At 63.3% G+C, this 57,671-nt stretch carries 49 protein-coding genes, 2 tRNA genes and 1 pseudogene (1 of these 52 running past the window's edge); 24 read left to right on the plus strand and 28 right to left on the minus strand.

Annotation, left to right across the window (positions count from 1 at the left end):
* Positions 1–406 (plus strand): annotated as a pseudogene (locus FBY03_RS07710) (GNAT family N-acetyltransferase); the annotation flags it as partial.
* A gap of 216 nt (positions 407–622) precedes the next feature.
* The gene (locus FBY03_RS07715) at positions 623–1,966 is read left to right on the plus strand and encodes a diguanylate cyclase domain-containing protein (protein WP_147171616.1); all 1,344 of its coding nucleotides are present in this window, start codon (positions 623–625) and stop codon (positions 1,964–1,966) included.
* Positions 1,967–1,968: 2 nt separating this feature from the next.
* Here the strand turns inward: FBY03_RS07715 and FBY03_RS07720 are convergent, their stop codons facing one another.
* Complete coding sequence (locus FBY03_RS07720; RefSeq protein ID WP_025167157.1) at positions 1,969–2,271, minus strand: DUF1883 domain-containing protein; 303 nt, start codon at positions 2,269–2,271, stop codon at positions 1,969–1,971.
* Between the two features lie 223 nt (positions 2,272–2,494).
* Between FBY03_RS07720 and FBY03_RS07725 the strand changes: the two genes are divergently transcribed.
* The gene (locus tag FBY03_RS07725; RefSeq protein WP_147171617.1) at positions 2,495–2,842 is read left to right on the plus strand and encodes a DOPA 4,5-dioxygenase family protein; all 348 of its coding nucleotides are present in this window, start codon (positions 2,495–2,497) and stop codon (positions 2,840–2,842) included.
* 82 nt (positions 2,843–2,924) lie between these two features.
* A complete protein-coding gene (locus FBY03_RS07730; RefSeq protein ID WP_147171618.1) occupies positions 2,925–3,323 on the plus strand; it encodes a VOC family protein in 399 nt (132 codons plus the stop codon).
* Positions 3,324–3,328: 5 nt separating this feature from the next.
* Here the strand turns inward: FBY03_RS07730 and FBY03_RS07735 are convergent, their stop codons facing one another.
* The 4 genes from FBY03_RS07735 to FBY03_RS07750 form a co-directional block, all read right to left on the minus strand.
* Complete coding sequence (locus tag FBY03_RS07735; protein ID WP_256677885.1) at positions 3,329–5,035, minus strand: phosphoethanolamine transferase; 1,707 nt, start codon at positions 5,033–5,035, stop codon at positions 3,329–3,331.
* Positions 5,036–5,249: 214 nt separating this feature from the next.
* The gene (locus FBY03_RS07740; RefSeq protein WP_147171620.1) at positions 5,250–6,008 is read right to left on the minus strand and encodes a hypothetical protein; all 759 of its coding nucleotides are present in this window, start codon (positions 6,006–6,008) and stop codon (positions 5,250–5,252) included.
* 306 nt (positions 6,009–6,314) lie between these two features.
* Complete coding sequence (gene lpdA, locus FBY03_RS07745) at positions 6,315–7,715, minus strand: dihydrolipoyl dehydrogenase (RefSeq protein ID WP_147171621.1); 1,401 nt, start codon at positions 7,713–7,715, stop codon at positions 6,315–6,317.
* A gap of 29 nt (positions 7,716–7,744) precedes the next feature.
* A complete protein-coding gene (locus FBY03_RS07750; protein ID WP_147171622.1) occupies positions 7,745–8,953 on the minus strand; it encodes an MFS transporter in 1,209 nt (402 codons plus the stop codon).
* Positions 8,954–9,122: 169 nt separating this feature from the next.
* On the opposite strand from FBY03_RS07750, the gene FBY03_RS07755 reads away from it, so the two are divergent.
* The 5 genes from FBY03_RS07755 (at position 9,123) to FBY03_RS07775 (ending at position 16,049) form a co-directional block, all read left to right on the plus strand.
* Entirely contained in the window at positions 9,123–9,662 is a 540-nt protein-coding gene (locus FBY03_RS07755) for a PaaI family thioesterase (protein WP_147171623.1), read from the plus strand.
* Between the two features lie 347 nt (positions 9,663–10,009).
* Positions 10,010–11,152 (plus strand): thiolase family protein, encoded by a 1,143-nt coding sequence (locus tag FBY03_RS07760; RefSeq protein WP_147171624.1) that lies wholly within the window; start codon positions 10,010–10,012, stop codon positions 11,150–11,152.
* Between the two features lie 34 nt (positions 11,153–11,186).
* The gene (locus FBY03_RS07765) at positions 11,187–12,308 is read left to right on the plus strand and encodes an efflux RND transporter periplasmic adaptor subunit (RefSeq protein WP_147171625.1); all 1,122 of its coding nucleotides are present in this window, start codon (positions 11,187–11,189) and stop codon (positions 12,306–12,308) included.
* Between the two features lies 1 nt (position 12,309).
* Positions 12,310–15,414, plus strand: coding sequence for an efflux RND transporter permease subunit (locus FBY03_RS07770; protein WP_147171626.1), 3,105 nt, complete (start codon positions 12,310–12,312; stop codon positions 15,412–15,414).
* 62 nt (positions 15,415–15,476) lie between these two features.
* Complete coding sequence (locus tag FBY03_RS07775) at positions 15,477–16,049, plus strand: TetR/AcrR family transcriptional regulator (protein ID WP_147171627.1); 573 nt, start codon at positions 15,477–15,479, stop codon at positions 16,047–16,049.
* A 72-nt stretch (positions 16,050–16,121) separates the two neighbouring features.
* Here FBY03_RS07775 and FBY03_RS07780 read toward each other — a convergent pair whose 3' ends face one another.
* The 4 genes from FBY03_RS07780 to FBY03_RS07795 form a co-directional block, all read right to left on the minus strand.
* A complete protein-coding gene (locus FBY03_RS07780; RefSeq protein ID WP_147171628.1) occupies positions 16,122–16,916 on the minus strand; it encodes an SDR family oxidoreductase in 795 nt (264 codons plus the stop codon).
* A 264-nt stretch (positions 16,917–17,180) separates the two neighbouring features.
* Positions 17,181–18,737: an alkyl hydroperoxide reductase subunit F gene (gene ahpF, locus FBY03_RS07785; protein ID WP_147171629.1), complete on the minus strand. Its 1,557-nt coding sequence runs from the start codon at positions 18,735–18,737 to the stop codon at positions 17,181–17,183.
* Between the two features lie 256 nt (positions 18,738–18,993).
* A complete protein-coding gene (ahpC, locus tag FBY03_RS07790) occupies positions 18,994–19,557 on the minus strand; it encodes an alkyl hydroperoxide reductase subunit C (RefSeq protein WP_147171630.1) in 564 nt (187 codons plus the stop codon).
* Positions 19,558–19,672: 115 nt separating this feature from the next.
* A complete protein-coding gene (locus tag FBY03_RS07795; protein ID WP_147171631.1) occupies positions 19,673–20,638 on the minus strand; it encodes an NAD(P)H-quinone oxidoreductase in 966 nt (321 codons plus the stop codon).
* 128 nt (positions 20,639–20,766) lie between these two features.
* On the opposite strand from FBY03_RS07795, the gene FBY03_RS07800 reads away from it, so the two are divergent.
* A complete protein-coding gene (locus FBY03_RS07800; protein ID WP_178090596.1) occupies positions 20,767–22,851 on the plus strand; it encodes a carboxy terminal-processing peptidase in 2,085 nt (694 codons plus the stop codon).
* A 98-nt stretch (positions 22,852–22,949) separates the two neighbouring features.
* A complete protein-coding gene (locus tag FBY03_RS07805) occupies positions 22,950–24,710 on the plus strand; it encodes a bifunctional diguanylate cyclase/phosphodiesterase (RefSeq protein ID WP_147171633.1) in 1,761 nt (586 codons plus the stop codon).
* A gap of 64 nt (positions 24,711–24,774) precedes the next feature.
* Here the strand turns inward: FBY03_RS07805 and FBY03_RS07810 are convergent, their stop codons facing one another.
* The 7 genes from FBY03_RS07810 to FBY03_RS07840 form a co-directional block, all read right to left on the minus strand.
* A complete protein-coding gene (locus FBY03_RS07810) occupies positions 24,775–25,242 on the minus strand; it encodes a sel1 repeat family protein (RefSeq protein ID WP_147171634.1) in 468 nt (155 codons plus the stop codon).
* Positions 25,243–25,608: a hypothetical protein gene (locus tag FBY03_RS07815; protein ID WP_025167145.1), complete on the minus strand. Its 366-nt coding sequence runs from the start codon at positions 25,606–25,608 to the stop codon at positions 25,243–25,245.
* Positions 25,605–25,922 carry a helix-turn-helix transcriptional regulator gene (locus FBY03_RS07820; RefSeq protein WP_147171635.1) on the minus strand — a complete coding sequence of 106 codons (318 nt, stop codon included), beginning with the start codon at positions 25,920–25,922 and terminating at the stop codon, positions 25,605–25,607. The genes FBY03_RS07815 and FBY03_RS07820 overlap by 4 nt, the downstream gene beginning before the upstream one ends.
* 251 nt (positions 25,923–26,173) lie before the next feature.
* Positions 26,174–26,623 carry a YkvA family protein gene (locus FBY03_RS07825; RefSeq protein WP_147171636.1) on the minus strand — a complete coding sequence of 150 codons (450 nt, stop codon included), beginning with the start codon at positions 26,621–26,623 and terminating at the stop codon, positions 26,174–26,176.
* Positions 26,624–26,991: 368 nt separating this feature from the next.
* Positions 26,992–27,711, minus strand: a complete 720-nt coding sequence (locus FBY03_RS07830; RefSeq protein ID WP_147171637.1) for an FKBP-type peptidyl-prolyl cis-trans isomerase — start codon at positions 27,709–27,711, stop codon at positions 26,992–26,994.
* 186 nt (positions 27,712–27,897) lie between these two features.
* Positions 27,898–27,974 (minus strand) — tRNA-Asp (locus tag FBY03_RS07835).
* 21 nt (positions 27,975–27,995) lie between these two features.
* Positions 27,996–28,071: transfer RNA gene (locus FBY03_RS07840), tRNA-Val, on the minus strand.
* A gap of 162 nt (positions 28,072–28,233) precedes the next feature.
* Between FBY03_RS07840 and rdgC the strand changes: the two genes are divergently transcribed.
* The 3 genes from rdgC to FBY03_RS07855 all read left to right on the plus strand — a co-directional run bounded on the left by rdgC (position 28,234) and on the right by FBY03_RS07855 (position 31,743).
* Complete coding sequence (gene rdgC / locus FBY03_RS07845; RefSeq protein ID WP_147171638.1) at positions 28,234–29,154, plus strand: recombination-associated protein RdgC; 921 nt, start codon at positions 28,234–28,236, stop codon at positions 29,152–29,154.
* 300 nt (positions 29,155–29,454) lie between these two features.
* On the plus strand, positions 29,455–29,769 hold the full coding sequence (gene sugE, locus FBY03_RS07850) for a quaternary ammonium compound efflux SMR transporter SugE (RefSeq protein WP_147171639.1): 315 nt from the start codon (positions 29,455–29,457) through the stop codon (positions 29,767–29,769).
* A gap of 525 nt (positions 29,770–30,294) precedes the next feature.
* Complete coding sequence (locus tag FBY03_RS07855) at positions 30,295–31,743, plus strand: sodium:solute symporter family protein (RefSeq protein WP_147171640.1); 1,449 nt, start codon at positions 30,295–30,297, stop codon at positions 31,741–31,743.
* Between the two features lie 266 nt (positions 31,744–32,009).
* On the opposite strand, the gene FBY03_RS07860 is transcribed toward FBY03_RS07855, so the two are convergent.
* The 5 genes from FBY03_RS07860 to FBY03_RS07880 all read right to left on the minus strand — a co-directional run bounded on the left by FBY03_RS07860 (position 32,010) and on the right by FBY03_RS07880 (position 36,684).
* Positions 32,010–33,887, minus strand: coding sequence for an MFS transporter (locus FBY03_RS07860; RefSeq protein ID WP_147171641.1), 1,878 nt, complete (start codon positions 33,885–33,887; stop codon positions 32,010–32,012).
* A 164-nt stretch (positions 33,888–34,051) separates the two neighbouring features.
* Positions 34,052–34,381, minus strand: coding sequence for an AzlD domain-containing protein (locus FBY03_RS07865; protein WP_147171642.1), 330 nt, complete (start codon positions 34,379–34,381; stop codon positions 34,052–34,054).
* Entirely contained in the window at positions 34,381–35,103 is a 723-nt protein-coding gene (locus FBY03_RS07870; RefSeq protein WP_147171643.1) for an AzlC family ABC transporter permease, read from the minus strand. The genes FBY03_RS07865 and FBY03_RS07870 overlap by 1 nt, the downstream gene beginning before the upstream one ends.
* A 177-nt stretch (positions 35,104–35,280) precedes the next feature.
* Entirely contained in the window at positions 35,281–36,111 is an 831-nt protein-coding gene (locus FBY03_RS07875) for an AraC family transcriptional regulator (RefSeq protein WP_147171644.1), read from the minus strand.
* Positions 36,112–36,114: 3 nt separating this feature from the next.
* Positions 36,115–36,684 carry a GNAT family N-acetyltransferase gene (locus tag FBY03_RS07880; protein ID WP_147171645.1) on the minus strand — a complete coding sequence of 190 codons (570 nt, stop codon included), beginning with the start codon at positions 36,682–36,684 and terminating at the stop codon, positions 36,115–36,117.
* Between the two features lie 250 nt (positions 36,685–36,934).
* Between FBY03_RS07880 and FBY03_RS07885 the strand changes: the two genes are divergently transcribed.
* On the plus strand, positions 36,935–40,414 hold the full coding sequence (locus tag FBY03_RS07885; RefSeq protein ID WP_147171646.1) for a PAS domain-containing hybrid sensor histidine kinase/response regulator: 3,480 nt from the start codon (positions 36,935–36,937) through the stop codon (positions 40,412–40,414).
* Positions 40,415–40,560: 146 nt separating this feature from the next.
* Here FBY03_RS07885 and rmuC read toward each other — a convergent pair whose 3' ends face one another.
* From rmuC to FBY03_RS07905, 4 genes are all read right to left on the minus strand, one after another.
* A complete protein-coding gene (gene rmuC / locus FBY03_RS07890; RefSeq protein WP_178090602.1) occupies positions 40,561–41,922 on the minus strand; it encodes a DNA recombination protein RmuC in 1,362 nt (453 codons plus the stop codon).
* Positions 41,923–42,113: 191 nt separating this feature from the next.
* On the minus strand, positions 42,114–42,461 hold the full coding sequence (locus FBY03_RS07895; protein ID WP_256677888.1) for a tetratricopeptide repeat protein: 348 nt from the start codon (positions 42,459–42,461) through the stop codon (positions 42,114–42,116).
* Between the two features lie 640 nt (positions 42,462–43,101).
* Complete coding sequence (locus tag FBY03_RS07900) at positions 43,102–43,854, minus strand: RES family NAD+ phosphorylase (RefSeq protein WP_147171648.1); 753 nt, start codon at positions 43,852–43,854, stop codon at positions 43,102–43,104.
* 113 nt (positions 43,855–43,967) lie between these two features.
* Complete coding sequence (locus FBY03_RS07905; RefSeq protein ID WP_147171649.1) at positions 43,968–44,336, minus strand: antitoxin Xre/MbcA/ParS toxin-binding domain-containing protein; 369 nt, start codon at positions 44,334–44,336, stop codon at positions 43,968–43,970.
* 152 nt (positions 44,337–44,488) lie between these two features.
* On the opposite strand from FBY03_RS07905, the gene FBY03_RS07910 reads away from it, so the two are divergent.
* Genes FBY03_RS07910 through FBY03_RS07920 form a run of 3 tightly spaced genes read left to right on the plus strand, consistent with a single transcriptional unit; the run spans position 44,489 to position 47,656 of the window.
* Positions 44,489–47,092, plus strand: a complete 2,604-nt coding sequence (locus tag FBY03_RS07910) for a YdbH domain-containing protein (RefSeq protein WP_147171650.1) — start codon at positions 44,489–44,491, stop codon at positions 47,090–47,092.
* Positions 47,093–47,108: 16 nt separating this feature from the next.
* Positions 47,109–47,300: a YnbE family lipoprotein gene (locus FBY03_RS07915; RefSeq protein ID WP_025167127.1), complete on the plus strand. Its 192-nt coding sequence runs from the start codon at positions 47,109–47,111 to the stop codon at positions 47,298–47,300.
* 11 nt (positions 47,301–47,311) lie between these two features.
* Positions 47,312–47,656 (plus strand): YdbL family protein, encoded by a 345-nt coding sequence (locus FBY03_RS07920; protein WP_147171651.1) that lies wholly within the window; start codon positions 47,312–47,314, stop codon positions 47,654–47,656.
* A gap of 104 nt (positions 47,657–47,760) precedes the next feature.
* On the opposite strand, the gene FBY03_RS07925 is transcribed toward FBY03_RS07920, so the two are convergent.
* From FBY03_RS07925 to FBY03_RS07935, 3 genes are all read right to left on the minus strand, one after another.
* Positions 47,761–48,633 carry a DMT family transporter gene (locus FBY03_RS07925; RefSeq protein WP_256677889.1) on the minus strand — a complete coding sequence of 291 codons (873 nt, stop codon included), beginning with the start codon at positions 48,631–48,633 and terminating at the stop codon, positions 47,761–47,763.
* 313 nt (positions 48,634–48,946) lie between these two features.
* Positions 48,947–50,080 carry an LLM class flavin-dependent oxidoreductase gene (locus tag FBY03_RS07930; RefSeq protein ID WP_147171653.1) on the minus strand — a complete coding sequence of 378 codons (1,134 nt, stop codon included), beginning with the start codon at positions 50,078–50,080 and terminating at the stop codon, positions 48,947–48,949.
* A gap of 374 nt (positions 50,081–50,454) precedes the next feature.
* Positions 50,455–51,639, minus strand: a complete 1,185-nt coding sequence (locus FBY03_RS07935; protein WP_147171654.1) for a flavin-dependent monooxygenase — start codon at positions 51,637–51,639, stop codon at positions 50,455–50,457.
* Positions 51,640–51,953: 314 nt separating this feature from the next.
* Here FBY03_RS07935 and FBY03_RS07940 point away from each other — a divergent pair, with 314 nt between their 5' ends.
* The 6 genes from FBY03_RS07940 to FBY03_RS07965 form a co-directional block, all read left to right on the plus strand.
* On the plus strand, positions 51,954–52,466 hold the full coding sequence (locus FBY03_RS07940; protein WP_147171655.1) for a flavin reductase family protein: 513 nt from the start codon (positions 51,954–51,956) through the stop codon (positions 52,464–52,466).
* 10 nt (positions 52,467–52,476) lie between these two features.
* The gene (locus FBY03_RS07945; RefSeq protein WP_147171656.1) at positions 52,477–54,156 is read left to right on the plus strand and encodes an FAD-binding protein; all 1,680 of its coding nucleotides are present in this window, start codon (positions 52,477–52,479) and stop codon (positions 54,154–54,156) included.
* Positions 54,144–54,899 (plus strand): glucose 1-dehydrogenase, encoded by a 756-nt coding sequence (locus FBY03_RS07950; protein ID WP_147171657.1) that lies wholly within the window; start codon positions 54,144–54,146, stop codon positions 54,897–54,899. Before FBY03_RS07945 ends, FBY03_RS07950 begins: the two co-directional genes overlap by 13 nt.
* A gap of 158 nt (positions 54,900–55,057) precedes the next feature.
* Positions 55,058–56,155, plus strand: a complete 1,098-nt coding sequence (locus FBY03_RS07955) for a ferredoxin--NADP reductase (RefSeq protein ID WP_147171658.1) — start codon at positions 55,058–55,060, stop codon at positions 56,153–56,155.
* Positions 56,156–56,514: 359 nt separating this feature from the next.
* Positions 56,515–57,258 carry an SDR family NAD(P)-dependent oxidoreductase gene (locus tag FBY03_RS07960; protein WP_147171659.1) on the plus strand — a complete coding sequence of 248 codons (744 nt, stop codon included), beginning with the start codon at positions 56,515–56,517 and terminating at the stop codon, positions 57,256–57,258.
* Positions 57,259–57,332: 74 nt separating this feature from the next.
* On the plus strand, positions 57,333–57,671 hold the 5' portion of the coding sequence (locus FBY03_RS07965; RefSeq protein ID WP_147171660.1) for a FadD3 family acyl-CoA ligase. It continues 1,236 nt past the right edge of the window; the window shows 339 of its 1,575 coding nt (coding positions 1–339); it begins with the start codon at positions 57,333–57,335; its stop codon lies beyond the right edge, outside the window.

Consider the following 57,671-nt stretch of genomic DNA (forward strand, 5'->3'; position numbering starts at 1 on the left):
CGCATGCTTGAGCGCTATCAGCAGCATATTCGGCCGGCTCACTGTATCCAGGAGGCGGTTGGACGCACCATGCAACACGCTATTGGGACATAGCCTAATTATTGCATTCCTGGAGGGTAAGCCTGCTGGCTTGGCTATTTGCTTCGAGGGCTTTTCTACCTTCGCATGCAAACCATTATTGAATATCCATGATGTGGTGGTTCTCGGTGAGCATCGCGGTCGTGGAATCTCGAAATTACTCTTATCGAAAGCCGAAGAAATCGCACGACGCCTAGGCTGCTGCAAACTGACGCTTGAAGTTCTCCAGGGTAACCTAATAGCGCAGTCTGCTTACAAGGCATGCGGCTACTCGGGTTATGAACTCGACCCGCAAATGGGCAACGCGATGTTCTGGCAAAAGAATTTGTCATCGGACAACGCCTCACATGATCAAGCAAGGGCAGCTGTATTGTCCGATGAGACACATCCGCCCTTGCTGCGGATCGTTTCAACCTCCGTGGCCGGAGGCGATCATCCAGACTAGCCAGTTCATGGATACCCCCTCAATGGACAGGGCCATGCATAATGCCCGCAACAGCCTGTCTCTACTCGGGCTCTCCGAAATAACTTCACTCAGTATGCTATGACCACGATCTGGCTCAGCCTCTGTGCGACGCTACTGCTCCTTGCGCTCTTGGCAGTGCTGATGCGCCGTGAGCGCAGCGCACAGCAGCAACTGGGCGAGTATCGGGCGCTGCTGGAGCGCTTGCCCGATGGCGTGATCCTGATCGGCGCCGATGGTCGGGTCCGTCGGCACAACGCCGCAGCCGCTCGCTTGCTGGGCGATACCGGTGCAGCACTGGTGGGCGCACCGCTTAGCCATTGGCTACCGCAACTCAACCAAGCCGCCGCGCACGCTCGTCGCCAGCACACCCAGGCTATCGGAGCGGAGGGTAAGTGGCGGACTGTCGAGATCACCCGCCTGCTCCCTGTTAGCAGTGAAGACGCCATCGTGCTGATCCACCCTGAGACTGAATACGGCAGCTCCCCCGAGGATGCCGAACGCTTCATGCGCAGCCAGTATTTCGCCCGTATTGGCACCTGGGATTGGGATGTCGATACCGATCGCCTGTATTGGTCGGAGGCCATCTACGGCATGTTCGGCTACAAGGTCGGCGAAGTGACGCCCAGCTATGAACTGTTCTGCGCCAGCGTGCACCCGGATGACCAGGCGCGGGTGCGCGCTGGCGAGTTGCGCTGCATTGAAACCGGCGAGAACCATGACGAGGAATACCGGGTTATCTGGCCCGACGGCAGCACTCACTGGCTGCGCGAGACCGGCAACGTGGTCAAGGACGCGCACGGCCAGGTGATCAAAATGATGGGGGTGGTCCGCGACATCAGCGAGGAGAAAGCCTCGGCCAAGCAGTTACGAAAACTGGCCCGGCACGACCCACTGACCGGTTTACCCAACCGCCTGGTGCTCGAAGACCGGCTGGGCAAGGCGCTTGAGCGGGCATGCGCCAACGCCACCCGGGTGGCCCTGGTGTTCGTCGACCTCAACGGTTTCAAGGCGATCAACGATCAACACGGGCATGCGGCCGGCGACCGGGTGCTGGTCACCACGGCCACGCGCTTGAAGAACACGCTACGCGAGTCGGATACGGTGGCGCGGATAGGCGGCGACGAGTTTGTGCTGATTCTCGAAGGGCTGACCCAGGGCAAGAGCCTGCAGGATGAAGCGCAGGGCATCTGCGAGAAGATCTTCGCCGGGCTGGCGCCACCGATCGGCATCGGCGGCACCTTGCAGCACATCGGCACCAGCCTGGGTGTTGCGGTATTCCCGGATCATGCGCCGAGCATGGACACACTCATCCACGCTGCCGATCTGGCGATGTACGAAGCCAAGCGCAGCGGCAACAACCAGTACCGACTGGGCAGAGCCAGCCCGGAAAAGCCGCGAACGAACGTTGAGCCCGCCCGCTGAAATCAGCTCAGGCGTGACTCCGAGCGGCGCACGAACTTGATCGAATAGGTCATCTTCGGCTTGTGCGTCAAGCTGACCGCTTTACGGGTGACGGTGTCGATGGTGATGTTCCAGAAGCCGCTGCTCGGCACGTTGATCTTGATCGGCGAACGATCGAAAGCGCCGCCGTGATAGCTGTGGCGGCCGCCGTTCTTAAAGCTGCGGAAGTTGGCATCGCTCATCAGGCGGATATTGCAGGGCTGCGAGCACTCGATGACGACGATGTCGTCCTCATTAAGGTGTTCGCGCTGGTGTATGAATTTCATCTACAGCTCCACGCCGCATGACTGGAAAAACGCGACGATAGCATGAGCCGGGGCCCCTAGGCTTACCCGCTGTCATCCTGAGCACCGAGTCGACTCTAGGTGGCCATCCGCCTGCAGAAACCCAGGGCGCTGAACAGGCGGATGCAGCGCCTATTACCCCCCCTGAGCAGACCTTCGCTCGACCACTAAGGTCTATCATGATGCGACCCACCGAGACTCGACCATGACCACGCGCCCCAGCAATACCTACCCCCGGTACCACGCGCATGTTTACTTCGATGAGCAGTCGCTGGCGCTGGCCACCTCGATCTGTGAACAGGCCGGCGAGCGGTTCTCGGTCAAAGTCGGGCGTATTCATCAACGCCTGGTTGGCCCGCATCCGCGCTGGAGCTGCCAGCTGTCTTTCGACTCTGTGCAGTTCGATCGACTGCTGCCCTGGCTGGAGGCCAACCGTCAGGGTTTGTCGGTTCTGGTGCATGGTGTGACCGGCGATGACCTGGCCGACCACAGCACCCATGCCGCCTGGCTGGGCGATGAGCTGCCGCTGAACCTGGCCATGTTCAAGACCTGAGTCTTGGTTAATCCGATTCGCTGGATACCCTAGGTCGGACACTGCTGTGGCTGCCCGGCAGGCTGCAGACTAAGGAAGGATCATGATTTCTCACGTATGCCTCGGGGTTACCGACTTCGACCGCGCCTTCAGCTTCTACTCCGCCATCGCCGCGGAGCTTGGACTGCGGTTGAAATTCTGCGATGCCAAGCGACCGTGGGCAGGCTGGATGCCTGCCGAGGCGCCGCGGCCGCTGCTGGTCATTGGCGCGCCATTCGATGTCCACGTCACGGCACCCGGTAACGGTCAGATGATTGCATTGCTGGCCGCTAGTCGTGATACCGTCGCGCGCACCCATGCGGCTGCCTTGGCCCATGGCGGCAGCTGTGAGGGTCCACCCGGCCTGCGCCCCGACTATCACGCAGATTACTATGGCGGCTACTTTCGCGACCCCGATGGCAACAAACTCTGTGTGTGTTGCCACGAGCCTGCGCAAGCGTAGTGCGATTAATTCACGCCCTTGACCAGCCCCTCACTGTCCACCGAGGCGGTGTTCTGCGGCAGGCATTGGCGGAACAGGTCACGCTCGGGCTGGTACGCCGAGGTGCGCACATCCATCAGGCCGAGGATCGAGTGGAACAGGTTGTCGTGCGAATAGGCGACGTCCTGGTGTTTGGCCAGGCAACTGGCTTGAATGCCCGAGCGCTTTTCCAGCCCTGCCGATAGCCAGACGATCATCGGCACATGGGTCTGCTCGCTCGGCGCCATGGCGTAAGGCAGGCCGTGCAGGTAGAGGCCATTCTCGCCCAGCGACTCACCGTGGTCGGACATATAGAGCATGGCCGTGTCGAAGCGCTTGGCGTTGCCCTTGAGCAATTCGATGGTTTGCGCCAGCACATGGTCGGTATAGGTCAGCGAGTTGTCGTAGGCATTGACGATGCTGGCGGCCGAGCAACGGTCGAGCTGGTTGTCCTGGCACACCGGAGTGAATTTCTCGAACGCCGCCGGGTAACGCTTGAAATACGCCGGGCCATGGCTGCCCTTCATATGCAGCACCACCACGGCATCGTGATCGAGCGTGTCCAGGTAGGTTTGCAGGCCGCTGAGCAGCACCTCGTCGTGGCACTCATTGCCCTCGCACAGGTCGGGGATCTGCAGGTGCGACACGTCGTCATTCGGCACCCGGTCGCAGGCGCCCTTGCAGCCGGAGTTGTTGTCGCGCCACAACACCGCGACCCCGGCGCGCTGCAGCACATCCAGCAGGCCCTCGCGGTTTTTAGCCATCGAGTCCTTATAGTTGTCGTGGCCGACGTCGAGAAACATGCAGGGCACCGATACCGCGGTGGCGGTGCCGCAGGAGCTGGCATTGCGGAAGCTGATGACAGCTTGCTTGGCCAGCTCCGGGTTGGTCGGACGAGCGTAACCATTGAGCGAGAAATTCACCGCCCGCGCGGTTTCCCCGACCACCAGGATCGTCAGCTTGGGCTTAGCGGCACCGCCCACCTGCTTGACCTGGTGAGCATCGGCGCCGACCACCTGCAACTGGGCCGGGGTCGCGAACTGACGTTTGCTATAGCCATGTACCGCCGCCGCCACGTTGGACGGGGTCAGCAACAGGCGCAGCTCATGGTGATTGCGCAGCAGCGAGGCGTACGACTGATAGTTGCTCATCGCGATGCCGCCGAGGCAGGCCAAGGCCAGCACCATGCTCGCCAACTTGAAGCCCAGTTCTCGCGCCCAAGGCCGGTTGATCAGGCGTACCCGGCTGACGACCAGTGCGGGTACTACGCCAAGGGCGAACAGCCAGCCGAGCATGCCCCAGCTGAACAGGTCCAGCGCCTCGGCACTGTCGGTCTGCAACACGTTGGTCAGCATGTTGTAGTCGATGACGATGCCGTAGCTGCTCATGAAGAAACTGGCAGCCGCCGACACCAGCAGCAGCACGCCGAGGATCGCCTTGGTCAGCCGTCCCCAGGCCAGCAGGCTGAGCAACAGGTACAGCCACAGCCACACCAGCAGCGGCAGGGTGATCAGAAACAGGCTGTTGTCATTGCTCCAACCGCCAACGCCTTGCCAGACATCCCGCCAGAAGGGAATGTTCATGGTCAGCATCAACCACAGCGCCACCGCCAGGATCAGAAGGTTGCGGCTGATGGCGAAGGTCCACTTGGTGGCGCCTTCGGGGCTTTCGATTGACTGAGGATTTTTTCGCACAACGGCCTCTATGCGCAGGTCGAGAGAATGGCTGAAGCCTAAGGAGCGCGATGTGAAAGGCGTGTCGGGACTATGTGAAGAATTCGTTGACCGTCTGGTTAGCATAGGCCCATGGGCAAAACGCCGCCCTGGGTGGGCGGCGTTCGGTCGAGCGCAATGCGGGGGGAGCGGCCCGCGACTCAAGCGGCGAGCCGACCAGCCCTGGCCTATGCCGTCAGGCCGAGACGGGCGCGGCGATAGGGCTCGCATTGCGGTTTTGACTGCGCATGGCAAAGACCACCAGCACCAGCAGAACCGCCGCGAGAATCGCCGTGGAACCGACTGTGCCGAAGTCCAGGCCGCCCTTGTCATGGGTTTTAGTGAGGAAGTCGCCGAGGGTCGCGCCGAACGGGCGAGTCAGCACGAAGGCGATCCAGAACAGCGCCACCGCCGAAATCCGCGTGTAGTACCGGGCCAGCGCGACCACGCCGATCAAGCCGCCGATCAACAAGGCGCCACCGGCAAAGCCCAGCCCCGAATCATCGGCCAGGTAATCACCCAGCGCGGTCCCCAGGGTGTTGGAGAACAGGATCGCCAGCCAATAGAACAGCTCGCCGCGTAGCCCTTGAATATTGTCCACCGACAGCGACTTCTCGCTCAGCCGCCAGACGGCGAAGGTGGTGATCAGAATGCCAATGAGGATGGCCGAGCCGGTGGCATAGCCGAGCCCCAGGGTGCGGTCCATGAAGTCCGACATGGTGGTGCCGGCCGTACTGGTAGCGAGAATCACCGTCCAATACAACGCCGGCTTGTAGTTACGCGCCATCAACTGGCCAATCAGGCTGAGCAGAAACAGGCTGATGAGGATCAACGAACTCATGGCATAACCCACATTCAGGGTCATCGACAACAGGTCACCGGCGGTTTCCCCCAGCGTGGTCGCACAGATTTTCATCACCCAGAAAGCCAGGGTGATTTGAGGCAATTTGTTCATCCGAGAGTCCCCAACCGCAAAATAGAAGTGGATCAGGCGCATTCGTCTCCCAGCAGCGCACGCACCGCGCGGCTGGCAAAGGCAAGTCGATGGCTGATCCAGCCGGCAGGAAGCTGTCGGCGCGAGCAAGGTAGGTGAGCCTGAGTGAAAAATCGGTGAAGAATTCATCAAGCCGTCGTCACGCGCGCGACGCACTGATAGGCGACTTGCAGCCCTGTCGGCAGCTGGCGACGGGCACCCCGCGGCAGGTTGCCGAGCGCCGCATCACCGTTCTAGAAGCAGGGGCTCGAACGAGCCCCTCCGGCATCAGGCCTGCATCGCCCAGCCATGCACGTTCATCGCCGCCTGGCGCAACGCCTCGGAGCGGGTCGGGTGTGGGTGGCAGATCAGTGCGATGTCCTCTGCCGAGGCGCTGAACTCCAGCGCCACGCAGTATTCGCCGATCAGCTCGCCGGCGCTGGGGCCGATGATGTGCACCCCGAGGATCTGGTCGCTGCGCTCGTCGGCCAGCACTTTGACGAAGCCTTCGGCCTCGTGGTTGATCTTCGCCCGGCTGTTGGCGCTGAAGGGAAACTTGCCAACCTTGTAGGCGCGCCCCTCGGCCTTGAGTTGCTCCTCGGTCAGGCCGACCGTGGCCACTTCCGGCTTGGTGTAGATGACGCTGGGGATCGCACCGTAGTTTACCTCGGCGGCATGCCCGGCGATCCGTTCGATGCAGGCGATGGCCTCGTCTTCGGCCTTGTGCGCGAGCATCGGTCCGGCGGTAACGTCGCCGATCACCCAGATGCCCGGCACCGCGCTACGGTGTTGCTGATTGTCGAGCATGCCGCGCCTATCCGGGGTGATGCCGACGTTCTCCAGGCCGAGCCCCTCGGTATAGGGTCGGCGCCCGATGGCGACCAGCACGTAGTCGGCCTGCAGCTGCTCGACGACACCGCCTGCTGCGGGTTCCAGACTGAGTTCGACGCCCTGGGCCGTCGCGCTGGCGCCCGTGACGTTGCTGCCGAGTTTGAAGGCCATGCCCTGCTTGCTCAGGGTGCGTTGCAGGGTTTTGGCGGTTTCCGTGTCGAGGCCCGGACAGATGCGATCCAGGTACTCCACCACTGTCACTTCGCTGCCCAAGCGACGCCACACCGAGCCCAGTTCCAGGCCGATCACCCCGGCGCCGATCACCACCAGGTGCTTGGGCACCTCGGCCAACGCCAGCGCGCCGGTGGAATCGAGGATGCGCCGGTTGTCGAGGCTCACCCCGGGCAGCGGCGTGGGCTCGGAACCGGTGGCGATGACGATGTCCTTGGCCTGTAGCTCACTGGAGCTGCCGTCGGCGTGACTCACACTCACCCGGCCCGGACCGTTGAGGCGCCCCCAGCCCTTGATCCACTCGACCTTGTGCTTGCGAAACAGGAACTCGATGCCCTTGGTCAGGGCGCTGACGCTCTCATTCTTCTGCTTCATCATCTGTACCAGGTTGAGCGTCGGCTGCATCTCGATGCCGAGGCTGGCCAGCTCGCCAGTGACCGCCGCCTCATACAGTTCCGAGGCATGCAGCAAGGCCTTGGACGGCATACAGCCGACATTCAGGCAGGTGCCGCCGAGGGTCTCGCGGCCCTCGATACAGGCCACCTTGAGGCCCAGTTGCCCGGCGCGAATGGCGGCGTTGTAGCCGCCGGGCCCACCACCGATTATCACCACGTCATAGCTACTCATGCCGTCGCTCCTCTGGATTCATGAAAGACTTATGGGGCCAGCGCGGCGCTCGCCACCGGTCGCGGTCGCAACAGCTGAAAGGCGCTGAAGGCCGCGACAGCGAACAGCCCATTGAGCAACACCATAGGCCACGCCGTGCCATCCTGCAGGGTGCTCAGCAGCAAGCCACTGCAGGTCGCACCGGCCATCTGCGCGAAGCCCATGAATCCCGCCGCCAGCCCCGCCCTATGCGCGTTGGGCATCACCGCACCTGCCACCGAGGCCGGCAGCAGCATGCCGCCGCCCAGAGTGACCAGTACCTGGGGCAAGGACAGGCCGATGACCGACAAGCCAAACAACTGATACACCAGCAAGGTGCCGATGGCGCCCGTCGCCACCAGGACTGCGCCGATGCCGACGATCCTCTGCGGCCCCAGGAGCATGATCTTGCGCCGGGTAAACAGGGCGCCGGCGATCAGTGCCGAGACGATGGCGCCGAAGGTCATACCGTACTCAGCCGCACTCAGGCCCAGCAGGCCGATATACACCGCCGAAGAACCGGCGATCACCGCGAACATGGCGCCATAGGTGCAGGCCAAGGTCAGTGCCAGGGCCTGGAAGGAACGCGACTTGAGCAGGTCCACATAATTGCTCGCCAGCGTGCTCAGTTGTCCGGCCCGAGGGTCGAGGTGCTGATTGCTCTCGCGGTACAGCGCCGCTACCGCGAGCAACACGCCCATGCCAATCAGCAACGCCAGCAGGATCGGCGCCTGCCAGCCCGAGTAACTGGCCAGCAGCCCGCCGATCATCGGCGACACGACGATGGCGCAGAGCATGCCGATCACGGTCAATGCCAGGGCCGGCCCGGCCTGGGCCTGCCACACGTCGCGCACTATGGCCCGCGCCAGCACCAGCGCCGCGCAGGCACCGAGCCCCTGCAGCACGCGAGCGGCGATGAACTCGCCCATGCTGCTGGCCAACAGCATCCACAGGGTGGCCAGCAGATAGACCGACAGGCCCGCGAGCAACACCGGTCGGCGGCCGATGCGATCGGACACCGGCCCGAGCAGCAACTGGCCGAGGCCGAACGCCGCGACGAACGCGGACAAGGCCATGACACTGCTGCCCGCGCGTGCCGCCATCATCAACTCGATGGCGCCCAGACTGGGGATGATCATCTGGGTCGAGATCTCCCCCAACGCGGTCAGGGCGACCAGGATCAGCAAGAGGGTGCGCGATGGCGCGGGATAGTCATGCATGGGGCTTCTCCTATTTTCTACCTGGGTACTCGGTACGAAGTAATGGCCGACATGAGCAGCTGTCGGCCTTTTATATTTCGACCATAATCCATACAATAAGATTATGGTCATAATTTAACAACCGCCGATCATCCGCTACTTACCACCCCGTGCCGAGGAGGCCAACGCCATGCAAACCCCATCACGCGAAGCCAAACTGGCTGCCTGGCAGGCTGCGGAACACGCCATACGCGGCAAACTTGCCGCACCGGGCACCCTGAGCCTGGCCCAGGTCAGCGAACTGCAACCACAGGAGTTCTTCGAGCGCATCGGTAACGGCGAGCTGCCCTGCCCGCCGTTCGGTGACCTGATCGACTTCATCCCACTGGAATGGGAGCCCGGCCGCTTCGTCTTCCAGGGCACCCCCGATGCACGCCACTACAACCCCTTGGGCAGTGTGCATGGCGGCTACGCCGCGACCCTGCTCGACTCCTGCATGGGCTGCGCTATCCATACCCGGCTCAAGCCAGGCCAGGGTTACACCACCACCGACCTGCGTATCAGCTACGTGCGCGCGCTGAGCGGCAACGTCGGACCGATCCGCGCCGAGGGCCGGATCGTTCACCTGGGCCGCTCCACAGCGTTGGCCGAAGGGCGCCTCTACGATGTCGACGACCGCCTATATGCGGTTGGCTCGACCACCTGCCTGATTCTCAGCCTGCCGAGCTGAGCCGCACCCACTCACTCCACCTGCCAGCGCAGGGCTACTGCGAGCCGCTCCAACTCGAAGCCCTGCCAGGTCTCGGTGCCGGGCCACAGAACCACCCCACTGGCACTCAGCTCAGCCAGTGTTTGTGGCAACAGAGCGTGCTCGATGCCTGCTTTTCAGAACAGCAGCGTCTGCCTGCTTAACCCGCATATTCACGCCTGCAGCCGACGTGCCTAGCGTCAGACAGCAACAATAAAATTACAGGCGACATATATACGGCCTATTAAATTATAACTATCATATTAAAGGTCAACGGCAACACCCTCCAGCCAGCCCAGGCCTCGGCCCTGAACCGGAGCAACAGGATCATGACCATGCACTCTATCGTTATCGCCGGTTTTGCCCGCTCGCCCTTCCACTTCGCCAAGAAAGGCGCGCTGATCGACATTCGCCCGGATGACCTGGCCGCACATACCCTCAGAGGTCTGGTGAACAAGCTCGATCTCGATCCCGGCGCAATCGAGGACGTGATCATGGGGTGCGCCTACCCGGAAGCCGAACAGGGTATGAACATCGCGCGCATCGCCAGCTTCCGCGCCGGCTTTCCGGAGACCCTGGGCGGCGCCACGGTCAATCGCTTCTGTGGTTCGTCGATGACTGCCGTGCATTTCGCCGCCGGGCAAATCCTCCTCGGCGCCGGCGAGGCGTTTATCTGCGCCGGCGTCGAGTCGATGAGCCGAGTGCCCATGGGCGGCTTCAATACCTCGCCGAACCCGACCCTGCTGAGCGACTTCCCCGCGGTCTATATGAGCATGGGCCACACCGCGGAGCAGGTTGCCGAGCGCTTCGCCGTCAGCCGCAGCGAGCAGGAGGCAATGGCCGTCGCCTCCCATGCCAAGGCCACCAGCGCACGTGAGCGCGGCTTGTTCGTCGAGGAGATCGTGCCGATCGACACCCCCGCCGGCCCGATCGACACGGACGGCTGCATTCGCCCCGACACCCACGCCGATGCCCTGGCCCAACTCCAGCCGGCCTTCGGCGGCACGGTCACCGCCGGCACCGCCTCACCCTTGACCGACGGCAGCGCCGCACTGCTGGTATGCACCGAGCAGTTCGCCCGTAACCACCAGCTGCACATCCTCGCACGCATCAAGGCGGTTGCCGTGGGCGGCTGCGCACCGGAAATCATGGGCATGGGCCCGGTCGTCGCCACCCGCAAGCTGCTGCAACGCGCCGGCCTGAGCATCCAGGACATCGACCTGGTGGAACTCAACGAAGCCTTCGCCAGCCAGTCCATTGCCTGTGTGCGTGAGCTGGGCCTGGACATGGCCAGGGTCAACCTCGATGGCGGCGCCCTGGCGCTCGGCCATCCGCTCGGCGCCACCGGCGCGCGCATCACTGGCAAGGCGGCCAGCCTGCTCAAACGCACGGGTGGCCGTTACGCCATCGCCACGCAATGCATCGCCGGCGGCCAGGGCGTCGCCACCCTGCTCGAAGCGGTTGAGGGTTGAAGCCCTGAACCGCGGCCTAACGGAGGACAGAATCATGACCCTGACTCAGCCGAACCTCGTTCGTCTGCTGCCTTTCGCGGCATTGTTGCTGCTCGGCGGGTGCAACAGCCAAGCAGACGGCAACACGCCCGCCGTCCTCCAACCGCGCCCGGTGCTGACGGCCCTGGTTGAGCCGGCCGGACAACACCAAACGGCCTACACCGGCGTGGTCGCGGCGCGCACCGAGAGTGACCTGGGGTTTCGCGTCGGCGGTAAAGTCATCGAGCGTCGTGTCGATCCCGGCGATCGGGTTGCCCGCGGCGATACCTTACTGGTGCTGGATATCGACGACTTCGACCTGGCCCTGCGCGCGGCAACCAACCGTGTGCGTGCAGCCCAGGCCCAGTTGCGTCAAGCCCGTGACGATGAACAGCGTTATCGCCGCCTGGCCCGCAGCGGCGCGGTGTCACGGCAGATTTTCGACCAATCGGCCACCCGCCTGCGCGTGGCCGAAGCCGAACTGGCGGCGGCCAGTTCGGAAGCCAGTCAGGTGGAGAACCGCCGCCGTTACTCGACGCTCAAAGCCGATGGCGACGGCATCATCACCGATGTCCGGGTGCAACGCGGGCAAGTGGTCGCCGAAGGTCAGGTGGTGGCCCGCCTGGCCCACGATGGCGCCCGCGAGGCGGTGATCGATATTCCGGAGAATCAACGCGGCCAAGCCAACAGCCCCGCTCAGGCCTTGCCTTACGGCGCCACCGAGCAAGTGGTGGGCGCCACCCTGCGCGAGCTATCCGCCGCCGCAGACCCGATGACCCGTACCTATCGGGCGCGCTACAGACTCGAGGGCAACGCCGAGCGTTTCGCCATCGGGTCGACCATCACCGTGCGCCTGCTGAGCCCGTTGCAGAACAGCCTGCTGCGGGTGCCGCTCGGGGCCTTGCACGACCCTGGCACGGGCCCCGGCGTGTGGCTGATCGGAGACGACCACAGGGTCCGCTTCGCTCCCGTGCAGGTGGCCAGGCTCGAGCAGGAATATGCCCTGCTGCAGGGCGGCGTGAGCAGCGGGCAACGCATCGTGGCCCTCGGCGCCCACCTGTTGCACAGCGGTGACCCTGTACGTCTACTGCCCGGTCCACCCCTCGCCTTGGCCAACCAGCCGCAACAGGAACACTAGCATGGGCAGCCTCAACCTCTCGGAACTCGCCGTGCGGCACCGCCCGGTGACCCTGTTTCTGCTCATCGCGGTACTCTGTGCAGGGGTGTTTGCCTTCAGCAAACTGGGGCGTGCGGAAGACCCCTCCTTCACCGTCAAGGTGATGACGATCACCGCCGTCTGGCCCGGCGCCACAGCTCAGGAAATGCAGGAACAAGTCGCCGACCGTCTGGAAAAGCGCCTGCAGGAACTCGACCTCTACGACCGCGTGGAAACCATCGCCCAACCCGGTCTGGTCTCGCTGAAGGTGCAGTTTCTCGACTCGACCCGTCCCGAGCAGATTCAGGCCCTGTTCTACCAGGCCCGCAAGAAGCTCAGCGACGAGGCGGCCGCACTGCCGCAAGGCGTGCTCGGGCCCTTCTTCAACGATGAATACTCCGACGTCTACTTTGCCCTCTATGCCTTGCAGGCGGAGCAGCTGCCGCACCGTCAACTGGTCCTGCAGGCGGAGGAGCTGCGCCAGCGCTTCCTGCGCCTGCCCGGGGTGAAGAAAGTGAATATCCTCGGCGAACAGCCACAGCGGGTCTTCGTCGAGTTTTCCTACCAGCGCCTGGCCACCCTCGGCCTCAAACCGGAGCAGATCTTCGCCGCCCTGGCCAGCCAGAACCGCATCGCCCCCTCCGGCTTCGTCGAAACCAGCGGACCGCGAGCTTATATCCGTATCGACGGTGCGCTCGACAGCCTCGAACTGATCGAGAATGTGCCCATCGAGGCCAATGGCAAGGTACTGCGCATGGCCGATGTGGCCACGGTCAGTCGCGGCTACCAGGATCCACCGAACTACCGCATCCGCCATCAGGGCGAGCCGGCGCTGGTGCTGGGCATCATCATGCAGCAGCACTGGAATGGCCTCGAACTGGACAAGGCCTTGCAGGGCGAGGAAGCCCGAGTCCTCGCCGATCTAGCGCTGGGCATCCGCTTCGAAAAAGTCTCCGACCAGGCCAAGAACATTCGCCTGGCGGTTGACGAGTTCATGCTCAAGTTCTTCGTCGCCCTGGGCGTGGTCATGCTGATCAGCCTGCTCGCCCTGGGCTTTCGCGTCGGCCTGGTGGTCGCCGCAGCCGTGCCGCTGACCTTGTCCATCGTCTTCGTGATCATGCTGCTGAGTGGCCGCGAGTTCGACCGCATCACCCTCGGCGCGCTGATCCTCTCGCTCGGCCTACTGGTGGACGATGCGATCATCGCCATCGAGATGATGGTGGTGAAGCTCGAAGAGGGTTTCGACCGCGTTAAGGCCGCCACCTTCGCCTGGAACTCAACTGCCGCGCCGATGCTCACCGGCACCCTGGTGACCATCATCGGCTTCCTGCCGGTCGGCTTCGCACGCTCCAGCGCCGGCGAATACGCCGGCAACATTTTCTGGATCGTCGGTTTCGCCCTGATCGCCTCCTGGCTGGTGGCCGTGGTCTTCACGCCCTACCTCGGAGTCAAGCTGCTGCCGGCCATCACCCCGGTACCCGGCGGCCATCAAGCAATCTACGCCAGCAAGGTCTACCAGACACTGCGCAGGCTGGTGAGCTGGTGTGTGCAACACCGCTACCGCGTCACCGCCCTGGTGGTCGTCCTCTTTTTGCTCTGCGGTGCCGGGATGAGCCTGGTGAAGAAGCAGTTCTTCCCCAACTCCGACCGCTCCGAACTGTTCATCGAGATTTACATGCCACCGGGCAGTGCCTTCAGGAGTACCGAAGCCGTGGTGGCGCAGGTCGAAAACGCCCTGCTGCAGGAGCCGCAAACCCAACTGGTCGACGCCTATGTAGGCGGAGGCGCCCCCCGCTTCGTACTCTCGCTCAACCCGGAACTGCCGGACCCGGCCTTTGCCAAATTGGTGGTGCAGACGGCCAGCGCCGAAGCCCGCGACGCGCTGAAACTGCGCATGCGCGAACGCATAGCCGCCGGTGAGTTTCCCTCCGCACGGGTCCGGGTCACGCAACAGGTGTTCGGCCCGCCGGTGCCTTTTCCGGTGGTCTTTCGCGTCTCCGGGCCAGACCTCGAGGTGTTGCGCGACCTGGCCGAGGACGTACGCCAAATAGTCGCGGCCAACCCGCTGACCCGGGATAGCTTTGTCGACTGGGGCGAGCGCGCCAGCGCCTACCGTCTGGTGCTCGATCAGGATCGCCTGCGCCTGCTCGGTTTCACCCCCGGTGAGGTGAAAGCCCAGCTCAATGCCCTGCTCAGCGGCAACCCGATTACCGAAGTCCGCGAAGGCACGCGCACGGTCTCGGTGGTGGCCCGGGCACTGAACAGCCAGCGGGAAAACCTCGGCAGTATCGAGGACCTGACTATCGCCAACCGCAGCGGACAGTCGATCCCGCTGGAGCAGGTCGGCCGGTTCCAGGCGGTGATGGAAGACCCCATCCTCAAGCGCCGTGATCGCGAGCTGACCTTCGAAGTACGCGCCGACATCGTCGATGGCCAACAGCCACCGGATGTCGAACTGGCCGTGTACGCCGACCTGCAGGCGTTGATTAACGAGCTACCCACCGGCTATCGCATCGAGCTCAGCGGGCCAGTGGAAGAAAGCGCCAAGGCCAACAAGGCCCTGGCCGTGCTGTTTCCGATCATGATCCTGTTGACCCTGGTGGTAATCATGTTTCAGGTGCGTTCGTTCGGCGTAATGTTGATGGTCTTCGCTACCGCGCCGCTCGGACTGATCGGCGCGTTACCGACCCTCCTGCTGTTCGACCAGCCCTTCGGTTTCAACGCGATTCTCGGGCTGATCGGCATCGGCGGCATCCTCATGCGCAACACCCTGATCTTCACCGACCAGATCAAACAGAATCAGTTACAGGGCATGCCGATTCGCGAGGCGATCATCGAAGCCACGGTGCATCGGGCACGTCCCGTAGTGCTCACCGCCCTGGCCGCCGCCCTGGCCTTTATTCCCCTGACCTTCTCGGTGTTCTGGTCGTCGCTGGCCTATGTACTGATCGGCGGCGTGCTGGTCGGCACCCTGCTGACCCTGTTGTTCCTACCGGCGTTGTGCAGCCTGGTGCTCGGCCGCCCGGCCCGCGCAGCCGCCGAGCTCAGCGTATCCACTCAGGCCCCAGCAACAGACATACAGCCTTAGACCGACAACAGGCGTAAGATTACAGCCAGCATCCTAAGAATCTTGGCGGGATTAAACAGACCATGCGCTACTCAGAAGACCATAAAGCCAAAACCCACCAACGCATCATCGATGAAGCGTCGCGCCTGTTTCGCCGCGACGGTGTGGGCGCCACCGGTTTGCAACCGTTGATGAAAACCCTGGGCCTGACCCATGGCGGCTTCTATGCCCACTTCAAGTCCAAGGACGAGCTGGTCGAGACTGCCCTGAACAACGCCGCGCAACAGCTCGAGGAAGCCACCAGGGAAGTCTTCGCCGGTGCCGCCCCGCTGCCGAGTTTTATCGCGCGCTACCTGTCCACGGCGCACCGCGCCGACCCGGGCGCCGGCTGCCCGCTGCCGACCATGTCCGCCGAACTGGGCCAGCGCGGCCAACCCAGCCCCATCACCGACAAGGTGATTAGCGACCGTCTGCAGATGATCGAGTCCTGCCTGCAGGGTGAACACGCCGATGAGCAGAGCGTGCTGATGCTCTCGGCCATGGTCGGCGCCTTGCTGCTGTCACGCAGTGCCAGCGATCCCGAGTTGGCCGACCGTCTGCTGCACACCACCCGACGCCTGCTGCTCGAACAGGTCGAAACCCAGCCCAAGGCATAAGCAACCAGCCACTAAAAAGCGCCCCCTCCGCAAACGGAACAGGCGCCGTGGCAACAGCGACCCGGCAGGCGATTACTTGTAGCGTGCCGCCGCACTGTTGCGCGACAGGTTCGGCCCCAGCTTGCTCCGCGCCGCCAGCAGAGCGCCCCAGTCCGCAGCGTCGGGCAACGAAGGGATGGTGACCAACTCATCCTGATCGAAGCCAGCCAATGCCGCGTCGACCATCTCGCCCACCTCCATGATCATTTCCGGCGGCAGTGCCGACTCGTCCATGCCGCTGCGCTCCCAGATTTCGGTACGGGTCACGCCGGGCAACACCGCCTGTACCTGTACCCCCAGCTTGGCGACTTCGCCGTGCAAGGTCTGGGTCAGGCTCAGCACATAGGCTTTGCTCGCACTGTAGACGGCATTGAACATCTCCGGCGCCAGCGCCACCACCGAGGCGAGATTGATGATCGCGCCGCGTCCAACCCCGCCGAAGTTCGCCGCAGCGGCCGCCGACAGGCGAGTCAGCGCCACCACGTTGAGCTGAATCATGCTCTCGACTTTATCCAGATCGGCCTCGGCCAAGGTGCCGTTCATTGCCACCCCGGCATTGTTCACCAGCAGGCTAATCGCGGTATCGCTACGCAAGCGCTGCTCCACGGTTTGCAGATCGGCCTTGCTGGTCAGGTCGGCCTTGAAGACCTCGGCCTTCACCCCGTGCTCGCGCGCCAAGCGCTCGGCCAAGGCTTCCAGGCGCTGCTGATCGCGCGCCACCAGCAACAAGTCAAAGCCCCGTTGCGCCAGGCGCTCGGCATAAGTGGCGCCAATCCCGGACGACGCACCGGTGATCAATGCCGTGCCCTTCTCGTTTTGCTTGCTCATGTGATTCTCCATCGAGTTAACCCGCCATTCGCGGCCCTGCAGCAGTGAATCCGGCCTTTGGATTTCATCCATAAGCCTAGATATATGTCACCCATCATCTAACCTGTCAAGCAGCACACCTGGCATTGCCGAGTCGGCCAGACACACGGCGAATGAGCGCAATAAGAGGTAGGTCAACTCGCTTGCCGCGATGAACTCGCGCGCACAAAAAAGCGGATAACCATGCCGGTTATCCGCTGTCTGGTGTGCCTGAACGCTACTCGATCAACTCGAGCGGATCAGGTGGTCGAAGGCACTCAGCGAAGCCTTGGCGCCCTCGCCCACGGCGATGACGATCTGCTTGTAGGGCACCGTGGTCACATCGCCGGCGGCGAAGATCCCCGGCACCGAGGTCTCGCCGCGCGAGTCGACGATGATCTCGCCACGCGGCGACAGCTCGATGGCCCCCTTGAGCCAGTCGCTGTTGGGCAGCAGGCCGATCTGCACGAAGATGCCTTCCAGCTCGACGGTGCGCAGTTCGTCGCTCGTGCGGTCCCGATAGACCAGGGCGCTGACCTTCTGCCCATCGCCTTGCACCTCGGTGGTCAGGGCACTCTTGATGACGCTGACGTTGCCCAGGCTGGCCAGCTTCTTCTGCAGCACCGCATCGGCGCGCAACTGGCTGTCGAACTCGATCAGGGTGACATGGGCGACGATGCCGGCCAGGTCGATGGCCGCCTCGACGCCGGAGTTGCCGCCGCCGATCACCGCCACCCGCTTGCCCTTGAACAGCGGGCCGTCGCAGTGCGGGCAATAGGCCACGCCACGGCCGCGGTACTGCTGCTCGCCGGGTACGTTCATCTCGCGCCAGCGGGCGCCGGTGGCGAGGATCAGGGTCTTGGCCTTTAACGACGCGCCGCTGTCGAATTTCACCTCATGCAAGCCGCCGGCGCTGCTCGCCGGAATCAGCGCACTGGCGCGCTGCAGGTTGATGATGTCGACGTCGTACTGCCTGACGTGCTCTTCCAGGGCGCGCGCCAGTTTCGGCCCTTCGGTTTCCTGCACCGAGATGAAGTTCTCGATCGCCATGGTGTCGAGCACCTGGCCGCCGAACCGCTCGGCGGCGACGCCAGTGCGAATCCCCTTACGCGCGGCATAGATAGCCGCAGCGGCGCCCGCCGGGCCACCGCCGACCACCAGCACATCGAAGGCTTGCTTGGCATTGAGCTTCTCGGCGTCGCGAGCACTGGCGCCGGTGTCGAGCTTGGCGAGAATCTGCTCGACGTCCATGCGGCCCTGGCCGAACAACTCGCCATTCAGGTAGATGCTCGGCACCGACATGACCTGGCGCTGCCCGACTTCATCCTGGAACAGCGCGCCGTCGATGGCGACGTGACGGATATTCGGGTTGAGCACGGCCATCAGGTTCAGCGCCTGGACCACGTCCGGGCAGTTCTGGCAGGACAGCGAGAAGTAGCTTTCGAAGTTGAATTGGCCTTCGATACCTTTGACCTGCTCGATGACGTCCGCCGCCAGCTTGGACGGATGACCGCCGACCTGCAGCAGCGCCAGCACCAGGGAAGTGAATTCGTGGCCCATGGGGATGCCGGCGAAGCGCAGGCTGATATCCGCATCTGGGCGATTCAGCGAGAACGACGGCTTGCGGTCGTCGCTGCCATCTTCGCGCAGGGAAATTTTGTCGGTCAGGCCGACGATGTCGTGCAGCAGGCCGCTCAGTTCGCGGGATTTGTCGCCGTCATCGAGGGACGCGACTATCTCGAAGGGTTGGGTGACCTTCTCGAGGTAGGCCTTCAACTGGGTTTTAAGCGTGGCGTCCAACATGATTTGGCTATCCCTTTTAACGAATTTCAGACACAAAAACGCCCGGGCGGATCGCGCCCGGGCGTTCGGGCACTACAAAAGCTGGGTTGCAGCCTTAGAAGCGCGTAGACGATTTAAACAACGGAGTTGAGCGCGTCGCGCGCGAAGGCGAAGCAAGGCGTAATCAGGTGAGGGCGCGGAGTGTACTGACGTACATGACAAGCCCGAATCTGAATACAACGCTGCATCGCCGAGCGCAGCAGCGCTCAAACCGTTGTTAGATTTTGCCGACCAGGTCGAGGGACGGAGCCAGCGTCGCTTCGCCTTCTTTCCACTTGGCTGGGCACACTTCACCCGGGTGGGCGGCGGTGTACTGAGCGGCTTTCAGCTTGCGCAGGGTTTCCGATACGTCGCGGGCGATTTCGTTGGAGTGGATTTCCACGGTCTTGATCACGCCTTGCGGGTTGATCAGGAAGGTGCCACGCAGCGCCAGACCTTCTTCGGCGATGTGCACACCGAAGGCGTTGGTCAGCGCATGGGTCGGGTCGCCGATCAGCGGGAACTTGGCCTTGCCAACGGCCGGCGACGTCTCGTGCCAGACCTTGTGCGAGAAGTGGGTATCGGTGGTGACGATGTACACCTCGGTACCGGCCTTCTGGAACTCGGCGTAATTGTTGGCGGCGTCTTCGATCTCGGTCGGGCAGTTGAAGGTGAAGGCTGCCGGCATGAAGATCAGCACCGACCACTGGCCCTTGAGGGATTGCTCGGTCACTTCGATGAACTTGCCGTTGTGAAAAGCGTTGGCCTTGAACGGTTGAACTTGGGTGTTGATGAGGTTCATCTCTGGTTCCTTTATGAGGGTTAGAAAATTTACAGGGCGCATGTTAGCCGTTTGGCCCGAAAAAGCTGATTGATTGCCGCCATGGTTTCGATTGATAAAGCCAATCGTTAACGGATCAGGTCAATGTCGGGTCTATAACCAGTACCAATTTACCGTTGACCTTATTACTCGCCAGCGCGGTAAAAGCCTCCTGCGCATCCTCGATCGCGAAACTGCGCGCCAGTTGCGGCTTGAGTCGACCCTCGGCGAACAACGGCCACAGGTGCTGCAGCAGGTCGCGCATGAGATCGGCCTTGAACTGATCGTCGCGATTACGCAGCGTCGAACCGATCAATTGAATGCGTTTGCCCAACAGCAACGCCAGATCCAGTTCGGCCTTGCGCCCGCCCATCAGGCCGATATTCAGCCAGCGGCCATCACGCGCCAGCAACTCCAGGTTGAGCGCGGCGTAGTCGCCACCGACCGGGTCGAGAATCACATCGAAGGGACCGAAGTCGCGCAGACTGTGCAGCTTGTCATCGCCCCTCAGCACGCCGCCCTGAGCGCCCAAGCTTTCGCAGTAAGCCAGGCGTTCGGCCGAGCCGACACTGACCCAGCACGGGCTACCGAAGGCCTTGCACAGCTGGATCGCCGCCGAGCCCACGCCACTGGCACCGGCATGCAGCAACACCTTCTCGCCCGGTTTCAGCCCCGCCAACTGAAACAGGTTGAGCCAGGCGGTGGCATAGACTTCCGGCAACCCCGCCGCCTCCTGCAGCGACACACCCTCCGGCACCGGCAAGGCATGCCGCGCATCGATCACCACCTCTTCGGCCATGCCGCCGCCGGACAACAATGCACAGACCCGGTCGCCGACTTTCCAGTCGCAGCCGGCACCGACTTCACTGACGATACCCGCACACTCGAGACCAAGCACTTCGCTGGCGCCAGGCGGCGGTGGATACAGCCCGGCACACTGCAACAGGTCGGCGCGATTCAAGCCTGCGGCCGCCACGCGAATGCGAATTTCCCCTACATCACAGACCGGGGTAGGCTGCTCCGCCCACTCCACTCGCCCGTCAACGCCTTGCAATGCCTTCACGCTGCCTCCATAGTGCATTTAACCGAGCCCGGCGCTGATTCGCCGGGCTTTTGCATTGCGCCGATGGAACCTGGCGCCCTTAAAGACGGCCTAATATGCGTTATCAACTGCCCCCACGTCGACTCAGCATGAAGCGTTCACTGTTCAGCGCCACCCTCGCCCTGGCCATCGGTCTCAGTGCACTGCCACTGGCCGCAAAGACCAGCGCCAGCGATTCCTGGGAATACCTGCAGCCAAGTCGCGAGCAAGTCATTGCCAGCCTGAATGTCGTGGAACTGCTCAAGCGCCACCATTACAGCAAGCCACCACTGAATGACGAACGCTCGGCAAAGATCTATGAGGGCTACCTGAAGTTCCTCGATCCGTCGCGCAGCTATTTTACTGCGGGTGATATCGCCGAATTCGACCAGTGGCGCACGAAGTTCGACGACTTCCTCAAGGGTGGCAACCTGGAACCCGGTTTCGCCATCTACAAGCGCCATCTGGACCGTTTTCAAGGGCGCCTGCAGTTTGCCCTGAAGATGCTCGACAAAGGCGTCGATGCCATAGACTTCAGCGTCGATGAAAGCCTGCTGATCGATCGCGAGAAGGCCCCCTGGGTCAAGGACCTCGCCGAACTGGATGACCTCTGGCGCAAGCGCGTGAAAGATGAAGTGTTGCGCTTGAAAATCGCCGGCAAAGAGCCGAAAGCCATTCAGGAGTTGCTGACCAAGCGCTACCAGAGCCAGCTGGCGCGCCTGCAGCAAACCCGCGGCGAGGACGTGTTCCAGGCCTATATCAACGCCTTTGCCATGACCTACGACCCGCACACCACCTACCTCTCCCCGGATAACGCGGAGAACTTCGATATCAATATGAGCCTTTCGCTGGAAGGCATCGGCGCCGTGCTGCAAAGCGATAACGAGTACGTCAAGGTGGTGCGCCTGGTGCCCGCTGGGCCGGCCGAGAAGAGCAAGCAAATCGCCCCGACGGACAAAATCATCGGTGTTGCCCAGGGCGACGACGAGATGGTCGACGTGATCGGCTGGCGCCTCGACGAAGTGGTCAAACTGATCCGCGGCCCGAAAGGCTCGCAAGTGCGTCTGGAAGTGATTCCGGCAAGCAATGCGCCGAACGACCAGACCAGCAAGATCGTCAACATCACCCGCGAGTCGGTGAAACTGGAAGAGCAAGCGGCGAAGTCCTCGGTACTCAAACTCGAGCACGAAGGCCGTGACTACAAGCTGGGCGTCATCGAAATCCCTGCGTTCTACCTGGACTTCAAAGCCTTCCGCGCCGGCGACCCGGATTACAAAAGCACCACTCGCGACGTCAAACGCCTACTCAGCGAACTGCAAGCAGAAAAAGTCGACGGCGTGGTCATCGACCTGCGTAACAACGGCGGCGGCTCGCTGCAAGAAGCCACCGAACTGACCGGGTTGTTTATCGACAAGGGCCCTACCGTGCTGGTGCGCAATAGCGACGGCCGGGTTGACGTGCTGGCCGACGACGATGCCGGTACCTTCTATAGCGGCCCAATGGCCATACTGGTCAACCGCCTGTCCGCTTCGGCTTCGGAGATTTTTGCCGGTGCCATGCAGGACTATCACCGCGCCCTGATCCTCGGCGGCCAGACGTTCGGTAAAGGCACGGTACAGACCATCCAGCCGCTCAACCACGGCGAGCTGAAGTTGACCCTGGCCAAGTTCTACCGCGTATCAGGACAAAGCACCCAGCACCAGGGCGTGATTCCGGACATCCAGTACCCCGACGTCATGGATACCAAGGAAATCGGCGAGAGCGCACTGCCAGAGGCCTTGCCCTGGGACAGCATTCGCCCGGCGATCAAGCCCGAACTGGACTCGATCAAACCCTTCCTGGCCGAGCTGAAAAGCCGCTATGACGACCGTACGGCGAAGAACCCGGACTTCGCCTTCACCCGTGATCGGCTGAGCCTGGCGCAGAAGCTGATGAACGAAACCACGGTCAGCCTCAACGAACGCAAACGCCGTGCGCAACAGGCCGACATCGAGGCGCAGCAACTGGTCATCGAGAACAGTCGACGCAAGGCCAAAGGCGAAACGCTGCTGAGCGAGCTGAAGAAAGAAGAGGATGAAGAGACGCTAGCGGCCGAAGACAAGAAGTCCAAGCCGGAAGATGATGCCTTCCTCGCCGAAACCGGGCACATCCTGCTCGACTACCTGGGCCTCGAAACCCCTGTGGCGAAACACTAACCCGCCACTGTCATCAAATAGTCATCGATCTGTCGTGAAATGCAGGGGGCTGATAACACTATCAGCCCCTTCGCTTTTTCTGGATATCGAGACCCACCATGACCGTCACCGAGCAGTTGAGCGCTCTGGGCCACATCCTCGCACACGACGACCTGCATAGCCTGTTTCAACCCATCGTCTCCCTCTCTGAACGGCGCATCCTCGGCTATGAGGCCCTGACCCGCGGCCCATCGAACAGCCCGCTGCATTCGCCGATCAACCTGTTCGCGGTGGCGCGTCACGCCGGGCGCCTGAGCGAACTGGAACTGGCTTGCCGCACGAGTGCCTGCCGGCGCTTCAGCGAGTTGAAGCTGGAAGGCAAGCTGTTCCTCAACGTCTCTCCGGACTCGTTACTGGAGCCCAGCCACCAGCCAGGCCGCACCCTGCAGTTGCTGCAGAGCCTGGGTATTCCGCCAAGCCAGGTTGTGATCGAGCTGACCGAGCAATCGCCCACCGACGACTTCGCCCTGCTCGACACCGCCTTGCACCATTACCGCGCCATGGGCTTTTCCATCGCCCTGGACGACCTGGGAGCCGGTTACTCGAGCTTGCGCCTGTGGTCGGAGCTGCGACCCGATTACGTGAAAATCGACCGCCACTTCATCGACGGCATTCACCTGGATGCGGTCAAACGCGAGTTCGTCGGCTCGATCCTGCAAATGGCCAAAGCCTCGCGGGCCACGGTGATCGCCGAAGGCATCGAACTGCCCGAAGAGCTCAGCGTACTCTCGGAGATGGGCGTCGACCTGCTGCAGGGTTATTTGCTCAGTCGCCCCCAGGAACAACCGCCGCGCGATGCACGCAACCTGCTGCCGAAACTCGACAACGCGCCGGCGGCCTTGAGTGACGAGGGCTGCGACCTGACCGCACTACTCAACCAGCAGTCGGCCGTGGCCCATGACACCCCGACCGCCGAAGTGCTGGAAGCCTTTCGCGCGCAGGCCAATCTCAATTCCCTGGCGGTGCTCAACGAGCAACAGCAGCCGGTTGGCATCGTCCATCGCCACTCGCTGTCGGACATCTTATTGAAACCCTTCGCCACCGAGTTGTTCGCGCGCAAACCGATCAGCCGCCTGATGAGCGATGACTTTCTCGCCGTCGAACTGGGACAGTCACTGCAACAGGTCAGTCGCCTACTCACCAGCCGTGCCCGCCAGCGCGTCGAAGAAGACTTCATCATCACCCAGGGCGGCTGCTACCTGGGGCTCGGTCGGGTGATCGACGTGCTCAAGCTGATTACCGAACTAAAAATTCAACAGGCCCGTTATGCCAATCCGCTGACCATGCTGCCGGGCAACGTGCCTATCCAGCAGTGCCTGACCCGCCTGCTGCAACAGAGCCGCGAAGCGGTGATCTGTTACGTGGATATCGATAGCTTCAAGCCGTTCAACGACCTCTACGGCTATGCCAAAGGCGACGAAGTACTGCTGTGTCTGACGCAATGCTTGAACGAACGGGTCGACCCGGCACGCGACTTCGTCGGCCATATCGGTGGCGACGACTTCCTGCTGGTGCTCGGCTCGGTGGACTGGCGTGCCCGGCTGAATCGGCTACTGGAAGACTTTCAGGGCCAGTGCCGACGCTTCTACCGCGATGAGCACCTGCAGGCCGGCTGCATTAGCGCGCACAATCGCCAGGGTCAGCGCCAGGAGTTTCCGCTGTTATCGCTCTCCCTCGGCGTGGTGCATTTACGCCCCGAGCAGTGCGCCGAACTGGATGCCGCCCAACTGGCCAGCCTGGCCTCGGAAGCCAAGCGCCACGCCAAGGCAGTGCCGGGTTACAGCCTGCATATCATCGACACGCAGAAACTGTCGGCGTAAACAACATGCACAGGTAAGACTCGCGACTGGACGCGGCGGAGCGTAGCGCCAACCTAGTCATGCGCTACAACCCCAACTCGTGCGCCCGCCGAGCAAAGCGCTCAGCTTGTTCGGCATCCGCGTGTAAGCCGGTGGCGCCGTCCCGATACAGATCGGCCAGACGCTGGGCGGCCAAGGGGTGACCGGCTGCCGCGGCCATCGACCACCAGCCCGCGGCTTGCAGGCCATCCGGCGCTTGTCGGGTATCGCCGGCCAGGCTCAACGCACCGAGCTGATAGGCGGCCTTGCCATCACCAGCCGTGGCGGCCAGGCGCAGCAGACGAATGCCCTCTTCTCGGGCGCCCAAGCCTTGGCCGCGAAACAGCAGAATATGGCCGTAAAAGCTTTGCGCCGCGACATCACCCAAGTTGGCCATGCGCGCGAATTGCCCCTCCAGCCACCGCCAGCCGCGCGGCTGCTTGACCAGCCAGGACCAGTGAAACAGCCGTCGAGCGATGACATAACTGATACGCGCGCGCAGGTGCCACAGCACCTAGTCTTCCTCTGGATAACTGAACTCGAACACCCGCACCACTTCGGAGGCATGCCAGGAGGCCGCCGCAACGCCATCCGAAGCACCGCCGAAGCGACCGAGCCGGGTCACGCAATCGAAGAAGCCGGTACGCGGCAAACGGCTGGCGCCCTGACTGATGACCAGCGCGCTGCGCAGCGGCCGTTCGGCACTCGCATCCAGCGCCGCCAGATGCTCCAACGCCGCAGTCAGGGTCTGCATTGCTGGCGTCGGCAGAGCCAAACGCTCGATCAGCGCCCGGTAGGTCAGCAGATGGCGCTGACGCCGAGCGTTCTCCAGTTCACCGAGCAGCGCTTGCCAATGCTGGCGACTGATACTCACGCTCACGATGCCGACTCCCAACCTGCCACACCCAGCGTCCAGGCCAAGGCGCGCTGAATAGCCGCATCCGGTTGGCGCTCGCCGCTTTCGATCATCCCAAGATAATGGGGACTAATACCTACGGTACGCGCCAACTCTGCCAGCGACAGGCCCTTCGCTTCGCGCAAGCCTGCCAACTGACTCAGCGCCGGCCTGGCATCGGCTGCCGACTCAGGCGCCTGCGTTGCACGGCCAGCGGCCTGCAGCAACGCCTGATAGTCCGCCCAAGGCAGCACCGCATATTCGGGTTCGCCGTCACGTTTGATCACTTGCACATTCATCTTCGACTCTCCATGGGAAGCAGTACCGACAACCTCAGCACGCTCCGTGCAGGCCCGTTATCTTAACAGTCCGATGGCAAAAAGGTCGTGATCTAAACCGCCAAGCGAATACCCCAATGCTGCTGCATGGGTGCCTGTGCGCGCACACTGTTTATCCTATGCCTTGCTTGCCGGAGCACCTGGAGCGACGCGCAAGAGCTATGTGACGTAGGGCTGCTTGCCCGGATACTCGATGGCGAAACCTGAATAGCTCAAGACGATGGTGCCTGCAACACTGAATGCTCATCGCTTGGGAGCCGCTCGATGAGCTCGAGCCTGGCGGGCGTCTGAGCCTCCCGCCACCTGCGAAAAGCCGTTAGCTCATCGCTCCAGGTACGAAGCACCCAGGCCAGTACGGCCAGGTCATCAATCAAGCCCACCCCCAATAACCAGTCCGGCAATGCATCCAGCGGCGTTACGAAATACAGCAATGCCGCCACCACAGCCACTACCGCCTGAGTACTGACTGCCCGATACTCGCCACGCCACCACGCCAGACAGAGACCTTGCAGCAGCCGCAGATCCTCCTTGAAACCGGCAAAGCGTTCGCCCTGCTTGGCGCTCTTACGTGCCACCGCCAACAGCAAGCCGGGTAACCGGCCACCACTCAGAAAACGCTGCGCCAAGGGCAGGTAACGCGCAAAATTCCACGGAGCTTTCATCGTCACTCCTCGTCAGCCCGCATGCTGACTGGGTTGGCTCGGGTTATCCACTAAAGCTGTGGATAACCTTGTGAACAGATTCTGAATTAGCCTAGCAAACGCCCGGCCCATGCGGCTCGACCACAGATCGGCCATTTTTTATCCAGCCAATAAAAATCAAATAAATCAATGATTTACAAATTGCAAAAGGTTTCTACAGAAAGCTACCGCAGGTCAGTCCGGCCAACTGGCGAAATGTGCATAACCGTAACATCGGCGCACCACAACAGCCCTGTTCAGACTCCTCGGTCAGCTCTCGCTCGGCTTTTTTGACCGCTATAAACAACAACGCCCCGTCGAGACGGGGCGTTGTTGTTAGCCTGCCGGTATCACTGCTCGGTGGCAGCGTCCTTGGCAGCAGTATCCTTGATGCTCAGCAGTTCCAGCTCAAACACCAATACCGCATTGGCCGGGATTGCCGGGGTCGGGCTTTGCTCGCCGTACGCCAGCTCGCTCGGAATGAAGAGCTTGTACTTCTCGCCGACGTGCATCAACTGCAAACCTTCGACCCAACCCGGAATCACGCCATTGACTGGCAGGTCTATCGGGCTGCCGCGCTGAATCGAGCTATCGAACACGCTACCGTCGGTCAGCTTGCCTTCATAGTGCACGGTCACCACGTCAGTGGCTTTCGGCTGGGCACCGTCGGCCTTGGTCAGCACTTCATACTGCAAACCGGAGTCGGTGGTCACCACACCCTCGCGCTTGCCGTTCTCCGCGAGGAAGGTCTTGCCGGCCTTGGCCGACTCTTCGTTGAGTTTTGCCATGCGCTCTTCGGAACGCTTCTGCAGGAAACCAAAGGCCTCGGCCAGTTCTTCATCCTTCAGGCGCTGCTCTTTCTTGCCGATTGCATCTTCGATGCCCTGGGCAACGGCTTGCGAGTCCAGGTCATCCATGCCTTCCTGAGCCAGGCTCTTGCCCATGTTCAGGCCGATGCCGTAGGAGGCTTTCTGCGCCGGGGTTTTCAGTTCGACGCTGGTTTGCGAATCACAACCTGCGAGAACCAAGCCCACCAGGGCGACCGCCGCCGCTAAACGATGCTGTTTCATGCTTATTCCTTGTTCGGAGCGCCCTAGGGCAATCGAGTGAAGGCGCGAGCTTAGCAGGCCGCTACGATCACTGGCTACCAGGATACGAGCCAAGAAATGCGTATAAGTTCAGGTGTTTAGAGTTTTTTAAGAAGATTGCAGCGAGCGCCGCGAAAGAGGTGTTGCCGAGGTGAAGCGAGGGGAAAATGGCGCAGCGGACGGGACTCGAACCCGCGACCCCCGGCGTGACAGGCCGGTATTCTAACCAACTGAACTACCGCTGCGCGTAACTTCAAAAGCGAGTTTGGTGGGTGATGACGGGATCGAACCGCCGACCCTCTGCTTGTAAGGCAGATGCTCTCCCAGCTGAGCTAATCACCCTTCACTCTCGAAGTGGGGCGCATTCTAGACAGCCACCCTCACCTTGGCAAGCCTTCTTCGAAAAAAAAATTATCGACACGCCAAAGGCTTAGCGCAGGGTTGGCCTGAGAGGCTGCGGGGGACAATAATGCGCGCTTTGCGTTAATGGAGAGTCACCCCGTCATGTGGTTTCGTAACCTGCTGGTTTACCGCCTCACCCAAAACGTCCCGTTCGATACCGAGGCACTCGAAGCCGCGCTGGCTGCCAAACCGGCTCGTCCGTGCGCCAGTCAGGAGCTGACCACCTATGGCTTCATCGCCCCCTTCGGCAAAGGCGCCGACGCGCCGCTGGTGCATAACAGCCAGGGCTTCTTGTTGATCGCCGCACGCAAAGAAGAACGCATTCTGCCCGGCAGCGTGGTGCGCGATGCCCTGAAGGAAAAAGTCGACGAGATCGAAGCCGAGCAGATGCGCAAGGTCTACAAGAAAGAGCGCGACCAGCTCAAGGACGAGATCGTGCAGACCTTCCTGCCGCGCGCCTTTATCCGCAAGTCGGCAACCTTCGCCGCCATCGCCCCGGCCCAGGGTCTGATCCTGGTCGACGCCTCCAGCCCTAAGCGTGCCGAAGACCTGCTGTCCACCCTGCGCGAGGCCATTGGCTCGCTGCCGGTGCGGCCGCTGACGGTGAAGATCGCCCCGAGCGCGACCATGACCGACTGGGTCAAGTCGCAACAGGCCGCAGCCGACTTCACCGTGCTCGATGAGTGTGAATTGCGCGATACCCATGAAGATGGCGGCGTGGTGCGCTGCAAGCGCCAGGATCTGACCAGCGACGAAATCCAGCTGCACATGACCGCCGGCAAACAGGTCACCCTGCTGTCCCTGGCCTGGCAGGACAAACTGTCGTTCATGCTCGACGACAAACTGGTGGTCAAGCGCCTGCGCTTCGAAGACCTGTTGCAGGATCAAGCCGAACAGGATGGTGGCGAAGACGCCCTCGGCCAGCTGGATGCCAGTTTCACCCTGATGATGATGACCTTCGTCGAGTTCCTCCCGGCGCTGTTCGAAGCTCTGGGCGGCGAAGACACGCCGCAGGGCCTCTAAGCCCATGCCTGTGCGAGCCAGGCAGCCCCTGGTTCGCGCGCCTGCGCCTAGGCTTAGGCCTGCAACGCAGGCTCGGTTGCGCAGGCATCTCATCGGCGAGCCGATCGCCGGTGATCGGACGCGGCCTGACTCGCTGGCTGCCAGATAGCACCCGAGAACACCCAAAGCCTCCGCTAATCCGCCACCGCTTGTACAAGCAATCGAACTGTGCACAATAGCGCACGACATGAGGACGACCTCACACTCCTGTGAGTGATCACCGGGGACGGCCCCGCCATTACCGTCCAAGTGGAGGCCTTCATGTCCTGGATCATTCTGTTTTTCGCCGGCCTGTTCGAAGTCGGCTGGGCTGTCGGCCTGAAGTACACCGACGGCTTCACTCGCCCACTGCCAACCCTGCTCACCGTCGCGGCGATGATCGTCAGCCTGGCCCTGCTCGGCCTGGCGATGAAGGAGTTGCCGCTGGGCACCGCCTATGCAATCTGGACCGGCGTTGGCGCGGTCGGCACGGTGATCGCGGGGATCATCCTGTTCGGCGAATCCATGGCACTGATTCGCCTGGCCAGCGTGGCGCTGATCGTCTGCGGCCTGCTCGGGCTGAAGCTAAGCCACTAGCGCGCCAGACCGGCGGCGCGGCGCCTCAACGTACAGCCAGAAGCATTGGCTGCAAGCCTCCAGCCTGACCATCCACCTGCCGCACGCAGCGCATGCGGGCAAAACTCCGGCCATGCGAGTCGCTGCTGCCACCACTGGCAACGCTCGCTCGACTGCGCTTGGCGCCTTATCGAGCCAGCACCAGGCTGTTAAAAATATACAACTGCCGAAATTCAAGAAAATAATTTTATCTTGTTTAAAATCATTAACTTGAAAAACAGCCAAAGGCTCTATCTGGCCCACCTGTAATTTTTAACCGGACAATTCGTCGTAAATGTTTGACATATTTTACGATATTGGCAGACTGCGCGACGTGGTGTCAGGCAACCGTCTGGTCAGTAGGTAACCCCAAGGGCTTACCTGGCAGCCAGCGTCGTCGGCCCACCCACCAAAACAACAATTTTTCGCCTGTCGCGCCGCTCTGTCCTGCCTGCCATGCGCATGCCGACGACAACTCGACAAGCCAGAGCCACTGGAACAAAACACATGCTGATTTGGTTTGTTGTGGGTTACCTGCTGATCACAGTAGGCCTCGGTATCTTTGCCTCGACGCGCGTGCACAACTCAAAAGACTTTGCCGCTGGTGGCCGCAGCATGTCCTTTCCCCTGGTGATGGCGATGGTGTTCGCCACCTGGTTCGGCTCGGAAGCCGTCCTCGGCATCCCCGCTGCATTTATCGAGGACGGCTTTTCCGGCATCGTCGAAGACCCCTTCGGCTCCTTCGGTTGCCTGATGCTGGTGGGCTTCTTCTTCGCCCGCAAACTCTATCGGATGAACCTGCTGACCCTCGGCGACTTCTTCCGCAAGCGCTTCGGCCCGAAAGTCGAGCTGATCACCAGCCTAGTGATCATGGCCTCCTACCTGGGCTGGATCGCCGCCCAACTGACCGCCCTCGGCGTGGTGTTCAATGTGTTGTCCGAGGGCTCCATCAGCATCACTCAGGGCATGTTCATCGGCACCCTGATCGTGCTGATCTACACCCTGTTCGGCGGCATGTGGTCGGTGGCACTGACCGATACCTTCCAGATGGCGATCATAGTGGTCGGCCTGGGCTACCTGACCTGGCTGATCGGCGACATGGCCGGTGGCCCGCAGAAAGTCATCAGCCAGGCGGCCAGCGAAGGCAAGCTGAGCTTTATGCATAGTTTCACCGCCAAGGATATCGTCGCCTTTATCGGTGCCGGCGTGACCATGATGCTTGGCTCCATCCCGCAGCAGGACGTGTACGCCCGGGTGATGTCGGCGAAAACCGAAAAGATCGCCTCGCGCGCCACCATCGCCGGCGGCATCTTCTACCTGGGCTTCTGCATGCTGCCGATCTTCCTCACCTACGCGGCTTCGATGATCGACCCGGCGATGGTCAAGCACTTCCTCGAAGAGGACGCGCAGATGATCCTCCCGCACCTGATCCTCGAACGGACCCCGGTGTTTGCCCAGGTGCTGTTCTTCGGCGCCCTGCTCTCGGCCATCATGTCCACCGCCTCGGGCACGCTGCTGGCGCCGTCGGTGACCTTTACCGAGAACGTACTCAAGCGCCTGCGACCGAACATGAATGACCGCGAGTTTCTCACGGCCATGCGTTGGACCATTGTTGCCTGCGCGATCATCACCTTGAGCTTTGCCCTGTACTCGGACGCGAGCATCTACGAGATGGTCGGCAGCGCTTACAAAGTGACCCTGGTGGCCGCATCGGTCCCCTTGATCGCGGGTCTGTTCTGGAGCCGCGCCACCACTCAGGGCGCCTTGCTGGCCATCAGCTTTGGCCTGCTGTCGTGGCTGAGCCTGGAGTACAGCTACCAGGACAGCGACTTCTGGCCGCCGCAACTGGTGGGCCTGCTGCTGAGCGCCCTCGGCATGCTGGTCGGCTCGCTATTGCCCCAAGTGATTGGCCAACGCCACGAACAACTGAGCACAGGCGAAGTGCAGAGCGCTTGAGTGCTACCCGATAGTAAAAAGGCCAGTCTTGATACTGGCCTTTTTTAGGGAGCGGGAAAGTCGGGTGGCGACAGCGACTAAGCACGGCCCGCACCAGATCGCCGCTTTACCGGCAGACTCAAGTAGCTGACGCCGGGCTTACTGTTCGCTGGCCCTCGGTGTGGCGCCGTCCCAGCAACGGGCCCCCCCCAGATGCGGGGCGCGGTTCAAGCGTTTAGGTCAGCGAGTCAGTACTCATAGCGCGCGCCCAGCCCAACCACCCCAGGCTAGCGCCAATCGCCGCGCAACTCGGCCACCCGCGCTTGCAGCAGTTCGCGCTTCACCGTTTCAGCCGCTAGTGGCCCGCCGGCTACCAGATTGATCCGCGACCACAAGCGTTTGAAAAACCCCTTCTCCGGATCACGGCTGAAGAAACTGCCCCACAGGCCTTGCAACGCCATGGGGATCACCGGCACCGGGTTCTCCTCGAGGATGCGCTCGATGCCGCCCTTGAACTCGTTAAGCTCGCCATCGGCGGTCAACTTGCCCTCCGGGAAGATGCACACCAACTCGCCGTTGCGCAGGTATTCGGCGATCTTCTTGAACGCCGCGTCGTAGACCAGCAGGTCCTCGTTGCGCCCGGCAATCGGCACCGTGCCGGCGGTACGGAAGATGAAGTTGAGCAGCGGCAGGTTGTAGATCTTGTAGTACATGACGAAGCGCACCGGCCGCCGCACCGCACCGCCGATCAGCAGGGCATCGACGAAGGACACGTGGTTGCACACCAGCACCGCGGCGCCTTCATCGGGGATGGCGTCCAGCCCCTTGTGCTCGACGCGGTACATCGAATGACCGAGCAGCCAGATCAGGAAACGCATGCTGAACTCGGGCACGATCTTGAAGATGTAGCTGTTGACCGCGATGTTCATCAGCGAGATGACCAGAAACAGCTGGGGAATCGACAGCTCGGCCACGCTGAGAAACAGGATCGAGGCGATCGCCGAGGCGACCATGAACAAGGCGTTGAGGATGTTGTTGGCCGCGATCACCCGCGCCCGTTCGTGCTCCGCGGTGCGCGACTGGATCAGGGCATACAGCGGCACTATGTAGAAGCCGCCGAACAAACCGATGCCGAGGATCGAACCGAGAATCCACCAGGCCTGGCCTTGCGCCAACACGCCCAGCCAATCGTGCGCCTGCTCGGCCTGCGGGAAGCCGCCGGAGTGCCACCAGAGCAGGATGCCGAACAGGGTCAGGCCGATCGAGCCGAACGGCACCAGGCCGATTTCCACCTTGTGCCCGGACATGCGCTCGCAGAGCATCGAGCCCAGACCGATGCCCAGCGAGAACACCGTGAGAATCAGGGTCACCACGCTCTCGTCGCCGTACAACCACTCCTTGGCGTAGGCCGGAATCTGCGTCAGGTACACCGCACCGAGAAACCAGAACCAGGAGTTGCCGACCAGCGAACGCGACACCGAGACCGGTTGTTCCTTCAACCCCAGCCGCATGATGCCCCAGGACTGACGCAGGATGTTCCAATCCAGGACCAGCTCCGGCATGGCCGCAGCGGCACGCGGGATGCCGCGGCTGGCCAGGTAGCCGAGCAGCGCCACCAGCACCACCGAGCCGGCGACCAGGCTGGCGTATGCGCTGCTGGCCATGATCACCCCGGCACCAATGGTGCCGGCCAGGATCGCCAGGAAGGTGCCCATCTCCACCAGCGCGTTACCGCCAATCAGCTCCTCCTCGCGCAGGTGCTGCGGCAGGATCGAATACTTGACCGGGCCGAACAGCGCCGACTGGGTGCCCATGGCGAACAGCACCAGCAGCATCAACGGCAAGTTATCCAGCAATACCCCGGCGGCGCCGACCAGCATGATCAGGATCTCGGCGAACTTGATCTTGCGGATCAAGCCATCCTTGGCGAACTTTTCGCCGAATTGCCCGCCGAGCGCGGAGAACAGGAAGAACGGCAGGATAAACAGCAAGGCGCAGAGGTTGATCAACAGGGCGCGGTCCGCGCTGACGCTCAACTTGAACAGGATTGCGAGAATCAATGACTGCTTGAAGATGTTGTCGTTGAAGGCACCGAGCAACTGAGTCAGGAAAAACGGCAGGAAGCGCTTTTTTCCGAGCAAGCTGAATTGTGATTGTTGGGTCATCGTCCATGTTCCTGGCTGGGGCCGACAGGGCCGGAAAAACCTCACAGGCCGTGAAAGCCTGTTAACGGGCCTTTGGCGCCCGTCCAACATTGGACTGCGCTCACCCGGTGTAAAGCCACAAGGATCGGCGACTTTTGCCGCCCTGTCGGCAAAACCGGCGCAGCTCACAAAGGCAATTGCCCCAAGGCCCAGCGCAACAGGAAGAAGCCCAGGAAACCACCGCCAATGGTCGCCAGCAGGTTGCGCGTGAGCGCGGCGATGGCGATGGCCGCCAGCCCCGCCAGCAGGTAGGCGTTATCCAGGCGCAGCACCCAGTGCTCGCCGTCCGGGAGCAACATGCCGGGCACTACTATGGCGCTCAGCACCGCGGTCGGCACGTAGTGCAGGCCTTGACGCACCAACGGCGGAAAGCGCAGATCGGGAAAGGCGAACAGGCTGTAGCGCGTGGCAAAGGTGATCGCCAGCATGCCGAGAATCAGCAACCAATTATCCATCACGGGTGCTCCTCGATAAGCCGTTCATTACGCCGCTCCAGCAGCACACCCACGACAATCCCGCTGAACGCCGCCGCCATCAACCCGAGTTTGTACGGCAGTGCGTGACAAGCCAGGGCCACTGCGCTCGCCACCAGCGCAGCGGCGACCTGTGGGCGATTGTGCAGCATCGGCACGACGATGCCGATAAAGGTGGCAAGCATGGCGAAATCCAGCCCCCAGGCTGCGAGGTTCGGCACGCTCTGACCAAACAGCACGCCGACCAGGGTGCATAGCTGCCAATTCAGGTACATCGCCAGGGCGGCGCCGAGGAAGTACCAGTGCTTGTTGGGCGAGGCATCGGCCAGCGGATCGCTGTCGGCATAGCGATGCACCACCACCGCGTAGGCCTCGTCAGTCAGCCAGAAGGCCAGCGGCACGCGCCAACGCTTGGGCAGGTGACGCACGAAGGGTTGCAGGCTGGCGCTGTAGAGCGCGTGACGCAGGTTGACCACCAAGGTCGTGAGCAACAGCACGGTCAACCCGGCACCGGCGCCGAGCAGGCTGATAGCGATGAACTGCGCCGAGCCGGCGAACACCAGCAACGACATGCCCAGGGCCTGCCAGGTACTCAGCCCGGCGCTACCGGCCAGACTGCCGAAAATGATGCCGAACGGAATGGCGCCGAGCAGCATCGGCAGCATGTCGCGGGCACCCTGGGTGAATTCTTGCGAGCGGGTCATAGTGGTTCCTCCGACTCGAAAGCCTACCGCTGCACCCGCCAGCCGTCTTGAACGATCTTGCGCACTTGCACCCGCCAGCTTCACAAACGACTGCTATGCAGGAGGCGTTGGTGACAATGGTTCTTCTCGGCCAGTATCGCGGCCAAGGCCGCTCCCACGCATGGGGGCGGAGCGATGTCAGCGGATGCCGGCGTTGCGGTACTCAGCCGGGCCGACGCCATAGGCCTGCTTGAACTGGCGCGTGAGGTGGCTCTGATCGGCAAAGCCCAACTGCATGGCCACGCTCAGCGGCGTGCAGCCGCTTCTGAGCAAGGCCCGCGCCTGCTCCAGACGCCGCTGCTTGAGCCAGGCATGCGGCGGCAGGCCGGTGGCGCGGCGGAATACCCGGGCGAAGTGAAAAGGCGAGAGATTGACCGCCGCCGCCAACTGCTCCAGCGAGGGTGGCTCGGCCAACTGGCTGGCCAACAGCTCTTTGGCCCGCGCCACCGCCTGTGGCTCACGGCCAGGCGCCGCCACCTGGGGAAGCCGCGCATGGCGCTGAAAAAGCAGCAGGATCGCCTCACGCCACGCCGTCTGTTGCTGCAAGGCGCTGGCCTGGCTATCCAATAGACGGTGCAACTCGGCGAAGCGTTGCCCCAGCAAAGGGTCATGCAACACGCTGTCGGCGAAACCGGGCAGACCTGCCAGGCCGAGTTCCAGCTCCTGCAGCACGCAGCTCACCCGCGCCACCTCAGGGTAGAAGGCGCGGTAGCGCCAGCCGTACTCATGGGCTTTGGAACCCGTGTGCAGCTCGTCCGGGTTGATCAACACCATACTGCCGGCCGGCGCCAGGTGATCGGTGCCACGATGCCTGAACCGTTGAGCGCCCTGCTCTATTACGGTGAATACGAATCCCTCGTGCACATGCGGCGTAAAACACTGCTCAATATAATGCGCGTGCAGCAGCTCAATGCCGCCCAACTCGCGGGACTGCCAGAAACGTGTGTGCTCGCTGCTTCCCTGCGCCATCGCTCAACCGCTGAAACGCGCCTCCAGCTGCTGCTTAACCGCCGGCCACTGCTGATCGGTAATGCTGTACAGCACGCTGTCATCCAGGCGCCCGTCGGCCAGGCGACGATGATTGCGCAGCACGCCCTCGCGCTGCGCCCCGAGTTTTTCGATGGCGCGCTGCGAACGCAAGTTGCTCGCCGCGGTTTTCAGCTGCACCCGCACCATCCGCCAGGTCTCGAAGGCGTGACGCAGCATCAGGTACTTCACCGAGTCGTTCAGCCCGCTGCCGTGCTGGCTGCGGTCGAGCCAGGTCCAGCCGATCTCCGCCGCCGGCAAGGTCGGCAGGAAGTCACCGAAACGCGTGGTACCGACCAGTTGATCGCCGAGGCGAATGACGAACGGCAACGCCTTGCCCTCGCGCTGCTCGGTCAAGCCGAGCCGGTACCAGTCCAGCCGTAGCGCGCCACTCATGTACATCAGTTCCTGGCGATTGGCTTCGGCCAGGGTCACCAGCGCCGGAATATCCGCATCGACCATGGGTTCGATACGCAACGCGCCGCGCTGCAGGGTAATCAGTTGCGGCCTGAACATGGGGCCCCTCCTCGGACATAAACGCAAGCGCGCCACGCTAACAGGGCAAGCGCCCGTAGACAATTCTCGAAATCCTGCGGCAAAGCCCCCGCCTCAGGCACTTGCGACCTTGGTCGTGCCTGACGGCGCGGCACTTTGCTGCGACACTGTAGAAGGTACCTTGGCACTATATTCTCGCTCCGGGCTGGCGCCATGATCGGCTTCCAGCTTCGACCGAAGAAGCCCCACATAGTTTGCTGTCGGAGTGTGCATGTCGTTGTCCAGCGGGCTGATCGCCGCGGTCGCCCTGATTTATATGGCCATCCTGTTCGCCATCGCCTTTTATGGCGATCGCCGCCGTGCGCCCCTGTCGCCGCGCGTGCGTGCCTGGGTCTACAGCTTGTCCCTGGCCGTCTATTGCACCAGCTGGACCTTTTTCGGCGCGGTTGGCCAGGCCGCCGAGCAGCTCTGGTCGTTCCTGCCGATCTACCTGGGGCCGATCATCCTGCTGCTGTTCGCCCCCTGGGTGCTGCAGAAGATGGTGATGATCAGCAAGCAGGAGAACATCACCTCGATCGCCGACTTCATCGCCGCGCGCTACGGCAAGTCGCAAGCGCTGGCCGTGGTGGTGGCGCTGATCTGCCTGGTCGGCGTACTGCCCTACATCGCCCTGCAGCTCAAGGGCATCGTCCTCGGGTTCAACCTGCTCAGCGGTGCCGGCGCCGTGTCCACCGGCACCCGCGCCCAGGACACCGCACTGATCGTGTCGCTGGTGCTGGCGTTGTTCACCATCCTGTTCGGCACGCGCAACCTGGACGTGACCGAGCACCACCGCGGCATGGTGCTGGCCATCGCCTTCGAGGCGCTGGTCAAGTTGCTGGCCTTTCTCGCCGTCGGCAGCTTCGTCACCTACGGCCTGTACAACGGTTACGCCGACCTGCTCGACCGGGCCGCGGCCACTCCGGCACTCGACCAGTTCTGGGCCGAGGCGGTGAACTGGCCGGCCATGCTGGTGCAGACCGGCATGGCGATGATTGCCATCATCTGCCTGCCGCGCCAGTTCCATGTCACCGTGGTGGAGAACATCGAACCACGGGATCTGCGTATCGCCCGCTGGGTGTTTCCCGCCTACCTGGTACTCGCCGCGCTGTTCGTCGTGCCCATCGCCCTGGCCGGGCAGATGCTGCTGCCGGCCGGGGTGATTCCGGACTCCTTCGTCATCAGCCTGCCGCTCGCCGAAGCCCACCCGGCCCTGGCCGTGCTGGCCTTTATCGGTGGCGCCTCGGCGGCCACCGGCATGGTCATCGTCGCCTCGGTGGCGTTGTCGACCATGATCTCCAACGACATGCTGCTGCCCTGGCTGCTCCGCCGGCAGAACACCGAGCGGCCGTTCGAGGCGTTCCGCCACTGGATGCTCACGGCGCGGCGGGTCAGCATCGTGCTGATCCTGCTGCTGGCCTACGTGTGCTACCGGCTGCTCGGCTCCAACACCAGCCTGGCGACCATCGGGCAGATATCCTTCGCCGCCATCGGTCAGCTGGCGCCCGCCATGTTCGGCGCCCTGGTGTGGAAGCAGGCCAACCGCCGCGGGGTGTTTGCCGGCCTCAGCGTCGGCTCGCTGATCTGGTTCTACACCCTGGTTCTGCCGGTCCTGGCGCGCAGCATGAACTGGCCACTGGCAAGCATTCCCGGCCTACAGGGCTTGCTGTACGCCCCCATCGGCCTGGACATCGACCCTTTGAATCGCGGCGTGGTGCTGTCGCTGGCCGGTAACTTCCTGCTATTCGCCTGGGTCTCCTACTTCTCCCGTACGCGGGTCACCGAACACTGGCAGGCCGGGCGCTTCATCGGCCATGACTTCGGCGCCAAGCCCAGCAGCCGCAGCCTGCTGGCGGTGCAGGTCGAGGACCTGCTGCTGCTGGCCAGCCGCTTCGTCGGCGCGGAGCGGGCAGAGCAGAGCTTCAATCGCTTCGCCGAGCGCCAGGGCAAAACGTTCAACCCCAACCTGCCAGCCACCAGCGAGTGGATCGCGCACACCGAACGCCTGCTCGCCGGCGTGCTCGGCGCCTCATCGACCCGCGCGGTAGTCAAGGCGGCCATCGAAGGGCGCGAAATGCAGGTCGAGGATGTGGTGCGCATCGTCGGCGAGGCCTCCCAGGTGCTGCAGTTCAACCGCGCCTTGCTGCAGGGCGCCATCGAGAACATCACCCAGGGCATCAGCGTGGTCGATCAATCGCTGCGCCTGGTGGCGTGGAACCCGCGCTACATCGAGCTGTTCGACTACCCAGAGGGCCTGGTGTACCTGGGCCGGCCGATTGCCGAGATCATTCGTTTCAACGCCGAACGCGGCCTGCTCGGCGGCGGTGAAGTCGAGGAGCACGTCAACAAGCGCCTGTACTGGATGCGTCAGGGCACCGCGCACAGCTCCGAACGGACCTTTCCCAATGGCCGGGTGATCGAACTGATCGGCAACCCGATGCCGGGTGGCGGGTTCGTCATGAGCTTCACCGACATCACCGAATTCCGCGAGGCCGAGCGCGCCCTCAAAGCCGCCAACGAAGGCCTGGAACAGCGGGTTGCCGAACGTACCCAGGAACTGTCGCAGCTCAATCAGGCACTGGGCGAGGCCAAGGCCCACGCCGAGGCGGCCAACCAGTCGAAGACCCGCTTCCTCGCCGCGGTCAGTCACGACTTGATGCAGCCCCTCAATGCCGCTCGGCTGTTTTCCGCCGCCCTCTCCCACCAGCACGACGGCCTGCCCCGCGAGGCCCAGGAGCTGGTGCGTCACCTGGACAGCTCGCTGCACTCGGCGGAAGACCTGATCAGCGACCTGCTGGACATCTCGCGCCTGGAGAACGGCCGCATCACCCCGGCTCGCAGTCCCTTTGCGCTGAACAGCCTGTTCGACACCCTCGGCGCCGAGTTCAAGGTGCTGGCCAGCGAACAGGGCGTCGACTTCCGCCTGCGCGGCAGCCCGCTGCGGGTGGACAGCGACATCAAACTGCTGCGCCGGGTGCTGCAGAACTTCCTGACCAACGCCTTCCGCTACGCCAAGGGCCGGGTGCTGCTCGGCGTGCGTCGCGAAGGCGGACAGCTGCGCCTGGAGGTGTGGGATCGCGGCCCGGGCATCCCGGAAGATAAACGCAAGGTGATCTTCGAGGAGTTCAAGCGCCTCGACAGCCACCAGACCCGCGCCGAGAAAGGCCTGGGCCTCGGCCTGGCGATTGCCGACGGCCTTTGCCGCGTGCTCGATCACCGGCTGCAAGTGCGCTCCTGGCCCGGCCGGGGCAGCGTGTTCAGCGTCAGCGTGCCCCTGGCGCGAACAGCGCTGGCGGCGCCACAACGGCTCGACGGCCAGGCACTCAACAGCCAGCCGCTGACCGGCAGCCAGGTGATCTGCATCGACAACGAAGACAGCATTCTCACCGGCATGCACAGCCTGCTGTCGCGCTGGGGCTGCCAGGTGTGGACCGCGCGCAACCGCCTGGAATGCGAGCACCTGCTCAGTGAAGACGTGCGCCCTCAGCTGGCCCTGGTCGACTACCACCTCGACGAAGGCGAAACCGGTACCGAACTGATGGCCTGGCTGCGCAGTGAACTCGGCGAGCCGCTGCCCGGCGTGGTGATCAGCGCCGACGGCCGCCCCGAACTGATCGCCGCCGTGCACGCCGCGGGTCTCGACTACCTGGCCAAACCGGTCAAGCCAGCGGCGCTGCGCGCCCTGCTCAGCCGCCACCTGACGCTGCGCTGAGCAACGCCCTGCGTGGTGAAGCGCTCGGGCGCCTCGCGGGCCTGCGACCCGGAGTGGTAGCGCAACTGCGGGGCGACTCGGCGGATAATATCGGACCTTAGAGTCAGTTGTGGATAACGCGGCCACGCGCAGACGGCCAGCAGCCCCTACTCGCCGGCCTCGTCGAACAACGGCACGCCGGCCGCCTGCTCCAGCAACTCCACCGGCAAGCTCTTGCTCGCGCGAGCACCCAGCAGCTTGAGATTCTCCACCCGGCTGACGATATTGCCGCGCCCATCGCAGAGCTTGTTGCGCGCCGCGGCATAGGCTTTGTCCAGCTGCTGCAAGCGCGCACCCATTTCATCCAGATCCTGGATAAAGGCGACGAACTTGTCGTACAGCGCGCCGGCACGCTCGGCGATCTCACGGGCGTTCTGGCTTTGCCGCTCCTGCCGCCAGAGGCTGTCGATCACCCGCAGGGTGGCGAGCAAGGTGGTGGGGCTGACGATCACGATGTGCTGATCGAAGGCCTCTTGAAACAAATTCGGATCGGCCTGCAAGGCGGCCGCGAAAGCCGCCTCGATCGGCACGAAGAGCAGGACGAAATCCAGGCTGTGCAGCCCTTCCAGGCGCTGGTAATCCTTCAGCGACAAGCCTTTCAGGTGGCTGCGCAGCGACAGTACATGTTGCTTTAACGCCTGCTGACGCTGCCCCTCATCTTCGCCGGCGACGAACTGCTGATAGGCGGTCAGGCTGACCTTGGCGTCCACCACCACCTGTCGGTCACCCGGCAGCTGGATCAGCACGTCCGGCTGGAAGCGCTCGCCATCGCTGCTCTTCAGGCTGACCTGGGTCTGGTATTCGCGCCCCTTTTCCAGCCCGGCATGCTCCAGCACCCGCTCCAGCACCAGCTCACCCCAGTTGCCCTGGGTCTTCTGGCCTTGCAGGGCGCGGGTCAGATTGGTCGCCTCATCACTCAAGCGCTGATTGAGCTGTTGCAAGCGCTCCAGCTCCTTGCCCAGGGAAAAACGCTCGCGGGCCTCTTGCTGGTAACTTTCTTCGACACGCTTCTCGAAGGACTGAATGCGCTCCTTGAGCGGGTCGAGCAACTGGCCGAGGCGCTGCTGGCTGGTTTCGGCAAAACGCTGCTCACGCTCATCGAAGATCTTCCCGGCCAATTCGGCAAACTGCGCGCGCAGCTCATCGCGCGAACCTTGCAGGTCCTGCAAACGCTGCTGATGACTGCCCTGCTGCTCATGCAGCTCGGCGCTCAAGGCGGCGCGCTCGGCACTCAGCCGGCGTAACTCGGCTTCCTGTTGCTCACGCTGAGCCTGCCAGCCCTGGGCGGTCTCACGGGCCATTTGCCGTTCGTTTTGCAGCAGCTCGGCTTCACGCCGCAACGCGGCCAGTTCGGCTTGCTGGTCGGCCTTGATTTCGCCGATCTCGGCGACCTCCTGACGGCACCCATCGAGCTGGGCGCTCAAGCCTGCCTGGGCCAACTGCGCGCTGCTCAGACGCTCCTGCAACAGACCCGACTCGAGCGCTAGAGCGGCTGCCCGCCGCTGCAGCGACCAAACCAGCGCCAATAGAGGAACGGCCGCAGCGAGCACGCCGAGCAGCAGGGCCGGAAGCAGAGGGGGCAGATCGAGTGGCATAAACAGCTCCGCGCAAGAATGCCGGGCAGTATACCCAGCCCCGCGCAGCGTGCGTCAGCTGAGGATCAGAGGAGTGCCAGCAGGTGTTTGGCTTCTTGCGAACCTTGAGTGGCCGCCGACTCCAACCAATGGCGAGCCTGTTGCGTCTCATTGATCCGTGGCTGGCTATAGAACCGGCCCAACTCCAGCTGCGCGCGGCGGTCACCTGCACGAGCGGCTTGGCGCAGCAGATCCACGCCCATGCGGCGGTCGAGCGAGTTACCGCAATCACGGCAGAGCAACTGGCCTAAACGGCTCTGCGCCAACACCACGCCCTGACGGGCCGGTTGCTTGAGCAAATGCCCGGCGAAGCGCTTCACGCTTGGCGCCTCGCCGAGACGCGGGTTGTCCAGCAGCCAGATGGCCACGCGCATAGGCAGACGAGGACGAGCGGAGGCAGATTCAGCCGTTAAACGAGGAAGTACGCGAGGCATAAGAAACAGCGGGTAGTCGGGAAGGCGCGCCACTCTACTCTTTTTTTCGCAGAGGTAAAGCCTTACCAAAGCCCCTTAGCCGCGGCCTAGAGCGAGCGCCTGAGACAATCCACAGAAGCTGTGGATAACTCAGTGGATAAGGTGGGAGCAAGCGCCCTGATCGCCCATCCCATGGGGCCTGAAGTCAAACTGGCGTTTTTTTCACCAGCACAAAAAATTCATATTTTTCATTGACTTATAAAATCATCAAAGAGAATCAAGGATTTACAGCAATCACAAAATCATCCTTGACAAGGCGCCCCACGAATGTGCACAAGTTTTTTCACCGACTGTCCGAAATGCCCTACTGCAGGGCATTAGCCCAGCAAAACCAGCTCCCCCGGCTAGCCACCCGGGCAACATAAACCGGCGCTATTTGGCGCCCCATGCTGGCCAATGCCCAGCATAGACGGCGCGGAGCGATACGGCGCACCCAGCGCGCACCATCGGCCAGCAATCCGCGCGGGGCTCATATGTGGCTTATCGAACACCAAGGGCATGCCGAAACAGCCGTCGAACGAGTCGCCCCACTAATCGACTTTCAGGCGGGCAGCGGCAAGCGTCCATCCACCAGAAAGTCAGCCCAACGGAACAAACGCGGCGTGTCGGGTGTTTGCGCGCTCTTGAACGCCACGTAATCCGCCGTGGTTTCGCACAACCAGGGCAGCAGGTTACGTGGGCGCTTTTCCGCCAACGCTTGCGGGGTATACAGCGCGACATTGAGCCCCGCCAGGGGGCAGCGGGCGGAACGGTACTCGAAGGCCTCGACCCTGGCCTCGCGCATCGCCGCGCCCAGGGCTTGAGTCGGCCGATAGTGGCTGGGATGACTCAGCACCTCATGCCAGGCGCTGAACGGCGGCTTGTGCAACTGAATGCCACGCTCGACCTGATAGCGCGCCTCGAACGAGACATGCTCGGAGAGGATGCGCGCGCTGGGCGGCGGACTGAGCATGCCGTCCCACAGCACAAAGCGGTAATAGGCGGCTTCTGCCATCGCCGTGTCCAAACGCAGGGCGGCGTAAAACAGGCTGGGCTCATACACGTTGCCAAAGCGCGACCCCCAACGTAGCGGCGGGTAACGGAACGGGGTTTTCAGCAGGTAGTGCAGCGGCTCGGCGCTCTCGGGCAAGGGTGGCTTACTGGTTTCCAGCAGCTCTTCCAACAGTGCCTGTTCGGCCAGACTATCTACCAGCTGCAAGGTGGCGACTTGCTCCTGACTCTCGACCAGGCGCACCAGGCGCCCGCGTATGGGCTTGACCTGTTCAGTTCCGTGACACTCTTGCCAGATTTCCATGGCGGCTGTTCCTTATTGTTATTGGCCCGCGACAACCCAACCCGTCCCGACACAGTCGAGCCGGCACCGGCTCACAGAACGCAGCGCCGAGCGCAGTCGCTTTTCATCACCCGTCAGGCCTTGCCGCGGATCGCATCGAGATATTCCACCACCCGCACCAGCCCCTGCACCTGACCCATCAAGAGCAGCGGCACGCCGGCCAGATGGCGGTTTTCGGTGCGCAAAAAATGCTGCATGTCCTGCAAGTTGCCGCCGAACAGGGCAAACAACGCGCGGTAGGCCCGAATCAGCAACAGCGCCAACTCACCGGTTTTGCTTTGCGGGCGCAGGCCACTGTCGGCCCACCGGTTAATCGCCGTGCGATGGACACCGACGATGTCGGCTAACTCCTGCTGCGTCAGCCCCAATTGCTCGCGGGTACTGAGCAAGGCTTTGGCCAATACCGCATCGGCATCGACTACCGGTCGAATAAGTGCGCTCATAACCGCCGACCTCTTGATTCATTCACAACAATACTAGTACTAAATGATGTAAATACACAAACACGATCACACCATGATTGGCAGCCAGGGGCACATGGGTTAACGTCCAGCGACAGCATGCGTTCTGCCTAAAGGACTACGGATTTGTGCCCATGATCAGCCGACGCGCCTGGCTGCGAATCATCAGCGTGTTCGTTCTGCTGTTGTTATTGAGCGGCTACGCCTATCTCAGCTGGGCGCGCTTGCTGGAGCGCTACGCTATCCGTCAGCTCGACTGGCAGGGTCCCAGCCTGTCGTTCGAAGGCATTACCCTGGCGCACCTCACCCTGCGGCAACAGGACAGCAGCGGCGGCTTGCTGGTGCAGGCCGAACAACTGCGCCTGGCCTGGCGCTCATTCAGCTTCGCCCCACCCTTCTGGCAGGATATTCAACTGGGCCGACTGCTACTGGCCTGGCAACCCGCCGCAAAGCCTGCAGAGGCGCAACCAAACGACATACTGTTTGATCCACAAGCGCTCGCGACCGCACTGCCCTGGCTGCCGCTTAGCCTGCGCATCGACGGGTTTTCGGCTGAACTGCCCTGCGCAAGCGGGCGCTGCACACTCCAGGGCGACCTGCAGGCACTTCGACGGGAACGGGCGCTGGAACTGCGACTCAACCTGCAGCACGACGCACAGCATCTGGCGTGGCTCGCGCAGCTGCAGGGCACAGCCGATGAGGCGTCACTTCAGCTGGATCTGACGATCAACCAGCACCCCCAACTGAGCCTGCACAGCAGCCTGAGTAACAGTCCCGACGGGCAGCTATGGCAGGGCACGCTGTCAGCCCCCGAGCTGAACGAAGCCGCCGCCCTGCACAGCTGGTTAAGCGTTTGGGCGCTAGCACCCGGCCTACAGCTGCCCAACCTGCCAAGCGCTGCGCAACTGGCGGCGAACTGGCAGTTACTATTGCCACCCGGCGCCCTGACGCTGCAACGGCTGTACAGCGCTTCCGGGCAGTTCGAGGCCGCCGCCACGCTGCCTGCACCCTGGGCCATTCCTGGCATCGGCCAGCTACAAGGCAACCTCGACATCGCCGCGCGCGGCGAACAGGGCCAATGGTTCGCCGAACGACTGACCGCCGACCTGCAACTCGATCAACTGGCACCGGCCTGGCTAGGCGACTTGCCGCCAGCGCTGCACAACGACTCGCTGCATCTGCGCATCCAACCGAGCGCCCCGCTCGGCGGGCTGCCCGCCAATCTGCAAGGCCGCGCCCTGCCCCTGGCGATAAACCTGCGCAGCGATGGCGCCACCACACTTGAGCTGCAGGCCCAACTGGCACTGGCGAATGCGCCCCCCTGGGCAGTGCACCTGGCCGATGCGCAGCTAACCGCCAGCAATCCGGGCATCGCCTTCGCTGATTGGAAGACTCGAGACTTGAAGGCCGCGCTTAAACTCAATGGCTACCTGGATGATCAGCAACTCGAGCTCAAGCTGCTAAAAGGTTCGCAGTTAAACCTCGGCGAACTGGCCAGCGACGAGCTGCGCCTGAGCCAACTCAGCGGCAGCACCGACGGCCTGCAACTGCACGCGCAACACCAAGCCGGCAGCCTGCAAACCTGGCGCCTGCAAGGCCCCATCACCCTGGCAACCCAGCGCCTGGAGCAGGCGGCGCTCAAGCCGCAAGGCTGGCACTGGCACGGGCAACTCGCCGCCACGCAGGAACAAGTCGAGCTGAACGGCCAACTGTCCTCGGCTGCCGACTTACAGCTGCGCCTGCAGCTGCAGCACAGCGCCAATCGTGGCCTACAGGCACAGGCGCAGCTGCCTGAGCTGTTTCTTCGCGCCGGCAATCCACTGGCCAGCACCCTGGCCGATTGGCCTGCCCTGCTTGATCTGAACAACGGCCGCCTGAGCGCCGATGCACACCTGAGCCAAGCGCCGAACGGCAGCGCCCCCAGCGTACAGCTCGACCTCTCCGGCAAAGGCCTTGCCGGGATCTACGACCGGACCGAGCTCACCGGCCTGGACGGCCGCCTGCACCTCGAGCTGAATCCGCGGCAACTGGATATCGAGCTGGTCAACCTGAGCCTGGAGCAAGCCAACCCGGGCATCCCCATCGGCCCCCTGCAGCTGCGCGGCCGTTACAGCGCGCCCATCAGCCGACTGGATAAAGGCCAGCTACATGTGCAACAGGCCCAGGCAATGCTGCTGGGCGGCACGGCCCAGCTAGCCCCTGACCGGTGGAACCTGCGCCAGGACAGCCTGCTTTTCCCGCTTGAATTACGCGGCCTGAAACTGGATCGGCTGTTTACCCTCTACCCCACAGAAGGGCTAGCCGGAAACGGCACACTCGACGGTCAACTGCCGCTGCGCATAAGCAGCGGTGGCATCGAAATCGCACAGGGTCAAATGGCGGCTCGCCCACCGGGCGGCCGCCTGCAATTCGACTCGGAGCGAATCAGGGCACTGGGGCAGAGCAACCCCGCCATGCAGCTGGTGACGCAATCGCTGGAGGACTTTCACTTCACCACCCTGAACAGCCAGGTCAACTATGATCAGCAAGGCACGCTAAGCTTGGCCATGCGCCTGGAAGGCCAGAACCCGGCTATCGAACAAGGCCGCCCGATCCACTTCAACATCAATCTGCAAGAAGACATTCCCAGCCTATTGGCCAGCCTGCAACTGACCGATAAAGTGAGCGAAATCATCAAGCAGCGGGTGCAGCAGCGCATATTGCAGCGCAGAGCAGCCGCCATCCCCAAGGGGCCTTAACCAAGGAGAAAGCGCCATGCGCTTGCGTAGTTATCTCGCCGCCCTGTTGCTAGGCCTGCTGAGTGCAGCCTGTACCCCGACGGTACAACTGCAGGCACCCAAGGAGCCGATCAATATCAATCTCAACGTGAAGATCGAGCACGAAATCTATATCAAGGTGGATAAAGCCCTGGACAGCATGTTCAGCGAATCCAGCGGACTGTTTTGAGGAGCCCGACCATGACCCTGTTTAAACGCTTTGCCGGCCTGTTGTTGCTGCTCAGCCTGAGCCTGCCAGCCGCCGCGCTGAACCTCAATGAAGCCATGTCGGCCCTCGGCGACGCCAAAGTCAGCGGCCAGCTCGGCGAGATGCCCAACGGTTACCTAGGGGTGGTCAAAGGCGGCGGCCAGGCCAGTGAAATCGCCCGACTGATCAACCAGGCGCGCCGCGCCGAATACCAGAAGCTGGCGGCGCAGAACGGTATCCAACTCAGCGACGTGGAAGCCATCGCCGGGCAGAAAGCCCTGGATAAGACCCCGCCCGGGCAATATATCCAGGTGCAAGGCCAGTGGCAGAGAAAGTGATCGGTGCCGGCAAGGTGGGTTGAGCGCAGCGCTACCCAGCAAAGCTTTTTGAGCCCAGCGCCCACAGGGATTGGCCCAGTGCCACTGGCTAATCCACTTGGCCCCTATCGGCCTCGACCCTGCATATAGGCGATGCCCAGTCCTGCCAGCATGATCAAGGCCATGCCGAGCAGAGCCCTGGCGTCCGGCACCTGGTCGAAGACCAGCCAGCCGAACAGCCCGGCAAACAGTAGCTGGCCATAACTGAAGGGCGCCAGGATCGCCGGCGAGGCCTGACGGAAGGCCAGGATCAGCAGCTGATGACCGCACATGCCGATCACCCCGAGGCTGAGCAGGCCTAACAGGTGTTGCCACTGCGGGGTTTGCCAGAAAAATGGGATCAACAGGCTGACAATCAGGCAGTTGATTGCCCCCGCGAGAAAATTGCTGGTCGCTGCGCTGTCATGCGCCGCACTGATCCGGGTGAGTATCTGATACAGGGCAAAGCACAGGGCCGCACCCAGCGGCCATAAGATAGCCGGAGTAAACATCGCACCGGCCGGCCGCACGATCACCAGCACCCCGATAAACCCCAGCACTACCGCCAGCCATTGCGCCAGGTTGATCCGCTCGCGCAGCAGGGTGGCCGACAACAGGGTGACCAACAGCGGCGCCAGGAAGATCACCGCGGTGGCCTCGGCCAGCGGCACATAACGCAGCCCGGTGACGAACAGCAGGCTCACCCCCAGCAGCGCCAGGGCGCGAGTCAGCTGCAACCAGGGCCTTTGGCTGCGCAGGATGCTCAGGCCATGCTTGGGCAGCAGCACCGCCCCCATCAACAGGGTGTGCGACAGATAGCGGAACCAGGTAAGCACGAGGATCGGGTACAGGCCCGCCAGGTACTTGGCTACCGCGTCATGGCTGGCGAAACAGGCGACCGACACCAGCGTCAGCAAAATACCGCGCAGCATCGGGTTACTCACAAGGGCGCTAGGCATCAGGGTATCCAGGCAGGCAATGCCGGCGCACAAGCCTGGCATCTAGATCAGGGGGCGGCGACTTAAGCCTCAGCGTAGCCAGCCAAGCGGCGCCGCGCCGGGCGCAACCTCCGCGCGGCCCGTGGCGGGGTGTTGCGCCACTGCCACAGCCGGGTTCGCGAGGCAGTCTACCTGCTCCGCCGTGCCTTGTACGCGGACTCACATAGCCCGGTGCGGCGCGCCCACTAAAAAGCCCGCGGATGACTGTTCATCCGCGGGCTTTTCGCTGCTGCAATGCGTACCTGGGTCGGCACCTCGGGCATGACCCGAGGGATCAGGCCTTGGTCGGTTGCTCGCGGAAGTAGGGAATCACCTGCTCGCCGATGTTCTTCAGGGTTTCCAGCTGCGCCCACTGCGGCACCGTACCCATCTGGCAAATGAACAGGATCTCGTCGGCACCGGCCTCCTGCAGACGCTGCACGTAGCCGATGCAATCCTCGACCGTGCCGTAGGCGTGGTTGGGGTTCATCATCGACATGGTCGGGTCGGAGAAGTCCACTGTCACCTCTTCCGAGGCGAAGCGCGACTTGATCACCGCCTGGCCGTTGCCATCGACGAAGGTGTCGTCCTTCCACTTCTCCGGGTCCGGGCGCTCGCCGCCGGCGTACCAGTAGGACAGCGACTCCATAAAGTAGCGCTGGCCGCGAATGCCGATCTGCCGCGCCTGCTGGTTGTCTTCGAGGACGATGGCCGGACACAGCGCGGCGATATGGCGGATCGGGCGGAAGCCGACCTGATCCTTGAGCTCACGCTTGTCCCAGGCCTCGTGGTACACCGCAACCTTCTTGGCGATTTCCTCGGGGCCGCCGAAGCCCAGCACCAGGGCGCCCATGCCACGCTCACCGGCGCGCTTGAGCGATTCGGTGTTGGTGCAGGCCAGGTACATCGGCGGATGCGGATCCTGGTAGGGCTTGGGGTGGATCGGCCGCAACGGGATCTGCACGAAGTCGCCGTGGTGCTCGATCTCGTCCTGCACGAACATCTTCGGGATCAGGTACATGGCCTCGTCGATCTGCGGCTGCAGGGTCGCCAGGTCGTAGCCGAAGGTGCCGGCCTCCTGCTGGGTACCGCCCTTGCCGACGCCGAAGTGCACGCGGCCCTTGGACAGCAGGTCGAGGGTGGCGATGCGCTCGGCCACCTTGACCGGGTGATTCATCGCCGGCGGCAGGCACACCACGCCATGGCCGATGCCGATGCGCTCGGTCTTGCCGGCGACGAAGGCGAGCATGGTTTCCGGCGCGGACATGTGCGAGTAGTTGCTCAGCGCGGTGTGCTCAACGCACCAGAAGGTGTCGAAGCCGAGCTTGTCGGCGAGCACCGCCTGCTCGACCGTGTCCTGGAAAATCTTGCGGTCGCCGGCGCGGCTGGAGTCGACTGTCTGTGCCTCATAGATCAGGGAAAATTTCATTCGCTAGCCCTTCTTGTTCTGGATTCGGTTGAGCCTGGGAATCCCTAGGCCTTGCGCGCATGGTCGAGGATCGAGGGGCCGGCGGAATCCTCCAAACAGACTACTTGGATCGGTACTGCGCAAAGCACGACGCCCGCGGTTGCGGGCGTCGTGGAGGGGTTAGGCGACGGCACTTGGCGAATCGATTAAGCGCGAGCCAGCCTGTGTGAGAGCTATGCCGTGCGGCCGCGCCTCAGAACTTGTTGCGGATCTCGCGAGCTAGAGCGAGACAAGGCAAAAACAGCCGAGGAAGCGGAGTTTACAGCTGTAAATGAGCATTCCGAGGCTGTTTTTAACGCAGTATCGCCGACGCACAGCAGATCCGAGGCAGGGTCTCAGAGGAAGAAGTCGCTGCTGTCCTGGCCCATGCTCACCCCGCCGAGGTTCCAGGCGTACTTGGCCGGGCTGTTGGCGACATGGGCGCGGCCGGTGTGGATGTCGCGGAAGGCGCGGTTGATCGCGTGGCTGCGGAAGATGGTCGAGGCGCCGCTGTTGAACATCAGCTCACCCACCGCCCGCGCGCACTTGTCGGCGACCAGCGCCGAGTCGTAGCGCATCTTCACCCGCTCGCTCATCGCCAGCGGCTCGCCGTTCTGCGCGCGCTGCAGCATCAGTGCGAAGTTGCGGTAGAGCACCGTCTTGCACTCGTCGACACAGACCATAGCGTTAGCCAGCGCGCTCTGCGCCGCCGGGTCCTGGACCATCTTGCGCCCGTCGTTGACCCCGACGCGCGCGCGGTTGTGCGCGACGAACTGGTCGACCGCGCCCTGCAAGGCGCCAATCGCCGAGGACGACACGGCGCGCACGAAGATCTGGCCGAACGGCAGGCGGAACAGCGGCGCCGTATTGACCGCGTTGCCCGGGCTGTTCTGCATGAAACCGTCCAGCGCGCGGTGAGTGCGGTACTCGGGCACCCAGGCGTTCTCCACCAGGATGTCGTGGGAGCCGGTGGCTTCCAGGCCCATGACGTTCCAGTTGTCGACTATCTGGTAGTCGCCGCGCGGCACCAGGAAGGTCCGGTAGTCCGGCGCCCCACCCGCTTCGGCCGGCGGCACCATGGCGCCGAGGAACACCCAGTCGCAGTGCTTGCTGCCGGAGGAGAAACCCCAGCGACCGCTCAGGCGGAAACCACCCTCAACCCGCTCGACCTTGCCCACCGGCATATAGGAGGAGGAGATCAGCACGCTGGAGTCCTGGCCCCAGACGTCCTGCGCGGCGCGGTCGTCGAACAGCGCCAGCTGCCAGTTGTGGATGGCCACCACGCCGAGCACCCAGGCCGAGGACATGCAGCCCTCGGCGAGGCACATCTGCACCTCGAAGAAGTCCTTGGGCTCCAGCTCGTAGCCTTCCCAGCGGGCCGGCTGGAGGATGCGAAAGAAACCGGCGTCCTGGAAGTCGCGGATGGTTTCCTCCGGCAATTGGCCCAGCGCGGCGGCCTGCGGCGCGCGTTCGCGCAACAGCGGCACCAGTTCGCGGGCACGTTGCAGCAGACGTTGGCGAATCAGCTCTTGGTCGAGCATCTTGTTGTTCTCCTCTGTTCGCCCCGTCCGCCGGGGCGCGCGTTCAGCGGTAGCGGATCGCCCTGCCCGGCAGCGGCGGCCCACCCTACGCGGACATTCAAACAACAGCGCAAGCGGCCAACATCCCTCAAACGGACCATATGCCTAGACACTGAAATCAGGGTCGACGAGATAGCACGCCAGGTGAATAACCGCGGCAGTTCGCCTAGTCCCCTCGGACGATGTTGCCGGGCCAAGCCGTTGCAAGAATCCATCGCACTCCATGCACCACCGAGCGTGCACAACCAAGCCTTGTACAACGAGAGGGCCGTGCGATGAACCCAGTCAATCTGAAAACCGAGATGCTCCAGGCCATGCGTCGTCTGGCCAAGTCGGTGACCATCATCACCACCAGCAACGGCACCGAGCGTTTCGCCATGTCCGCCACCGCGGTCGACTCGCTCTCCACCGAGCCGCCGTCGCTGCTGATCTGCGTCAACCAGACCGCCTCGCTGCACGCGGTGCTGGACGCTGGCGCGGACTTCTGCGTGAACATCCTCGGCCTCGAGCAGGAAGAGCTGTCGCACCTGTGCAGCGGCCCGATCAAGGGCGAGGCGCGCTTCCAGCGCGGCAACTGGCTGAGCAGCGCCGACGGCATCCCCTACCTGGGCGATGCGCAGTCGGCGATCCTCTGTCGCCAGGACGGCAAGTTCAGCTACGGCACCCACAGCATCTTCATCGGCCGCATCCAGCAGATTTACAACGCTGATTCGATCAGCCCGCTGGTCTACCTGGATGGCGGTTACACCACCACCGCGCCGGCGCCAACCCTCGCCGCAGCCGGCTGAGGCGCGCGGCATGACGGCGACCGAGGCTCTTGCACCCCTGCGGGTGAGCGCTGCCGAGGCGCTCCACTGGGACGACCGCGCCGAGTTGCTGGTGGTCGGTTTCGGCGGCGCCGGAGCTTGCGCGGCCATCGAAGCGAGTGAGCGCGGTCTGTCGGTACTGGCCCTGGAACGCTTCGCCGGCGGCGGCGCCACCGCGCTCAGCGGTGGCGTGGTGTATGCCGGCGGCGGCACGCCCTATCAGCAGCAGGCCGGCTACAACGACAGCAGCACGGCGATGTTCGACTACCTGCGCCAGGAAGTCGGCGAGGCGGTAGCCGCCACCACCCTGCGCGACTTCTGCGAGCGCAGCTGCGAGCAGCTGGCCTGGCTGGAACGCCAGGGCGTAGCCTTCGAGGCCAGCGTACCGCCGCACAAGACGTCCTACCCGAGTGACCAGTACTACCTCTATTACTCCGGCAACGAAGCGGTGCCGGCCTATGCCGCGCAGGCCGCGCCGGCGCCGCGCGGGCACCGCAGCAAGGGGCCGGGGATGTCCGGCGCCAGCCTGTTCGCCGCACTGAAAAATTCCGCCCTTAGCCGCGGCGCACGCCTGCAGCAACAGTGCGAGGTGCGCCGCTTGATCCTCGGCCCGGGCGAACGGGTGCTCGGCGTCGAGGCCTGGCAACTGCCGCCCGACAGCCGCGCCGCGCGCTGGCATCGGCGTCTGAGCCGCTGGGCCACGGCCATCCACATGTACGCCCCGCCCCTGGCCGATCGTTTGCGCGCGCGGCTGCGGCGGATCGAGCTGAGCCACGCCGAACGCCGGCTGATTCGCGCCGAGCGCGGCGTGCTGCTGAGCGCCGGCGGTTTCATCTTCAACCCTGAGCTGGTGCAGCAGCATGCGCCGCAGTACCTGGCCGGCCTGCCGTTGGGTACCACTGGCTGCGACGGCAGCGGCATCCGCCTTGGCCAGGGTGTGGGCGGCGCGCTGGCGCGGATGGACAAGGTCAGCGCCTGGCGTTTCATCAACCCGCCGCTGGCCTGGGCGCGCGGCCTGATCGTCAACGGCAGCGGCCAGCGCTACTGCAACGAAGAGGTCTACGGCGCCACCCTCGGTCACGCCATGGTCGAGGAGCAAGGCGGCCGCGCCATCCTGATCCTCAACCGGGCCTTGGTACGCGAGGCGCTGCGCCAGGTCGGCCCGGGCAAGGTCTGGCAGTTCCAGCGCCTGCCGGTGCTGCTCAACCTGCTGGCCAACGCCAAGCGGGCGGCCAGCCCGGCGGCCCTGGCCGAGCACTGCGGCCTGCCGTCGGCGCAGCTGGAGCAGAGTCTGGCCGAGTACAACCGCGGCGCCCGCGGCGAAGTAGCGGATGCCTTCGGCAAGTCGCCGGCCATGCTCGCCTCTCTGGAGCAAGGGCCCTGGTATGCCCTCGACCTGTCCTTCGACAGCCGCCTGTTCCCCTGCCCGGTCATTACCCTCGGTGGGCTCAGGGTCTGCGAGCGCAGTGGCCAGGTGCTGGACGCTGCCGGCACAGCCATCGCCGGCCTGTACAGCGCCGGGCGTAACGCCGTGGGCATCGCCTCCAACCTTTATGTGTCCGGCCTGTCACTGGCCGACTGTGTGTATTCCGGCCGCCGCGCCGCCGCCCACCTGGCGACCCAGATTCAACCCGCAACAGCTCGATCAGGAGAACAACAATGCAACGAGTAGAAGGCAAAGTCTGCATCATCACCGGCGCCGCCAGCGGCGTCGGCCGCGAGGACGCCCTGCTGCTGGCCCGTGAAGGCGCCAAGGTGGTGCTCACCGACCTCAACGAGGAGGCCGGCCGCCAGGTAGCCGCCGAGATCGGCGACAACGCCCTGTTTATCCGCCAGGACATCGCCAGCGAAGCCGACTGGCAGAACGTGATCAAGTTCACCCTGGAGCGCTTCGGCCGTCTCGACGTGCTGATCAACAACGCCGCCATCCTCGCCCTCGGCAGCATCGAGGACACCAGCCTGGAGCTGTGGCAGAAGGTCCAGCGGATCAATGGTGAGGGCTATTTCCTCGGCTGCAAGTACGCGGTACTGGCGATGAAGGAAACCGGCGGCGGCTCGATTATCAACATGTCCTCGGTCGCGGCCCTGGGCGGCATGCCGATGTTCTGCGCCTACTCGGCGTCCAAGGGCGCGGTGGCGGCCATGACCCGTTCCGTGGCCCTGCACTGCAAGCAGCAGGGTTATCGCATCCGCTGCAACAGCGTGCACCCGGACGGCATCAACACGCCGATGACCCAAGCCCTGACCGGCGGCCAGCCGATCCCCCAGGAAACCCTCGACCAGGACCCGATGAACCGCATGTGCGCACCGCGCGACATCGCCAACCTGGTGCTGTTCCTCGCCTCGGACGAGTCGCGGTTCATCAACGGCAGCGAGCTGCGGGTGGACAACGCCCAGCTGATCAGCGGCCTGTAAGAAGGTGTTTTCAAAATCGGCGAGCGAAGGTCAGGCAAGGCAAAAATGGCTGAGGAAGCGGAGTTTACGAGCTGTAAATGAGCATTCCGAATGGCATTTTTAACGCAGCATCACCGAGCGCAGACAATTTGAAAATAGCTTCTGAGACGGAGGTGAACATGGGTACCCAGCAGCTGCACCTGACGCCTGTCGAACAGGCGCCGTCCAGCGCCAGCTACCGCCTGCAGGTGGCCGAGGTGATCGACGAAACGGCCGACGCCCGCTCGCTGGTGCTGCGGGTGCCCGCCGAGCTGCGCGAACGCTTCGCCTACAAGCCGGGGCAGTTCCTCAGCTTCCGCGTGCCCTACGCAGGCAAGCTGCTGACCCGCTGCTACTCCATGGCCAGCTCGCCGCACTGCGATGCACTGCCCAAGGTGACCATCAAACGGGTCGCCGACGGCCGGGTGTCCAACTGGATGAACCAACAGGTGCAGGCCGGTGACTGGCTGGAGGTGCTGCCACCGGCCGGGCATTTCTGTTTGAGCCAGAGTCATCCAAGCGCCGGCGAGCACGAGCTGGTCCTGTTCGGCGGCGGTTCGGGCATCACCCCGGTGTTCTCCATCCTCAAGTCGGCGCTGCAGACCAGCGCCCGGCGGATCAAGCTGATCTACGCCAACCGCGACGAGGCCTCGGTGATCTTCAAGGCCGAGTTGCGTCAGCTGGCCAAGGCCAACGGCGAACGCCTGCAGGTGGTGCATGTACTGGACTCGGTGCAGGGCTTCCTGACCGCCGCCGAGGTGCGCCAGCTGGTACGCGGGCATGCCGGCGCCGAATTCTTCATCTGCGGTCCCGGGCCCTTTATGGACACGGTGGAAGGCGCGCTGCTGGCGCTCGGCGAAGCGCCGGCGCGCATCCATGTCGAGCGTTTCGTCTCGCCGCCCGACCCGGATGAGCTGCTGGCGCAGGAGGCCCAGGCGCGCGCGGCGAGCCTCGACTCGGCCTGTGAGAGCCTGAGCGTGGAGCTGGACGGCCAGCGCCACGAGATCGCCTGCCAACCCGGCGACACCCTGCTGCAGAGCTGCAAGGCGGCCGGCCTGGCGGTGCCCTCCTCCTGCGAGGAAGGCTTCTGCGGCGCCTGCATGTGCCGGGTCGAGGAAGGCGAAACCCAGCTGGCGCGCAACGACGTGCTCAGCGCCCAGGAGCTGGCCACCGGCTGGACCCTGGCCTGCCAGAGCCGACCGAGCAGTGCGCGGGTGCAGTTGAAGTTTCCCGATTGAAGCGTTGCTCTTTGTGTCTGTTCCTTTTTCCCCGGCTTCGGCCGGGTTTTTTATCCTTGAACGTTGCGCCGAGCCGCAGCTTTTGTAGGGTGGGTTAGCCGCGCAGCGGCGTAACCCACCGGCGCGACCGCGACGGACACCGCCCACCGCAATGTCATCCAGCCCCTACGCGTGCCGCAGCAATGGTGGGTTACGCCTACGGCTAACCCACCCTACGAACGCCCCATGCCGCGCACCCATCCTGCGCGCCAATCGATGCCCTTGCCTTCGGCTTAGTCCCATCGGACGATCACTGCTAGCAAGTCGCTGGTTAGACTGCGTATCAGGCATTTGGCCCACAACAATAAAGAGGTTCAGTTATGGCGCGTTTGCAGAACAAGGTGGCGGTGGTGACCGGCGCCGCATCCGGGATCGGTCTGGCCTGTGCACGGCGCTTCGCCGCCGAAGGCGCACAGGTGGTGGGGCTGGATATCGGCAGTGCACCGGCCGAGTTTCCCGGCCTGTTCATGAGCCTGGACGTGCGCGACGAGGCGCAAATCGAGCAATTGATGAACGAAATCGTCGACCGCTTCGGCCGCCTGGATGTACTGGTCAATGCCGCCGGCATCGCCGACCAGGGCAGTGTTACCGCCACCAGCACGGCCAACTGGCAACGGGTGTTGGACATCAACCTGACCGGCAGCATGCTCACCAGCAAGTACGCCCTGGCGCCGATGCAGGCGCAACGCAGCGGCTCGATCATCCATATCGGCTCGATCTTCGGCCTGCAGGGCTGCGACAACAACGTCGCCTACAACGTCGCCAAGGGCGGCATCAACCAGCTGACGCGCTCCATGGCCATCGATTACGGCCATGCCAATATCCGCGTCAACGGCCTCTGCCCCGGGCTGATCGATACGCCGATGACCTCCATGGTCCGCGACAATCAAGCCTTCCATGTCTACTTCGCCTCGCAGCATATGTTGTGCCGCGCCGGGCAGCCGGAGGAAGTGGCCAACGTCGCGCTGTTCCTCGCCTCGGATGAGGCCAGCTTCGTCAGCGGACAGATGATCGCGGTGGATGGCGGCTTCTCCGCCGGCCGGCGTTTCGCTCCGCCGCAGTAAGCCCACCTCCGCGGGCCGGACGCTCTGCCCGGCCCGCTTCCCCTTTGCCTTGATCCTCTGCCCGAGGAGGTACCATGTCGCCCGTCGAATCCACCACCATTCCGCAACTGCTGGCCAACGCCGCCCAATCCTTTGGCGACAGCCCGGCCGTCATCGACGGCGGCCGACATATCGGCTACCGCGAGCTCGACCAGTTGCGCCAGCAAGCTGCCTGCGCCTTGCTGGCGCTGGAGATCCAGGCCGGTGAGCGGGTGGCGATCTGGGCGCCGAATATCTGGGAATGGATAGTCGCCGCCAGTGCCCTGCACAGCGTCGGCGCAGTACTGGTGCCACTGAATACGCGGATGAAAGGCAGCGAGGCGGCCTACGTTCTGCGCGAAAGCGGCACCAGCCTGTTGTTCGCCATCGGCGAG

The sequence above is a fragment of the Pseudomonas sp. SJZ079 genome (assembly GCF_007993865.1).
GTDB lineage: Bacteria > Pseudomonadota > Gammaproteobacteria > Pseudomonadales > Pseudomonadaceae > Aquipseudomonas.

Coding starts and splice junctions, on each gene's coding strand:
- FBY03_RS07960 (WP_147171659.1), top strand. CDS start 56,515: ATGGCGCGTTTGCAGAACAAGGTGGCGGTGGTGACCGGCGCCGCATCC.
- FBY03_RS07955 (WP_147171658.1), top strand. CDS start 55,058: ATGGGTACCCAGCAGCTGCACCTGACGCCTGTCGAACAGGCGCCGTCC.
- FBY03_RS07775 (WP_147171627.1), top strand. CDS start 15,477: ATGCGCTACTCAGAAGACCATAAAGCCAAAACCCACCAACGCATCATC.
- FBY03_RS07910 (WP_147171650.1), top strand. CDS start 44,489: ATGATCAGCCGACGCGCCTGGCTGCGAATCATCAGCGTGTTCGTTCTG.
- FBY03_RS07715 (WP_147171616.1), top strand. CDS start 623: ATGACCACGATCTGGCTCAGCCTCTGTGCGACGCTACTGCTCCTTGCG.
- FBY03_RS07895 (WP_256677888.1), bottom strand. CDS start 42,461: ATGCGCGTGGCCATCTGGCTGCTGGACAACCCGCGTCTCGGCGAGGCG.
- FBY03_RS07950 (WP_147171657.1), top strand. CDS start 54,144: ATGCAACGAGTAGAAGGCAAAGTCTGCATCATCACCGGCGCCGCCAGC.
- ahpF (WP_147171629.1), bottom strand. CDS start 18,737: ATGTTGGACGCCACGCTTAAAACCCAGTTGAAGGCCTACCTCGAGAAG.
- FBY03_RS07755 (WP_147171623.1), top strand. CDS start 9,123: ATGCAAACCCCATCACGCGAAGCCAAACTGGCTGCCTGGCAGGCTGCG.
- FBY03_RS07865 (WP_147171642.1), bottom strand. CDS start 34,381: ATGGATAATTGGTTGCTGATTCTCGGCATGCTGGCGATCACCTTTGCC.
- FBY03_RS07780 (WP_147171628.1), bottom strand. CDS start 16,916: ATGAGCAAGCAAAACGAGAAGGGCACGGCATTGATCACCGGTGCGTCG.
- FBY03_RS07820 (WP_147171635.1), bottom strand. CDS start 25,922: ATGAATGTGCAAGTGATCAAACGTGACGGCGAACCCGAATATGCGGTG.
- rdgC (WP_147171638.1), top strand. CDS start 28,234: ATGTGGTTTCGTAACCTGCTGGTTTACCGCCTCACCCAAAACGTCCCG.
- FBY03_RS07825 (WP_147171636.1), bottom strand. CDS start 26,623: ATGAAAGCTCCGTGGAATTTTGCGCGTTACCTGCCCTTGGCGCAGCGT.
- FBY03_RS07725 (WP_147171617.1), top strand. CDS start 2,495: ATGACCACGCGCCCCAGCAATACCTACCCCCGGTACCACGCGCATGTT.
- ahpC (WP_147171630.1), bottom strand. CDS start 19,557: ATGAACCTCATCAACACCCAAGTTCAACCGTTCAAGGCCAACGCTTTT.
- FBY03_RS07760 (WP_147171624.1), top strand. CDS start 10,010: ATGACCATGCACTCTATCGTTATCGCCGGTTTTGCCCGCTCGCCCTTC.
- FBY03_RS07765 (WP_147171625.1), top strand. CDS start 11,187: ATGACCCTGACTCAGCCGAACCTCGTTCGTCTGCTGCCTTTCGCGGCA.
- FBY03_RS07915 (WP_025167127.1), top strand. CDS start 47,109: ATGCGCTTGCGTAGTTATCTCGCCGCCCTGTTGCTAGGCCTGCTGAGT.
- FBY03_RS07750 (WP_147171622.1), bottom strand. CDS start 8,953: ATGCATGACTATCCCGCGCCATCGCGCACCCTCTTGCTGATCCTGGTC.
- FBY03_RS07770 (WP_147171626.1), top strand. CDS start 12,310: ATGGGCAGCCTCAACCTCTCGGAACTCGCCGTGCGGCACCGCCCGGTG.
- FBY03_RS07830 (WP_147171637.1), bottom strand. CDS start 27,711: ATGAAACAGCATCGTTTAGCGGCGGCGGTCGCCCTGGTGGGCTTGGTT.
- FBY03_RS07940 (WP_147171655.1), top strand. CDS start 51,954: ATGAACCCAGTCAATCTGAAAACCGAGATGCTCCAGGCCATGCGTCGT.
- FBY03_RS07905 (WP_147171649.1), bottom strand. CDS start 44,336: ATGAGCGCACTTATTCGACCGGTAGTCGATGCCGATGCGGTATTGGCC.
- FBY03_RS07885 (WP_147171646.1), top strand. CDS start 36,935: ATGTCGTTGTCCAGCGGGCTGATCGCCGCGGTCGCCCTGATTTATATG.
- FBY03_RS07855 (WP_147171640.1), top strand. CDS start 30,295: ATGCTGATTTGGTTTGTTGTGGGTTACCTGCTGATCACAGTAGGCCTC.
- FBY03_RS07930 (WP_147171653.1), bottom strand. CDS start 50,080: ATGAAATTTTCCCTGATCTATGAGGCACAGACAGTCGACTCCAGCCGC.
- FBY03_RS07900 (WP_147171648.1), bottom strand. CDS start 43,854: ATGGAAATCTGGCAAGAGTGTCACGGAACTGAACAGGTCAAGCCCATA.
- FBY03_RS07870 (WP_147171643.1), bottom strand. CDS start 35,103: ATGACCCGCTCGCAAGAATTCACCCAGGGTGCCCGCGACATGCTGCCG.
- FBY03_RS07880 (WP_147171645.1), bottom strand. CDS start 36,684: ATGTTCAGGCCGCAACTGATTACCCTGCAGCGCGGCGCGTTGCGTATC.
- FBY03_RS07805 (WP_147171633.1), top strand. CDS start 22,950: ATGACCGTCACCGAGCAGTTGAGCGCTCTGGGCCACATCCTCGCACAC.
- FBY03_RS07920 (WP_147171651.1), top strand. CDS start 47,312: ATGACCCTGTTTAAACGCTTTGCCGGCCTGTTGTTGCTGCTCAGCCTG.
- FBY03_RS07925 (WP_256677889.1), bottom strand. CDS start 48,633: ATGCCTAGCGCCCTTGTGAGTAACCCGATGCTGCGCGGTATTTTGCTG.
- FBY03_RS07730 (WP_147171618.1), top strand. CDS start 2,925: ATGATTTCTCACGTATGCCTCGGGGTTACCGACTTCGACCGCGCCTTC.
- FBY03_RS07800 (WP_178090596.1), top strand. CDS start 20,767: ATGAAGCGTTCACTGTTCAGCGCCACCCTCGCCCTGGCCATCGGTCTC.
- FBY03_RS07935 (WP_147171654.1), bottom strand. CDS start 51,639: ATGCTCGACCAAGAGCTGATTCGCCAACGTCTGCTGCAACGTGCCCGC.
- FBY03_RS07740 (WP_147171620.1), bottom strand. CDS start 6,008: ATGAACAAATTGCCTCAAATCACCCTGGCTTTCTGGGTGATGAAAATC.
- sugE (WP_147171639.1), top strand. CDS start 29,455: ATGTCCTGGATCATTCTGTTTTTCGCCGGCCTGTTCGAAGTCGGCTGG.
- FBY03_RS07860 (WP_147171641.1), bottom strand. CDS start 33,887: ATGACCCAACAATCACAATTCAGCTTGCTCGGAAAAAAGCGCTTCCTG.
- lpdA (WP_147171621.1), bottom strand. CDS start 7,715: ATGAGTAGCTATGACGTGGTGATAATCGGTGGTGGGCCCGGCGGCTAC.
- FBY03_RS07875 (WP_147171644.1), bottom strand. CDS start 36,111: ATGGCGCAGGGAAGCAGCGAGCACACACGTTTCTGGCAGTCCCGCGAG.
- FBY03_RS07720 (WP_025167157.1), bottom strand. CDS start 2,271: ATGAAATTCATACACCAGCGCGAACACCTTAATGAGGACGACATCGTC.
- FBY03_RS07945 (WP_147171656.1), top strand. CDS start 52,477: ATGACGGCGACCGAGGCTCTTGCACCCCTGCGGGTGAGCGCTGCCGAG.